Annotated in this window: 49 protein-coding genes and 1 rRNA gene; 17 read left to right on the forward strand and 33 right to left on the reverse strand. The window is 37.4% G+C overall.

Translation table 11 applies throughout. From position 1 onward, the window contains the following. The first annotated feature begins 151 nt into the window (after positions 1–151). The 4 genes from rrf (at position 152) to LB467_RS15030 (ending at position 5,465) form a co-directional block, all read left to right on the forward strand. Positions 152–260 (forward strand): 5S ribosomal RNA (rrf, locus tag LB467_RS15015). 619 nt (positions 261–879) lie between these two features. Continuing rightward, a complete protein-coding gene (locus LB467_RS15020; protein WP_224474870.1) occupies positions 880–1,839 on the forward strand; it encodes a DUF4382 domain-containing protein in 960 nt (319 codons plus the stop codon). A gap of 339 nt (positions 1,840–2,178) precedes the next feature. Then, positions 2,179–4,272, forward strand: coding sequence for a phosphate acetyltransferase (pta, locus tag LB467_RS15025; RefSeq protein ID WP_224474871.1), 2,094 nt, complete (start codon positions 2,179–2,181; stop codon positions 4,270–4,272). Between the two features lie 5 nt (positions 4,273–4,277). Next, positions 4,278–5,465: an acetate/propionate family kinase gene (locus tag LB467_RS15030; RefSeq protein ID WP_224474872.1), complete on the forward strand. Its 1,188-nt coding sequence runs from the start codon at positions 4,278–4,280 to the stop codon at positions 5,463–5,465. Positions 5,466–5,482: 17 nt separating this feature from the next. Here LB467_RS15030 and LB467_RS15035 read toward each other — a convergent pair whose 3' ends face one another. From LB467_RS15035 to LB467_RS15075, 9 genes are all read right to left on the reverse strand, one after another. Further along, entirely contained in the window at positions 5,483–5,926 is a 444-nt protein-coding gene (locus tag LB467_RS15035; RefSeq protein ID WP_224474873.1) for a hypothetical protein, read from the reverse strand. A 151-nt stretch (positions 5,927–6,077) separates the two neighbouring features. Further along, a complete protein-coding gene (locus tag LB467_RS15040; protein ID WP_224474874.1) occupies positions 6,078–6,827 on the reverse strand; it encodes a DUF6544 family protein in 750 nt (249 codons plus the stop codon). 246 nt (positions 6,828–7,073) lie between these two features. Then, entirely contained in the window at positions 7,074–7,916 is an 843-nt protein-coding gene (locus tag LB467_RS15045; RefSeq protein WP_224474875.1) for a DUF5694 domain-containing protein, read from the reverse strand. A 110-nt stretch (positions 7,917–8,026) separates the two neighbouring features. Next, complete coding sequence (locus LB467_RS15050; protein WP_224474876.1) at positions 8,027–9,871, reverse strand: PLP-dependent aminotransferase family protein; 1,845 nt, start codon at positions 9,869–9,871, stop codon at positions 8,027–8,029. Positions 9,872–10,149: 278 nt separating this feature from the next. After that, entirely contained in the window at positions 10,150–11,199 is a 1,050-nt protein-coding gene (locus LB467_RS15055; RefSeq protein ID WP_224474877.1) for an AI-2E family transporter, read from the reverse strand. 178 nt (positions 11,200–11,377) lie between these two features. Continuing rightward, entirely contained in the window at positions 11,378–12,550 is a 1,173-nt protein-coding gene (locus LB467_RS15060; RefSeq protein WP_224474878.1) for an acyloxyacyl hydrolase, read from the reverse strand. Between the two features lie 66 nt (positions 12,551–12,616). After that, positions 12,617–12,949 (reverse strand): antibiotic biosynthesis monooxygenase, encoded by a 333-nt coding sequence (locus LB467_RS15065; RefSeq protein ID WP_224474879.1) that lies wholly within the window; start codon positions 12,947–12,949, stop codon positions 12,617–12,619. 121 nt (positions 12,950–13,070) lie between these two features. After that, entirely contained in the window at positions 13,071–13,496 is a 426-nt protein-coding gene (locus LB467_RS15070; RefSeq protein WP_224474880.1) for a DUF4268 domain-containing protein, read from the reverse strand. A 1-nt stretch (position 13,497) separates the two neighbouring features. Continuing rightward, a complete protein-coding gene (locus LB467_RS15075; RefSeq protein WP_224474881.1) occupies positions 13,498–14,166 on the reverse strand; it encodes a ZIP family metal transporter in 669 nt (222 codons plus the stop codon). Positions 14,167–14,398: 232 nt separating this feature from the next. On the opposite strand from LB467_RS15075, the gene LB467_RS15080 reads away from it, so the two are divergent. Next, positions 14,399–15,556 (forward strand): THUMP domain-containing class I SAM-dependent RNA methyltransferase, encoded by a 1,158-nt coding sequence (locus LB467_RS15080; protein ID WP_224474882.1) that lies wholly within the window; start codon positions 14,399–14,401, stop codon positions 15,554–15,556. Between the two features lie 22 nt (positions 15,557–15,578). On the opposite strand, the gene LB467_RS15085 is transcribed toward LB467_RS15080, so the two are convergent. The 5 genes from LB467_RS15085 to rlmD form a co-directional block, all read right to left on the reverse strand. After that, positions 15,579–16,010, reverse strand: a complete 432-nt coding sequence (locus tag LB467_RS15085; protein WP_224474883.1) for a type II toxin-antitoxin system VapC family toxin — start codon at positions 16,008–16,010, stop codon at positions 15,579–15,581. Then, positions 16,007–16,255 carry a DUF6364 family protein gene (locus LB467_RS15090; RefSeq protein WP_224474884.1) on the reverse strand — a complete coding sequence of 83 codons (249 nt, stop codon included), beginning with the start codon at positions 16,253–16,255 and terminating at the stop codon, positions 16,007–16,009. The genes LB467_RS15085 and LB467_RS15090 overlap by 4 nt, the downstream gene beginning before the upstream one ends. 74 nt (positions 16,256–16,329) lie before the next feature. Further along, positions 16,330–17,040 carry a DUF6048 family protein gene (locus tag LB467_RS15095; RefSeq protein WP_224474885.1) on the reverse strand — a complete coding sequence of 237 codons (711 nt, stop codon included), beginning with the start codon at positions 17,038–17,040 and terminating at the stop codon, positions 16,330–16,332. Further along, positions 17,006–17,530 (reverse strand): DUF6452 family protein, encoded by a 525-nt coding sequence (locus tag LB467_RS15100; protein WP_224474886.1) that lies wholly within the window; start codon positions 17,528–17,530, stop codon positions 17,006–17,008. Before LB467_RS15100 ends, LB467_RS15095 begins: the two co-directional genes overlap by 35 nt. Continuing rightward, the gene (rlmD, locus tag LB467_RS15105) at positions 17,531–18,940 is read right to left on the reverse strand and encodes a 23S rRNA (uracil(1939)-C(5))-methyltransferase RlmD (protein WP_224474917.1); all 1,410 of its coding nucleotides are present in this window, start codon (positions 18,938–18,940) and stop codon (positions 17,531–17,533) included. Positions 18,941–19,122: 182 nt separating this feature from the next. On the opposite strand from rlmD, the gene rocD reads away from it, so the two are divergent. Beyond that, complete coding sequence (gene rocD / locus LB467_RS15110; protein WP_224474887.1) at positions 19,123–20,367, forward strand: ornithine--oxo-acid transaminase; 1,245 nt, start codon at positions 19,123–19,125, stop codon at positions 20,365–20,367. A 191-nt stretch (positions 20,368–20,558) separates the two neighbouring features. Here the strand turns inward: rocD and LB467_RS15115 are convergent, their stop codons facing one another. Genes LB467_RS15115 through LB467_RS15125 form a run of 3 tightly spaced genes read right to left on the reverse strand, consistent with a single transcriptional unit; the run spans position 20,559 to position 22,943 of the window. After that, entirely contained in the window at positions 20,559–20,891 is a 333-nt protein-coding gene (locus tag LB467_RS15115; RefSeq protein ID WP_224474888.1) for a CCC motif membrane protein, read from the reverse strand. Positions 20,892–20,901: 10 nt separating this feature from the next. Further along, on the reverse strand, positions 20,902–21,195 hold the full coding sequence (locus LB467_RS15120; RefSeq protein ID WP_224474889.1) for a DUF2752 domain-containing protein: 294 nt from the start codon (positions 21,193–21,195) through the stop codon (positions 20,902–20,904). A gap of 2 nt (positions 21,196–21,197) precedes the next feature. Next, positions 21,198–22,943 carry a T9SS type A sorting domain-containing protein gene (locus LB467_RS15125; RefSeq protein ID WP_224474890.1) on the reverse strand — a complete coding sequence of 582 codons (1,746 nt, stop codon included), beginning with the start codon at positions 22,941–22,943 and terminating at the stop codon, positions 21,198–21,200. Between the two features lie 76 nt (positions 22,944–23,019). On the opposite strand from LB467_RS15125, the gene LB467_RS15130 reads away from it, so the two are divergent. Both LB467_RS15130 and LB467_RS15135 read left to right on the forward strand, forming a co-directional pair. Further along, positions 23,020–23,217: a hypothetical protein gene (locus LB467_RS15130; RefSeq protein WP_224474891.1), complete on the forward strand. Its 198-nt coding sequence runs from the start codon at positions 23,020–23,022 to the stop codon at positions 23,215–23,217. Further along, complete coding sequence (locus tag LB467_RS15135) at positions 23,217–23,762, forward strand: Smr/MutS family protein (RefSeq protein ID WP_224474892.1); 546 nt, start codon at positions 23,217–23,219, stop codon at positions 23,760–23,762. The genes LB467_RS15130 and LB467_RS15135 overlap by 1 nt, the downstream gene beginning before the upstream one ends. Here the strand turns inward: LB467_RS15135 and LB467_RS15140 are convergent. Next, on the reverse strand, positions 23,759–24,805 hold the full coding sequence (locus tag LB467_RS15140) for an META domain-containing protein (protein WP_224474893.1): 1,047 nt from the start codon (positions 24,803–24,805) through the stop codon (positions 23,759–23,761). The two genes, LB467_RS15135 and LB467_RS15140, sit on opposite strands and share 4 nt — an antisense overlap. Positions 24,806–24,894: 89 nt before the next feature. Between LB467_RS15140 and LB467_RS15145 the strand changes: the two genes are divergently transcribed. The 3 genes from LB467_RS15145 to mtaB all read left to right on the forward strand — a co-directional run bounded on the left by LB467_RS15145 (position 24,895) and on the right by mtaB (position 28,572). Beyond that, positions 24,895–26,043 carry a cysteine desulfurase family protein gene (locus LB467_RS15145; protein ID WP_224474894.1) on the forward strand — a complete coding sequence of 383 codons (1,149 nt, stop codon included), beginning with the start codon at positions 24,895–24,897 and terminating at the stop codon, positions 26,041–26,043. 103 nt (positions 26,044–26,146) lie between these two features. Continuing rightward, complete coding sequence (locus tag LB467_RS15150; protein WP_224474895.1) at positions 26,147–26,599, forward strand: OsmC family protein; 453 nt, start codon at positions 26,147–26,149, stop codon at positions 26,597–26,599. Positions 26,600–27,240: 641 nt separating this feature from the next. Then, a complete protein-coding gene (mtaB, locus tag LB467_RS15155) occupies positions 27,241–28,572 on the forward strand; it encodes a tRNA (N(6)-L-threonylcarbamoyladenosine(37)-C(2))-methylthiotransferase MtaB (protein ID WP_224474896.1) in 1,332 nt (443 codons plus the stop codon). On the opposite strand, the gene LB467_RS15160 is transcribed toward mtaB, so the two are convergent. Together LB467_RS15160 and LB467_RS15165 are read right to left on the reverse strand one after the other, a co-directional pair. After that, the gene (locus LB467_RS15160) at positions 28,569–28,871 is read right to left on the reverse strand and encodes a GNAT family N-acetyltransferase (protein ID WP_394371810.1); all 303 of its coding nucleotides are present in this window, start codon (positions 28,869–28,871) and stop codon (positions 28,569–28,571) included. The genes mtaB and LB467_RS15160 overlap by 4 nt on opposite strands. A gap of 23 nt (positions 28,872–28,894) precedes the next feature. Beyond that, positions 28,895–29,161 (reverse strand): hypothetical protein, encoded by a 267-nt coding sequence (locus LB467_RS15165; RefSeq protein ID WP_224474898.1) that lies wholly within the window; start codon positions 29,159–29,161, stop codon positions 28,895–28,897. An 81-nt stretch (positions 29,162–29,242) separates the two neighbouring features. On the opposite strand from LB467_RS15165, the gene LB467_RS15170 reads away from it, so the two are divergent. From LB467_RS15170 to cls, 3 genes are read left to right on the forward strand one after another with little or no spacing between them, the layout of a single operon-like run. Next, positions 29,243–29,938, forward strand: coding sequence for an alpha/beta fold hydrolase (locus LB467_RS15170; protein WP_224474899.1), 696 nt, complete (start codon positions 29,243–29,245; stop codon positions 29,936–29,938). A gap of 10 nt (positions 29,939–29,948) precedes the next feature. Continuing rightward, a complete protein-coding gene (locus LB467_RS15175; RefSeq protein WP_224474900.1) occupies positions 29,949–30,908 on the forward strand; it encodes a lytic transglycosylase domain-containing protein in 960 nt (319 codons plus the stop codon). Next, positions 30,909–32,378 (forward strand): cardiolipin synthase, encoded by a 1,470-nt coding sequence (gene cls, locus LB467_RS15180; RefSeq protein WP_224474901.1) that lies wholly within the window; start codon positions 30,909–30,911, stop codon positions 32,376–32,378. It abuts the gene before it with no gap. 7 nt (positions 32,379–32,385) lie between these two features. Here the strand turns inward: cls and LB467_RS15185 are convergent, their stop codons facing one another. Beyond that, positions 32,386–33,099 (reverse strand): TlpA family protein disulfide reductase, encoded by a 714-nt coding sequence (locus tag LB467_RS15185; protein WP_224474902.1) that lies wholly within the window; start codon positions 33,097–33,099, stop codon positions 32,386–32,388. 139 nt (positions 33,100–33,238) lie between these two features. Next, positions 33,239–33,754, reverse strand: a complete 516-nt coding sequence (locus LB467_RS15190; RefSeq protein ID WP_224474903.1) for a DUF2892 domain-containing protein — start codon at positions 33,752–33,754, stop codon at positions 33,239–33,241. A 153-nt stretch (positions 33,755–33,907) separates the two neighbouring features. Here LB467_RS15190 and rpmH point away from each other — a divergent pair, with 153 nt between their 5' ends. From rpmH to LB467_RS15205, 3 genes are all read left to right on the forward strand, one after another. Next, entirely contained in the window at positions 33,908–34,066 is a 159-nt protein-coding gene (gene rpmH, locus LB467_RS15195; RefSeq protein WP_224474904.1) for a 50S ribosomal protein L34, read from the forward strand. 110 nt (positions 34,067–34,176) lie between these two features. Beyond that, positions 34,177–37,029 carry a carbamoyl-phosphate synthase large subunit gene (gene carB, locus LB467_RS15200; protein ID WP_224474905.1) on the forward strand — a complete coding sequence of 951 codons (2,853 nt, stop codon included), beginning with the start codon at positions 34,177–34,179 and terminating at the stop codon, positions 37,027–37,029. 140 nt (positions 37,030–37,169) lie between these two features. Continuing rightward, positions 37,170–37,562, forward strand: coding sequence for a DUF423 domain-containing protein (locus LB467_RS15205; RefSeq protein ID WP_224474906.1), 393 nt, complete (start codon positions 37,170–37,172; stop codon positions 37,560–37,562). On the opposite strand, the gene LB467_RS15210 is transcribed toward LB467_RS15205, so the two are convergent. The 11 genes from LB467_RS15210 to LB467_RS15260 form a co-directional block, all read right to left on the reverse strand. Beyond that, a complete protein-coding gene (locus tag LB467_RS15210) occupies positions 37,557–38,531 on the reverse strand; it encodes a bile acid:sodium symporter family protein (protein WP_224474907.1) in 975 nt (324 codons plus the stop codon). The two genes, LB467_RS15205 and LB467_RS15210, sit on opposite strands and share 6 nt — an antisense overlap. A 9-nt stretch (positions 38,532–38,540) precedes the next feature. Further along, positions 38,541–39,083 (reverse strand): acyl-CoA thioesterase, encoded by a 543-nt coding sequence (locus tag LB467_RS15215; RefSeq protein WP_224474908.1) that lies wholly within the window; start codon positions 39,081–39,083, stop codon positions 38,541–38,543. A 3-nt stretch (positions 39,084–39,086) separates the two neighbouring features. After that, positions 39,087–39,455 carry a 6-phosphogluconate dehydrogenase gene (locus LB467_RS15220; RefSeq protein ID WP_224474909.1) on the reverse strand — a complete coding sequence of 123 codons (369 nt, stop codon included), beginning with the start codon at positions 39,453–39,455 and terminating at the stop codon, positions 39,087–39,089. 6 nt (positions 39,456–39,461) lie between these two features. Beyond that, on the reverse strand, positions 39,462–40,604 hold the full coding sequence (locus tag LB467_RS15225; protein WP_224474910.1) for a serine hydrolase domain-containing protein: 1,143 nt from the start codon (positions 40,602–40,604) through the stop codon (positions 39,462–39,464). 1 nt (position 40,605) lies between these two features. Beyond that, the gene (rmuC, locus tag LB467_RS15230; RefSeq protein WP_224474911.1) at positions 40,606–42,015 is read right to left on the reverse strand and encodes a DNA recombination protein RmuC; all 1,410 of its coding nucleotides are present in this window, start codon (positions 42,013–42,015) and stop codon (positions 40,606–40,608) included. A 114-nt stretch (positions 42,016–42,129) separates the two neighbouring features. Then, on the reverse strand, positions 42,130–42,924 hold the full coding sequence (locus tag LB467_RS15235; protein WP_224474912.1) for an ABC transporter ATP-binding protein: 795 nt from the start codon (positions 42,922–42,924) through the stop codon (positions 42,130–42,132). A gap of 2 nt (positions 42,925–42,926) precedes the next feature. Continuing rightward, positions 42,927–43,958, reverse strand: coding sequence for an iron ABC transporter permease (locus LB467_RS15240; RefSeq protein ID WP_224474913.1), 1,032 nt, complete (start codon positions 43,956–43,958; stop codon positions 42,927–42,929). A gap of 76 nt (positions 43,959–44,034) precedes the next feature. Next, positions 44,035–44,334: a type II toxin-antitoxin system PemK/MazF family toxin gene (locus LB467_RS19460; protein WP_224474918.1), complete on the reverse strand. Its 300-nt coding sequence runs from the start codon at positions 44,332–44,334 to the stop codon at positions 44,035–44,037. A gap of 37 nt (positions 44,335–44,371) precedes the next feature. Beyond that, a complete protein-coding gene (locus LB467_RS15250) occupies positions 44,372–44,581 on the reverse strand; it encodes a hypothetical protein (RefSeq protein WP_224474914.1) in 210 nt (69 codons plus the stop codon). Positions 44,582–44,623: 42 nt separating this feature from the next. After that, positions 44,624–45,778 carry an ABC transporter substrate-binding protein gene (locus LB467_RS15255; protein WP_224474915.1) on the reverse strand — a complete coding sequence of 385 codons (1,155 nt, stop codon included), beginning with the start codon at positions 45,776–45,778 and terminating at the stop codon, positions 44,624–44,626. Positions 45,779–46,183: 405 nt separating this feature from the next. After that, positions 46,184–46,622 (reverse strand): transposase (locus LB467_RS15260; protein WP_224474916.1); only part of this gene is annotated, 439 nt, incomplete at its 5' end.

The following is a 46,622-nucleotide window of genomic DNA, read 5'->3' on the forward strand; positions in this document are numbered from 1 at the left end:
GTCCCGCAAGGGAGGGGGGCACTTGAATGCTTACCGCAGTTCTTCTTTATTTTTTGTTTCTTAAAATATGTCAACGTTATTAGGTATGACATTTAGTACGGATCAGGGCACAAGCTGCCAACTGATTCCTGAACACTGCATACTAAAGACTTAAGGTGGTTATGGCAACGGGGCTCACCTCTTCCCATTCCGAACAGAGAAGTTAAGCCCGTTAGCGCAGATGGTACTGCTATTTGTGGGAGAGTATGTCGCCGCCTTTCTTTTGAAGCCTCTACAGCAATGTAGGGGCTTTTTTTATTTAAAGAGATTTTGGCCAGGAGAGTCCCGAGTCGCTAAAGCTTTCGGGATTAATTCCCGCAGCTTTTTATGCTGCGCCTTCGCTTGCATTCAAAGGCGGTCATTTAATATGTCGCCGCCTTTCTTTTGAACCCTTCATCATTTATTTGGTGAAGGGTTTTTTTATACCTTAAAGGGAAGGAAATGTATATTCTTAATATGTAATCTTTTATTCTTAAAAAGAATTAGGGTATTATCCAATATTTCTATTAAGTCTTAATGTCTTCATAAAAGTACCATTAATTCTAAGGCTATTTCACAATACCACTTCAGCTATTTTTAGTCACAAAAATGGCTTTAATTACAATACTACAGAACCGCTCAAACATCCTGGTTTTATTATTTTAATTTACTGTGCTTTAAAGATCCCTTAAGAATTGTTAAACCTATGATAAATGACAATTCTTGAATAATAGTCCTGCTTCAGCTCCGTTATCATAGCATAAAAATAGACGCTATAGTAAACAACTACTTGCGCAGGATGCGCTAAACTAAATCTATAAATTACTAACTGTTGCGTAAAACAACAAAAATTAGACACTTATGAATTTGAAGTATTTATTTAAAACTAGTATTTTAATCTTATGTATGGGGCTCGTAGCCTCATGTTCTGAGGATGATGACGACGTAAACACTGGAGAACCTCAGACACAAACCTACAATGCTGAAGTACATCTTACAGATGCGCCTAGTGATAATCCAGAAGTCGATGCTGTATTTATTACTATTACAGAGGTAAAGGTGAACGGCGAAACTATTGAAGGGTTTGAAAAAACTACAGTAAATATAAGTAGTTTACAAAACGGACAAACTGAACTATTAGGGGACCTGGAACTTGAAAGCGGAACTACCTCTGAAATTAGTTTGATGTTTGATAACGAAACAGATGCTTCAGGAGAGGCACCGGCTAACTATGTGTTAACCACAAATGGAGAGAAAAAAGCCCTGGGTACGGCTTCAAATGAAATTAGTATAACAGACCAGGTGGAAATTCAGGAAAATGATGATAACAAAATAGTCCTGGATTTCGACCTTCGAAAGGCTATTGTATCTAATACAGAAGGGGAGTATCAGTTTGTAAGTGATACTGAATTGGCTCATAGTATAAGGGCGGTAAATAGCCTTGAAGCTGGAGCTATAACAGGAACAGTGAGCGATTTTGGTTCTACAGAGTCTGAAACAGTTCTGGTTTTTGCTTATGAAGAAGGTTCTTATAATGAATCAGAAACGGCTGCTAATGCTGAAGGAGTACTGTTTGCCAACGCTACAGGAAGTACTAAAGTAAATCAATCTACAGGTGATTTTGAAATTCATTTCGTAGAAGAAGGAGACTACGAACTACATTTCGTATCCTTTAAAGATGAGGATGCAGATGGTAAGCTTGAATTTGCTGGTAAAATAGAAGCTACTTCTGCTTCTGAAATTGATCTTTTAGGCTTTTCTGTAGATGCCAATTCAGAAGTAAGTCTGGAAGTTATTTTAGTGGGATTACTTGCTTTATAAGCCATCAAAAAATAAAGATTATTTAAACCACCTTCGGGTGGTTTTTTTGTTTCTAATCGTCACCTGAAATTTCTTTAGTTCATGGTACAAATTCAGGTAATCTTAGATCCCTGAAGAATTCCAAGCCTTTTCCGGGTTGTTTACTCGATAATCGAGATTTAAATGCTTAGAGGCTTGCCTCGAAATCAAATTATATTTTCCAATAATGATTCATGGGCTAGCCCCGAGGTAGTTTACTTCTTTTAAAAGGTGATTCATATCAGGTTTAATATCTTTTAGGAAAAACTTAAAAGCTGTTTTCTTTTATTAACTTTATTTTTGCCCAACAATTTATATACTATGAACAAAGGAATTTATATCGCCACCCTTGAATCCCACAGTGGAAAATCTATGATTAGCCTGGGGCTTATGCGAACCCTGCTCGGTAAAATGGTTAAAGTGGGATATTTCAGGCCAATTATAAACGATACTTCTGAAGGTGAAAGAGATAATCATATAGACACAATTTTAAGTTATTTTAACTTGAAAATTCCCTATGAAGATACTTTTGCATTTACTCGTAGTGAAGTAATTCAGAAAAGGAACGAGGGAAAATCCGGGGAGATTATAGATACCATAATTACCAAGTATAAAAAACTGGAGGAGGAATTTGATTTTATCCTGGTAGAAGGCAGTGATTTTTCCGGTGAAGGCAGTGTTTTTGAGTTTGATGTAAATGTGGTGATTGCCAAAAACCTGGGTATTCCGGTGATAATCGTGGTTAGCGGTCAGTATAAGAGTTGGGAAGAATTATTGGGGAACCAGCAAATGGCTTATCGCGCTTTTAAAGATAAAGATGTCAAGGTCATTGCTATGGTAAGCAATAAAATTCAGGAAGATAACCTTGAACCGGCCAAAAAGAATATGCGAGGTTTCTTACCGGAAGAAGTTGGTGTATTTGCGATTCCGTTAATCGATACACTTAACAACCCTACCTTAAAAGAAATAGTAAAGGCACTTGACGGAAAAGTTTTGTTCGGCCACGATTTTCTGGATAATCAAACCGGAAATTTTGGGGTGGGAGCAATGCAGCTTCGTAATTATCTAACCACCCTGAAAAATGAAAGTTTAGTAATTACTCCCGGGGATCGTGCCGATATTATTTTAGGTGCACTGCAGGCTAATATTTCAAGCAATTATCCAAGGATTTCAGGGATTATTCTAACCGGGGGCTTAACCCCGGAGGAATCAATTTTAAAGTTGATTGAAGGTTTATCTGATATCGTTCCTATGATTTCGGTTCAGGAAGGCACCTTTGCTGTAACCAATAAAGTTGGCGCGATAAAGTCTAATATTTATGCCGATAGTATTCAAAAAATACAAACTACCATCAGTATTTTTGAACGCTATGTGTCTTTCGATCCGCTGGTAGAAAAACTGACGAACTATAAACCCCAGGGTAGGACTCCCAGAATGTTCCAATATGATTTGGTAAAACGCGCCAGGCAAAGTAAAAAGCATATCGTATTACCGGAAGGAACTGATGAGCGTATCCTTTCCGCAGCAAAACGTCTTATAGATATGGATCTGGTGGAGCTGACTTTGCTGGGGAATTTAGATACGATTCAGAAAACCGTAGCTAAAATTGCCCTGGACCTTGATTTTTCAAAAGTGAATATTATAGATCCCATAAACTCACCAAACTTTCAGGATTATGCTGAAACTTTTTATGAATTGAGAAAGCATAAAGGCGTGAATATGGATATGGCCAAAGATCGTATGAGCGATGTTTCTTACTACGGAACGATGATGATTTATAAAGGTCACGCAGACGGTATGGTATCGGGTGCAGCGCATACCACGCAACATACCATTTTACCGGCCCTACAGTTTATTAAAACTAAACCGAATGTTTCGGTGGTTTCTTCAGTATTCTTTATGTGTTTAGAAGATAGAGTTTCAGTATTTGGAGATTGCGCGATCAATCCCAATCCTACAGCCGAAGAATTGGCTGAAATTACCATTTCTTCTGCTGAAAGTGCTTCAGCATTCGGCATTGAGCCCAAGATTGCCATGCTTTCTTACTCGTCGGGAACTTCAGGAAAAGGGGAAGATGTTGATAGAGTGCGTGAGGCTACTGAATTAGTAAAAAAACGCAGACCGGATCTTAAAATTGAAGGTCCAATTCAATATGACGCCGCAGTAGATATTAGTGTAGGAAAAAGTAAGCTACCCGATTCTGAAGTAGCAGGCCAGGCCAATGTCTTAATTTTTCCCGATTTAAATACCGGGAACAATACCTATAAAGCAGTGCAACGTGAAACCGGGGCTTTAGCTATAGGACCGATGCTTCAGGGCTTAAACAAGCCGGTAAACGACCTGAGCCGTGGCTGTACCGTTGCCGATGTATATAACACCGTAATTTTAACCGCCATACAGGCACAAGGAATTTAATTCAGATGAAGAATATTTTAATTATAAATTCAGGAAGTTCGTCTTTAAAATTTCAATTAATACAAATGCCTTCAGAAGAAGTTTTAGCTTCAGGAATGGTAGAACGTATTGGACTGGAAGGGGCAAAACTTCATTATAAAACAGATAACGAGTCAATTTCCGAAGAACTTTCAGCAAAAGATCACGCAATAGCATTGAAAGCGATTACCGACCTTTTAATGCATCCTAAAAAGGGTGTTATCAAGAATGCGGAAGAAATAGCTTCTATTGGCCACAGGGTAGTGCACGGAGGGGATAAGTTCACGAAAACAATAGTTATAGATGAAAAGGTGAAAGCTAAAATTAAAGAATATTTTTCCCTGGCACCATTGCACAATCCTCCTAATTTAAAAGGTATTGAGGTTGCGGAAGAACTTTTTCCAAAGGCAACACAGGTAGCAGTTTTTGATACGGCGTTTCACAGAAGTATTCCGGAAAAGGCAGCACAGTATGCAATTCCAACGGAATTTTTTGAAAAACATCACATTCAGTTATATGGATTTCACGGCACCAGCCATAAATATGTGACCGAAAAGGCAATTGAACATCTGCAGAAAGAAAATTCGAAAATTATAAGTATTCACTTAGGAAACGGTTGTAGTATTACGGCTGTTAAAGATGGTAAAAGCGTAGACCATTCCCTTGGTTTTGGCCCGATTAACGGACTTATTATGGGAACCAGGAGTGGCGATATAGACCAGTCGGTTATTTTTTATTTAATTGAACAATTAGGATATTCGGCCCAGGAAGTTAGTGATATTTTGCATAATAGAAGTGGGATGTACGGCCTAACCGGTTATAGCGATCTAAGGGATATAGAGGAGCAGGCGGAAAAAGGAAATAAGCAATGCCAGTTAGCGCTGGAGATGAATGCTTACCGAATTAAAAAATACATTGGGGCTTATACTGCTGCAATGAATGGGGTAGACGCGCTTGTTTTTACAGCAGGAATTGGCGAAAACAGTGATGTTATTCGTAGTTTGGTTTGCAGGGATATGGAGTTCTTCGGAATAAAACTTAACGAAGAAAAAAACAAACAACGCCTGAAGGAACTGAGAACTATAAATGCTGAAGATTCAAAAGTTCAGGTTTTGGTTGTTCCTACGAATGAGGAATTAGAAATCGCACAGCAAACCTATAGGTTGGAGATTTAATCCTGGGAGAAACAGTTTTATATCAGGTATTTACTTACCAATACCAATTGTTCCTGTAAAGGTTTCGATTTGTGTTTATGAGATAATAGGGTATTTCTCAAATCTCCGTCAGTTAATTTCGTAAATGTTTGATGCAACTGTTTAACGAAGCGATTTTCAATTTCTGTGCATACCCGTCCTGATTTTAGATTAGAAGTGGTGCTTAATCTGCGTTGCATTACTAGCACTTCTTTTTTACATTTTAGAAGTAAGCGGTCCAGATAATCCTGATCCCTTACTTCTAAAATATATCTGTCTAAATCGTCTTTCAGCGCTTTTTTATGATTGTATAAAGATTTGTAAAGCCTTTTTAAAAATTGCTTTTTAGTAGTTAAAATGCCATGTTTATAGTATATCGCAGCAGTATAATTTGCGATATAATATTTTTCCAGATGATCTATTTTAGAAGGTTTCCTCAACATTATTTCCCGCTTTCAAATTTCACTAAATATTTCTTAGAATTTGCAGATTATTTATAATGAAAATACAGGAAAAAGGAAGAAATTTCTGTTAAATAACTCTAAACAATTCTTAAAAATAACTTAATGAAAAATAGTGGTTTTTTTAGTTCAGTTAATTGCTGGCATTCTCATTGTATTTAATATCAATAATTTCCAATTTTAGCCAGGTCCAATCCTTGTTTTCAAGCTCCCAGGTTGCAGTCATTTTAGACGGTACTTTTATACCATCAAATGTTTTATGTTCTTTCACCAGTAGCACCCAATTATGTCTTTTGGCATCTGGTTCATTGCCTTTATAGCGAAAAGCAGAAAACTTTATAAAATCTCCGTATGCATTAAAATAAAAGGTTCCACTTGCTTTAGTACCCTTATAGTTCATAGTGGCTCTAGCTGAAGTATCATCTAATTCTTGCCAGGTAATATATGGACTTAATGCTAATGAAGGAAACCACACCATCTCACCTAAGTATCGTTGCATAGTGCTTTCATTTAGTTTCTCACCTTTCTCATTCACAACATTGATCAAAGAATTTATTTTAATCAGCATTTCTCCCTTAGCGTCTTCAAATTTATCCCTGCCCCGAAAGCTGATCATTCTATTCATTTCGACATTTGTAGTCCAGATAAACGCAGGTACATCTATAGTGGAGTATTGAATTGCTGTTCCAGGATACCATTCATTCTGTCCAGGTTTTAGTTTCATTTCGGTTTGCTGTATTACCTTGCCTAAATCAATAAATGGTTTTCCAATAACTCCAGAATGACGAAGCCATGTTTTTATGGAGTTGGGCAGTTTCTTTATATCATTTTCTGAAATAAGCCTTTCTTTTGAAAGTTTGCTTTGCCAGAAGTCATTTGCCATTTCTTAAATAATTCATTAGTGGTTCCGGTAAGGTTTGAAACGCCTTCTGTTTCCCATCCATTTCCATTCAAACGATAAAGCCAGCCTGTTTCGGCAAACCAAATATGTGTAATCGCAGCAAGAATTGTTGGGAAACTTCCAACTAATTCCTTGCCTATAAGAGTTAGTCGTCTTACTCCTTTAAATCATTGATTAATTTATTATTTGCCCAAATATTGTAGTTGGCCTAGTCTATATATCTTTGATTCATAAACTATTAAATTCTATAAATTTAAATTGTGGTGAAGACTCTATAAGGTGTCTTAAAATTGCAGCGTGATCAATCCCAAAAATAATCAATACTCTATCGTTATTCTCGGTATTCATTTCTTGTAGCTTTCTAAAAAGCCTTAAATTTCTATTATACCACCAAACGGAAAGAACATCTGCACCCCGATCTTCACCTAATTTAAAATCTCCGGTCAAATAGGATCCGAGTACATATTGATGATGTTCCCTGGAATTCAACTTTTTAAAATATTCAAGCAAATTCATTTTTGCAGGTAATTTATTAATGGCTTTAAAGTATTCAGTTGATATTTGATGCAGAGAATCATTGCTTTTAAAATCATAATCTCTGGCTAATTTTGCTATGTAAGTAGAATCTATTTTCGCCAGGTCTGCTATCATTGGATCGGTATCTATGGAATATAGGGTGTCTAAATTCAGTTCAGTTGCCAACCTCATTCCTAATTGATAGCGTTCACTTCTTTCGTTTCTATAGTCGCCTTTTTTATACCTTCTCAACTTTTCAGTTGCTTTAAAATTATTTCGCGCTTCTATTGCTATTTTGGTAGGTTGAAATTTTTTTATATAATTTATAAGCTCCGTAATTTCTTGCTGTTTTTTTTCGCTTAAAACGTCAAGTTGATCTTCCTTACTTGTTTTAATAGCATCTAAATTCGGATAATTAAAATGAATTGTGCCTAATACCAATACCTCAGATTCTGGCTCTGTAAAATATTCTGAAGGAGATGGAAATTTTACTTCCTGAGAGTATGTTAAAAATGGAATTAATAGTATTAATATAAGTGAGTGTTTAATTTCCATAAAAATATATAACTTTTTATTTTTCTGAATACTGGCTTAAAAGCTTTGGCTAAAGACATATTTAATAACGTTTAGTGCTTCAAATTTTTTTAAAACATTGCCTTCAACAATCAAATTTGCTCAACAAAATCCAAAAAGACTTTTTTATGAAGTTCAAGATCCAAATCGGGAGAGACTGATACACGGGCAATATAATCTTTGTCGTCTTCTTTAGTCGTGCCTTGAGTAGATGTTGCAGGTATCGTCCAATAACATCCTTTTAACTGCCCATAACTCACACAATATTTACTCTCGTTAGGGATTTCAGTGATCATCATATCGATTAGTTTGTGATTTAATGCTCGTTTATATGCTTCTCTATCTTTATCTGTATTCCCTTTCGTAGGAAGATCTAGGGAAAAGACAGATGGGGTAAATCCTTCTTTAGCCAATTCTTCTGAAACAAAATTGATTTTCGCCGCGGGTAAAGTCTCCCTGATAAAGTTTACAAATTCACGTGTATTCTTATAGGCATCTTTAATTCTTTGATTCATTGAAGGTAATTGTTCTGCTAATATTTCAACTTGAAAATCTGTAGCCTCGTTATCACAAAGAACCAAATGCTTTTCGATTTTTTCTAACAGAGCCTCAGCCTTTTCATTGGTTACACAGTAACCGGCAGTACATTTTCCGCCACTTGGAAATTTTGATCCGCTAACATATGAAATGGTTCTGATATTTGAGAGTATTCCATCTTCAGCTAAAAATTGAACATTAGGACAAAAGGTTTGATCTAAAATAAATACGGGATCAATAGCAGTTTCACCGGTAGCAGTTTTACGTACTTTACCTAAAGCATCTCTTAATTTTTCAAGATCTGGAACTTCAACCCTGGGGTTTGTTGGAATTTCAGCTATAATGTAAGGAACCGCATCTTCTTTAGCAACCTGATCTAAAACCAGATCAGTACTTTGTACCATATCATTATCGCCATCCACCGGTAAATCTAAGACTTCAACATTGTCCAGGCAGTTAGCTACCCGTCTGGCCTGATCGTTTGTGCCGCCATAACAGTTTGGAGGAACAATAATTTTGATAGCCTTTCCTTTATGATTTTCGAGTGCATCATCGATGAGCCCCATCATAATCGCATATTGAACAGATAATCCACAAGAACCAAGTAGCGGCTTTGTATTTGTACCGGTAATCGCCTTAATTGAATCTACTACACTTGCTTTATTGGTTTCAACATTACTTTTCCCGTGCTCAGAAGAAGACCTCCCTGTTAGCTGTTTTAGAGCAGTAAAAGAATCGGCCGGTGTCATCGCAATAGTTTCTCTTCTTCTCACGTGCTGAATTTCTGAAATGTAACTTTCATTTTCTTCGCCATTTACCAATAAAATACTCCCTAAATCGGCATGAACACTAATAAAAAAGTCAATATTTTCATTGAGGTCAATGTTATCCATTTCAGCATGTTCAGATATAAAAATGCTGCTACCGTCAAATTCGGTAATGGCTTCGGTTTTATCAACCTGTTTTAATTCAAAGTTATATCCGTAAACATGCTTTAATACTTCAGTATCAAAATACCTGGGTAATTGACCGGTATAGATAATTTGGGTATTCTTATTATCGAATAAATTTTTTCTGAGAACCGCTAATACGGGAATCGTCCTTGATGAAAAACTGATTACGTTATCTGGTTTGAGATCATTTAAGTTAGCAATTGCCCATTCCAGTACTGAAGATAATGGATGTCCCAATCGAATATAATCGAAAGCGGTGGGTAATTCACTGAGTGCTGATGTTTCAGAATTATTGATTTTATATAGGTTTTCGAACTGCTCTAAGAATTCAGTTTTGGCCAGTTTTTCATTATAAATATCCAGCCGATGCGTTGTTAGCTTCAACCAGTCAGTTGGCGTATTTTCTATTACATCTTCAATATAATTTAGCACTCTATTGTCTTTCATAATTGTTACTTTTTGATAGCCGTCAATATAGGTGAATTAGATTTATTTTATAATTCTTACAGACGTTTTTTGCTTTTAGATAAGGGTTTTGATTAGTTATTTAAAAATTTGCTTTCTCAATCCATGCCAGCATTAAAATAACAAGTATTAACAGTAGGTACGATCACCTTACAGGTTTCAGGTGAACTTAGTTGTTCCGGTTTATTCATAAAACAAAACTTTACGGCTGCGGTACAATTTAAATGAAATGAAACACTGGTAGGGGGCACTTGGTTTTTCTATTTTTCGAATTTTTCCTTTTCGCTTTGCCCCAATAAAAACCCAATGGGTTTGAGTCCGGAATGGTTAAGAGAAATGATTTTAATCATTGCAAAAATGGGTACAAACAATATCATTCCAGCTAATCCCCACATTATTCCCCCCATGACTATGGCGACAATTACAACCATTGGATTTAATTTAACCTCCTTTCCTATAATAAGAGGTTCGAGCACGTAACTTTCAATTAGCTGAATAACCATGACCAGAGCGGAAAAAAACAAAATCTTTTGCAGACTGTCGAAATATATAAAGGAAAACAATATAGGTAGCAACCCGCTTATTAAGGGACCAAAATACGGAATTATGGTAATGACCGCACCGAATAAGGTAAATAGTAAAGCATAGGGAAGGCCGAATAGTATAAAAGTGATGAAATACATGATTCCTAACAGTATCATTACTTGAGCCCGACCCCACAAATAGTGAAATGCGACCTTACTGATCTTGTGGAGTGTCTCCTTAACTGAATCCTCTTGATTATCAGAAATATACATCATAAGGAAATCAAATATTTTCTCCCTGTATAACAGTAGTAAAAATGCATAAATCAGTATTAAAAAGAAACTAACAACGGTACTGAACAAATTTCCAAAAAAACCAGAAACAAAGGACCCAACTTTCTCAATGATTTGATCAGACCTTCCCCTAAGGATTTCATACTGTTGGTCCAGAGATAAATTAGTTATGGTTTCAATTTTATTTTGGCTACTTATGATAAAAGACTCTATCACGTCTGCTGAAGGCATATTCGATACAAATAAATTGATCTGAGTTATAAACAGGAACAGAGTGCCTCCAAATACAATAAATACCACCAGGGTGCTTAACATTGAGGCTATGGTACGATTTATCCTTATTTTTTCCAGGAGGTTGCAGAGAGGAACCATCAGGAAAGCGAATAAAATTCCAAATAAGAAGGGGATTAAAAACGGAGCGCCCCAATACAGAAAGACGATAATAAGCAAGAAAAATAATAAAATCCTATTGATTTGTGCCAGTTGATTCATGCTTCATTAATTTCTAATTCTTTAATATTCGGGCGTGTATATTTAAGCTTCCCTAATTAGAACTGCTTGATTGTTTAAAATTATCATTTTTAATTCTATTGGCGCTACCGTATAGAATGAATTTCTGTTTATGCTAAGGGTGCTATTTTTCCAATGCATCAGCAATACTATTTTTTTCTCATTTCTTGATACGTTTCTGAAAAGTATAGACCAACCGGAAGTCTATAAACTCTGCTATGTGTCGGTGAGCCAGCAAATTAAAACCTGCGCTGAGATGCCGGTTTATGCGGTATTGCAAACCCCAGCGGTGGAAGATACGGTCGTAGTAAGGCGTTTGGTCAAACACATATACGCCCAGACGCTGACTAAACTGAAACCGACCCAACAAAAACTCATGCCCCAGCATTAGCCCCGCTTTCACCGGACTGGCATTAAAGCGATCTCTGCTAAGTTTGTTTTGCAGCTCCTCATCGTAGTAGGCTTCGGCTCCCAAAGTGAGCATACTCAGTCTACCCACCTGCCTTCCTGCCTGCAAAGCGAGCCCGCCCAGCGGATACTTTTTACGCTCCCCGGATTCGTTGTAACCGCGGCGCATAGTGCCCAGTAAAGAGAAATCGTAACGGGTAGAATAATTTCTCCAGTATTTTTCAGTAGTTCGTTTGCCGGTGTACCAGGGGCGGGAGTTAGGCTGGTAACTCACCGCAAGTCCTGCAGTGGGCCAGTTTATGCCTTTGTTGGGTTGGCGCGTGCCCCCATTTGAAATGTGCTGATAATTTAAGCTGGGGTTTAGCCACCACCGTTCCGCTAGCTGCACCCAGGCGCCGACACCAACCAGCAAATAGGCGCTCATATGGGTACTATATGACTGGTTGCCGGGGTTGCCGATGCTGTCGTAAGGGTTACTTAGGTACGAAAGTCCTGCTGCGCCTTTAAAGGAGAAAAGCACACCCTTGCTAATCCGGTATGTGGGTTCCAGAAAATAAGCTGCGGTTCCACTTTTGCCCAGTAAACCAACATCGTAATCGTAATATGCCAGCATCACACCCTGACGGGGATAGCAAAGGCAGAGGGAAAAGCTGGCAGAATCGTTGCGCTGCCAGCTAAGTATGGTTTCTATGCCGGTTGGTTGTGCCCCGCTGGTATTTTGCACATCTTCAGAATGGGCGAAAATGAAACCATGCTGCACGCCCAGCCCAATCGAGAAAAGCGGTTTCTGCTTAGTTGTATTTACTTCTGCTGCTGTAGAATCTGTTTGGGCAATAGCAGGAGCAGTACAGGAAGTAAAAATAACTAACCAAAGCCATACCGGTACTTGCCTTGCAACATAACAATTGTCGTAATGTGCTTCCAATTTTTACTTTTATTTTAGCAATTTAGTTCGCATTTAGCCGGGTGTTGCAAAAGTTTTAATTTCAATTTATAGTATTAATTCATTTTTTAATTCATAATGCTCGGCTGTCTCATCATATCTTTTTAAAATTCGCTTTGCGTTTTCGGGAATATAGGCTTGTTCATAATTTTCCCCTGCAAAGACCTTTACAGAATCCATAGAATCAAATTGAAGAATTAGAAAGTATTCTACTTCATCCATTTTGTTTTTTATAGAAATACTAACTTTTTCCAATCCGTTAACGCCATTCTTTTTTATGGTCGGGAATACCTCATTAACTAACAGGTCTTCATAAGCAGAAGCATCTTCTAATGTTGTCCAGCCTTTCCAGGTTCGGATAATTTTCGATTTTTTGTTCATGTTTTTATATAGGTGGCTAACAATAAATTTAGATAAATTTCGTAAGCCTGGATTTTTTTGGTTCGTTTTTTCATCAATGGAAAAAATGAACAATGTGAATAATTAGGAGTCCGTTGAAAGATTACCTAAAAAGATCTTTGTACTCCATAAAGAAAGCTTCCATTTGGTCCATAGCATCATTCAGGAATTTCATCGCTTCCGGCCATTGGTTACGGTTGTGGATACTTACATTATCTAGCTGAACATAAACCCGGGAAATTATTTTTCCTTCCGGAAGTTCATATTCTTCCTCAAATGTGGTTTCAGCTAAATATTCAGAAGTCAGGATTTTTTTCATTGAAAGCAGCTTTTCAAAATAATAAGCTCGAATTAGCGGATCTTCATCTAACACATCTATAGAAACCTGGGCAAACTTTCGGTTAAACGTGAATTTTAACTGAAGCTCTTTTATCCCGGTGTTGTAGAGCATCCATTTTCTGCGGAAAACTATTCCAAAACTCGTCCAGAACTGCTGTCTTAATTTTTTGCTTTCGGCTTTGCTGAACATTTTAGATAAAATAAGCCAGCAAGATTCCGCCGACAATTACCGCCAGCTTGGAAATGTTGAATTTATGATTTTTTGAAGCTTCGAATAAAATTGTGGTAGATACATGCAGAAAGATCCCAATCACCAGGGCATTGATGTAAATTGAAAGCTCCTGAAGCAAACTAAATTGGGACTTAAAGAAACTTCCCAAAGGCGTCATTAAAGCGAAAATAGTAAGGAATAAACCAACTTTAATTTTACTTAAATTAGAATGAATTAGAAATACCGAAAGTATGGTCGCTACCGGAATTTTATGGATCACGACTCCGTGTAAAATATGATCGCCTTCATCCATCGGGAAACCTTCCAAAAATGCGTGAATGCTTAAACTTATCAATAATAGAATCGGGAATTTATTCATCCCTTCCTGTTGATGTAAATGCCCGTGTTCAACCCCTTTTGAAACAAATTCAAGGATAATTTGCAGCAATAATCCCAGCATGATAAAAATACCGACTTCACTGTTTCCGTTTATGTAAACCTCGGGTAGCAGTTCAAAAATGGTGACCGCCAGGAGGTAAGCACCACTAAAACTAAGCAGTAATTGAAAACCGGTAGAAGAGGAGGGTTTTAAGAAAATAGCGATAAGGTAACCGGCAATTACAGAAATTAGGGGTAAAATATAGATCATTAATTATAGTCAAAAACAATTAAACTTCCTTAGGATAATCTCCCAAGGCCTTTCCCGAAGCTTATCGGTATTCAAAAATATAAAAGCGACACTGGTTACGATTTAGTTCAATTCTCATTTAATGAGTTAAAAACCTAAGTCGTAAAAGCATCGGTAATATTTCAGCATCCCCAGCCGGCAATACCAATATTCAGCAAAATTACCCTATTTTTGTGGACTGTAAAAAACCGATATGGAAAATAATTTTAAAATGATCGCCAAGACCATGTATGGTTTTGAGCCAGTTTTGGCTAAAGAATTAATGGCACTTGGCGCTATGGATGTAAAAGAAGGAACCAGGAACGTTAGTTTTGTGGGCGATACCGGCTTTATGTATAAGGCCAATCTTTGTTTAAGAACCGCCATTAAAATCCTGAAACCCTACCAGAGTTTTAAAATATTTTCTGAAGAAGATCTTTACAAACAAATCTACGATTTACCCTGGGAAAACTTTATGGATGTGGACGATACCCTGGCCATTGATGCAACGGTACATTCAGATACATTCACGCACTCCCAATATATATCCCTTAAAACCAAAGATGCAATTGTGGACCGGTTTCGGGATAAATTTGATAAAAGGCCAAATGTAGATCTTGATTTTCCAACTTTACGGGTTAATATCCATATTGAAAAGAATTTTTGCAATGTTTCTTTCGATTCTTCGGGGCAGTCTTTACACAAACGCGGTTATAAGACCGCGACCAATATCGCACCGATAAACGAAGTTTTGGCAGCGGGAATGTTATTGCTTTCTGGTTGGGACGGGCAGTGCGATTTTCTTGATCCTATGTGTGGGAGTGGTACCATTTTAATTGAAGCCGCAATGATTGCCTGCAATATTCCGCCAAACTTAAACCGAAAAGAGTTTGCTTTTGAACGTTGGAAAGATTGGGACGAAGATCTATTCGAAAAAATAGAAGCTTCTGTGCTAAAGAAAGTAAGGGAATTTCATTTTACCATTCAAGGTTATGATACTGCCCCTTCGGCGGTACATAAGGCCATAGATAATATTGAAAATGCCAATCTTACTGAATTTATTAAAGTAAAAAGACAGGATTTCTTTGAGTCTGAAAAAGAAGGGGAGCGGCATCTACATATGTTATTCAATCCGCCTTACGGGGAACGTTTGGAAATTGATATGCCAAAATTCTATAAATCCATTGGAGACACGCTAAAGCAGGCCTACCCGGGAACCGATGCCTGGTTTATCACATCTAACCTTGAAGCTATAAAACACGTTGGCTTAAGGCCATCCAGAAAAATAAAACTTTACAACGGCGCCCTGGAATCTAAATTGCTGAAATACCAGATCTATCAGGGATCGAAGAAAGCGAAGTATCAGGAATAGGGATTTCAGGCATCAATCATTATTAAGCTTGCCTATTACTTTGGAAACTATTTAGGAACTCGCTAGCAGTCATTACCGGCAGTGAAGATTTCTGAAAATCTTTTCCGTTTCTGGTAATTATAATTTCACATTTTGAAGCTAAGGCACTGAAATACTGAAGAGAGTCTTCAAAATATTTAAAGCCTGAATTGAGTCCTTTTTCGATTATTTCTTCATCGATTAGAGAAATTTTACATAGAATCTTGAGCTTTCTTAGTTTTTCTTTTGCAATTTTTGGAGATTCAAATTTGGATAAAAAGTAATTCACAGTGGCAAACGATATAGGAGAAACTATTAAAAGTATATTTCCTTTATCTGCCAAAGTTGCAAGTTGCGCTGCAGATTGATAAAAAGGATCTCTTTCTCCCAGTAGATCAAGAACTATGTTGGTGTCTATAAAAACTCTCCTGCTCATTTATATTTTTCCAATAAGTGATCAGTATATTCCTTTTTATAGTCTAAGTCGGTCGGGAGTTTTTTTCCGGTCGAAATACTTTTTACAAAAGGAGAAATTTCCAAAACCTCGGTATTTTTTTCACTTGTGAGCGATTGTAGATAAGCTTCCACAATTTTAGATAAACTGAGTTTTTGATCGGAAGCGTATTTTTTTGCTCTTTCAATTACTTCCTGATTGAGCTTTAAAGTGAGTTTAGTATTCATAGCTCTAGTATTATACGTGTAAATTTAAGAAATTTATCCGTATAAAAATATAAGCTGAGACTCTCAGAAATTTTCTATTTCTTATAAAAAGGAATCAAATAACTAATGGTGTAGCCATAACCAACTCCAATATTACTATCGTCGTAAGTTCTATTAAAGCCGGGAATGGTAAGGTTATCAAAATTATTGGGAGCGGTTTGAAACAGTCTGCGTTTTAGCTGCAGGTTAAAGGAGAGAAATAAATTATTGAGGACTTCAACTTTTATCCCCGCAATCAATTCTATCCAATTCGCAGTTAAACCTGAATATTCAATAGTTTCAGAGCGTATATCGGGTTCAAAAAAAGGATTTGTTGTGTAGATTTGATATTCTTCAACATCCTGGGTAAAGCTTGAAAATCCATAACGGGCTCCTACAAAAATCAGGTTTTCCATTCCTGTCCAGTTTTCATAGGCATTATAATCGGCTCCCAGTTTTATATAACTTCCACGGGAAGTTATGCTAATATTATCTTCAGCGTAGCCAATACTTTCATTTCCCAATTCCGCAGCAGCATAATAATTTTTATAAACCCTGTAATCTCCCAAAACCTCAAAACCAGAATAATCATCCTGCAAAGCAGTTCTTAGCAGTTTACTCACATCAGCCCCTACACGAAGTCCAAATTTTTCACGATCGGCGAGACTATCCTGCATTGCTGCCGGTGGTTCCTGACTAAGCACCGGACCAGCTAAAAACAAGAAGACAAGGCTAAAAAAATATGCTGATATGTGATTGTGTCTCATTTTCAATATTAGGTTCTTCTATAATATAGGAATCTATCCATTCACCATCTTCGCCACCTTCTACGGTTAATTTTAAACTATTGTAAATTACTTTATAAGCACAGGCACGGTTTACATAAACTTCTTCGGTACCATAGGTGAAAGTCAAAGTGTCGGTATTTGGCGTAAATTCCTGTTCTTCCTCCTCTCTGTCAGAATCGAAAATAGTAAATGTATAAGTGGTAGTATTTTGATTGGTTCGTAAGGGAATCACTATGCTATCCTGATTTATTCTCTGGTATAAAGTAGTAACGGAATCGTTTACTATAGACCTTATACTAAGATTGGTAGGACGACTAAAGTTTTCTCGTTCATTGGCATCATAAAAGCGCAATACCAGCATTGGTGTGGTTTGGGTACTTTCAGGACAAATATCGTCACGCTGGCAACCCAGAATGAGCATTAGCAAAACCACACCCGGAACAAGAATTTTTAAATAGCTTTTATTCATTTATTTCCTTTCTAAACAAACAACATTTTCTACGTGATGGGTTTGCGGGAACATATCTACCGGTTGTACCTTGGTCACTTTATAATACTCATCCAGCATAGATAGATCACGGGCTTGTGTAGCCGAGTTACAACTCACATACACAATGCGCTGCGGCAATATACCAATAATTTGAGCAATCACATCTTTATGCATTCCGTTACGTGGTGGATCAGTAATTATAACGTCTGGCTGGCCGTGATTATTGATAAAAGCTTCAGAAAAAACTTTTTTCATATCCCCAACAAAAAATTCGGCATTTTCAATCTGGTTGCGTTCAGCGTTTTCTTTAGCGTCAATAATAGCTTCAGGAACTACTTCAACCCCAATTACTTTTTTCACCTTTTTAGCAACAAACTGAGCGATAGTTCCTGTTCCTGTATATAGATCGTAAACAATCTCGTCTCCTTTTAAATCGGCGAATTCCCGTGTTATTTTATATAACTCGTAAGCCTGGGCAGAATTGGTTTGATAAAATGACTTGGCGTTTATTTTAAACTGAAGCCCTTCCATTTGCTCAAAAATATGGTCGCGGCCTTTATAACAAATTACCTCCTGATCATAAATGGTATCGTTCCCCTTTTCATTAATCACATACTGAAGCGAAGTTATCTCCGGGAACATTTCTGCTACAGCATCCATTAACAATTCCCGCTTTTCTTCGTTTTCGTGAAAAAACTGAATTAAAGCCATAATCTCACCGGTAGAGGAGGTGCGAATCATTAAAGTTCTTAATAAGCCTTCCTGTTTGCGGGCATTAAAAAAGCTAATGTTGTTATCTGTTGCAAATTCTTTTACAAAATTTCTTATCGCATTGCTGGGATCTTCCTGTAAGTGACATTTTTTAATATCCAGGATCTTATCCCACATTCCGGGAATATGAAAGCCAAGTGCATTTTTATCGTCAAAATCTTTTCCGCTATTTATTTCTTCAGGAGTGAGCCAGCGGCTATCACTAAAAGAAAATTCCATTTTATTGCGGTAAAAGTATATTTCCTTGCTTCCTAAAATAGGGGTGACCTCAGGCAACTCAACTTTTCCTACCCGGATAAGATTATTTAAAACCTCGTCCTGTTTGTATTCCAGCTGATATTCATACCCCATATTTTGCCATTTGCAACCTCCGCAGGTTCCAAAATGCTGGCAAACCGGTTCTACACGCTTATCTGAAAACTGCTGAAATTGAATAGCAGTTCCCTGGTAGTAAGATTTTCGTTGTTTGGTGGTCTTGATATCGGCAACATCACCAGGCACTACATTGTCTATAAATATTACACGGCCATCTGGCGATTTCCCGATTCCTTTTCCTTTTCCGCCGGCACCGGTAACTTCTACGGCTTCAAATACCTTATTTTTATTCCTTCTTCCCATAGCGCAAAAATAGGATAATTGTGAAGATTTATTCCCTGTGATCCCCAAAATTTCGGCAAACATTTAGTAATTTGCGAGAACTTAAATAATGGATGATTTCTCTCCCATGTGACCTGATTTTTAAAGGGAAAAGGCGCAAAAGAAGGAATTACAGAATTATTGATTTTTTAAAAATATTGAACATGTCATTACCAAAAATTACATCTTCAAAAGAAGCTATTGATTTAGAAGACCAACATGGTGCTCATAATTATCACCCATTACCTGTAGTACTTAGCCGCGGCGAGGGAGTGCACGTATGGGATGTAGAAGGAAATAAATATTACGATTTTCTTTCGGCCTATTCTGCAGTAAACCAGGGGCATTGCCATCCAAAAATCGTAGATGCACTGTGCAATCAGGCTTCTACCTTAACCTTAACTTCCAGGGCATTTCATAACGACGTTTTAGGTCCTTATGAAAAGTTTGCTACAGATTACTTTAAATTCGACAAGCTGCTGCCTATGAATACCGGGGCAGAAGCTGTTGAAACCGCTATTAAAATTGCGAGAAAGTGGGCTTACGAAAGAAAAGGAGTGAAAGAGACTGAAGCACAAATAATTGTTTGTGAAAATAATTTCCACGGAAGGACAACCACGATAATTTCTTTTTCTAACGATGAAGGTGCCAGAAAGAATTTTGGACCTTACACTCCCGGATTTATTAAAATTCCTTATGACGATGTTGATGCACTTGAAAAAGTATTAAAGGAAAATGATAATATCGCAGGCTTTATGGTTGAACCTATTCAGGGAGAAGCCGGGGTTTATGTACCTTCAGAAGGTTACTTAAAAAGAGCACGTGAACTTTGTAAAGAAAATAATGCTTTATTTATTGCTGATGAAGTGCAAACAGGAATTGCCCGTACCGGGAAATTACTGGCAGTAGATCACGAAGAAGTAAAACCTGATATGCTTATTTTAGGAAAAGCAATTTCCGGTGGGGTTTATCCTGTATCAGCTGTTTTAGCTAATGACGAGGTTATGGGTGTTATTAAACCCGGTCAACACGGATCTACTTTTGGCGGGAATCCATTAGCCGGTGCCGTAGCAACCGCTGCCCTAGAAGTTATTCGTGACGAAAATTTAGCTGAAAATGCTGAAAAACTTGGGAATCTCTTCAGGAAATTACTTAACGATTTTATTCGTGATTCAAATATCGTGGAATTAGTGAGGGGTAAAGGTTTGTTGAATGCTATTGTGATAAACGATTCAGAAGACAGTTCAACGGCCTGGGATATTTGTATGGCACTAAAGGAAAACGGACTTTTAGCAAAACCAACTCACGGAAATATTATTCGTTTTGCTCCGCCATTAGTGATGAACGAAGAGCAGATTAGGGATTGTGTAGATATAATTACTACCACCTTAAAGCAATTTGAGAAGTAGATTAAACCTTCTCAACTATTTTAAAAAGAGGCTGTCTAAAAAGATCTAGTTTCGTCAAGCTGAACTTGTTTCAGCTTCTAACATGTTTTGAATATCAACAACTTATATTCTAAAATAATCCCGAAGCTTCGGGACAGAATGACGATTAAAATTACTTTATAGACAACCTCTTTTTATTCTATAAAAACAGTTTATTGACTTTTTTCAATCTCCCTTAGAATTTCTTCCTGCATTTGGTAGATTCCTTCTACTCCTCCATATACAATGAACATTACAATAGTGCTTATTAAACTAATGGCACTCAGTATAAGTCCAATTATTGCAAGTATTTTTCCGGTTTTTACGTTTTGGTAGCCGGTGTAGAGTTCAGGTTCTGCATTGTATATTTCTTCGGCGCGCTTAGCCATTACCAGGGTAATAATCCCGAAAATAATACCTAATATTCCATAACAACAGCACCCTATAATTGAGAGGATTCCGAAAATTAAAATTAAAGTTGAATTTGGTAGTTGTTGTCTTTCCATAAAGATTGGTTTACTGGGTTAGTTGTATATAATTATTCATTTTTATTAAATAGCTAATCAACATTACCGCCCCACTCAAAATAATAAGCGCGATTTTTATTTGAAAATCATATCTGAATTTCACAAAGAGATTCAGAATAAGGAAGGCGAGTAAAAAAAGAATAGGGTAAATGGCCGGAAACATTAAAAATGCCTGGGTGAATTCTGCTTTAAAAACAAGTAATAGGGCACGTTGCCCACCGCAGCCAAAACAATCTACTCCAAAGAGGCTTTTGTTAAGACAGGGCAACATAAAATCTTCCATAATTAATTTTTAATACTAACCTTACTGGTGAATTCCCGGTTTTCGGAAGAAATTAATTTTATGATATAAACCGCATCCCGTAATCCAGAAGTGGGTAAAGTATAATTTGAAATCTCCGTTTGCATTGTCTTATTAAATATAATTTGACCTTTTAAATTATATAAAAGCACTTGTTTTAAGTAGCTCATCCTCATTTGGATCGTCAATTCAGCCTTTAAATTATTTTGAACGATCAGCGCTTCCGGAATTGAAAAATCTGATTCCTCTTCAGCAACTTCAGGTTGAGGTTTATCCATATTTTCCTCCATAAAACTAATAAAAAATCGCTTACTATAATTCCCTTTTTCTAAGTCTACAGAAAAATAACCTTCATTTAAACGATTATAGGAATCAGACAAGGCATCAAAGAGGTAGACATTTTCAGTTTCAAATTGTCTGAAATCTTTTAAATAGAAAGTCAATCTGACATCATTAGCTAAATTAATTAGTAATGGAATCTTATCATTTTTTCTAAAGGGTCTAACCTGAATGTTATAAAAGGCTTCTTCAATATTCCAGCCTACATCGTTTTCCAGCACTCCGTAAATCTTTGCATCCATTGCCCAATCAGCATCTTTAGAAGAGTCTTCTCTGAAAGCCAGAAGCAGCGGCCGGGTATATAGTTCATTAAAGCCTACGTTTAGCTTTAATAGCGGGATCTCAGCTTTCTGCTGATTTTTAAATTCTGAAGTTTGAGAATTTTCTTTCTGAAACCTGCGCTGGGAATTTTTAAATTGAATATAGCCATGTTCCCTCCCGTTAAGCATAAACCCCTGAGCGATTGGGGAATATTCGCGCGCAATTTCGTTACCGATTTCCCCTGAATTGCCGGTTTCTTCACCGGCACCACTATAAGTTTTAAAAACTGCCGGTGCGTATACATTGGCGCCTGGAGAATAAGAGCCATAACCACCTTCATAAGCATTTAGGTGATGAGAGTCGCCATTTGCCCTGGAATCCCAGAAGTAAGCAATTCCCGTACAGATTGGGTTTTCCATTAAAAAGCTTTGTAAATGTAAAGCTGAAGGATAAGGATTGCCCACCAATACAATTTGGTCTTTTTTAATTTGAACTTTTACTTCCCCATCGTTAGGTAAACCTCTAAAATCATAGCGTTGCCGGTTTCCGGGATTGTTTTCTACTCCGTTAATTACAGTATTGTCGGTGCCGTTCACCCCTTTCATTGTAAAACCTTCCCCTGGTTTTACATCAAAATTCACTCCTACGTGCTGCCAGTCACTATATTCGGTTCCGGAATATTTATAAATCCACCGCCTGGAAATTTTTAGGGGATTGGCACTGCCCTCCAAACTCGCAGTGACCTGAGCGGATATGCTTTTAGTTTTGTTTATGGGTTGAAAAATTACAGCGCCAAATTGATTAAGACTAATATTGTCTTTCACCGGCAGTGCCCAGTAATTATAATCGAAAGCATTGGAAGTACCTTCCTGGAATACCGAGATCGATCCGTTTCCGGAATTTTGATTTGCACTTTTATTCCCTTGAAGCAATTGCGATTCTTTACGCAGGTAAATGCTAGCTTCCGTTTCGGGAGAATTGTTCTTTTCCAGGTTGATGTGATCTTCAACGTACAAAAAGCGATCACTAAGATAAATATAGGAATCTCCGGCTGAGGAAGGCGAAATGTGCAGTTGCGCATTTCCGTAGTAAAAAGAGAAAATAAAAACGAAGAAGTACATTTGCCTCATAATTCCTGTAACTTTGCCATAAATACAAGAACAGTTATTTTTAATACTTTTGAAATAAGGGATAACAGGTAAAAAAATGAATAATTCTCAGATAATAAATACAATTTTAATCGTCTTTGGTGGCGGATTTTTAATCTACGCGATTGCTGCTGATAATGCCCATGCTTACTTCAAGATTGTAGGTCTAATTGTAATTATGCTAGGTCTATACAGAGCAACAAATTTATGGGTCGCTACAAAAGACGATCACAAGGAAGACGAAAATAAAGAGTAATGGAGCTGAAAAAAGGAGATAAAGTAGCGGTATTGGACGATGTGTTGGAAGGTTATGTATTAAAGACTGAAGCCGGCACCGTATATATTGAAACTACCGATGGTTTTGAGATGGAGTTTTCCAAAGAGGAATTAGTAAAAATTGAAACGCCTATTGAAGCTCTGCAGGAAGACATAGATTTTGAAAAGGTTTTAGCCGAAAAAAAGCAGCCTCCAAAACCAAAGTCAAAACGAATAAAGCCTAAAGAGAGGAATCTGCCGCCTATGGAAGTAGATCTGCACATTGAAAAACTCACGAGCTCCTCCCGCGGAATGAACAATTATGATATGCTAAACCTCCAAATGGAAACCGCCAAAAGGCAACTGGAATTTGCGATGCGAAAGCGAATCCAGAAAATCGTGTTTATTCACGGGGTAGGTGAAGGCGTACTCAAAGCCGAACTCGATTTTTTACTGGGCCGCTACAATAATCTTAAGTTTTACGACGCCGATTACCAAAAATATGGTCTTGGTGCTACCGAAGTCTATTTTTTTCAGAATGCCTAATCTTCTGTATTAGTTTCATCTTCATCCTCGTCATCTTCTTCACCCTGTTGTAGATTAGTAAATTGCTCGAATGGAATATTTGAAATATCTAACCTTCCCAGAGTATAGGAATCAAAACGAATATCCTCTCCGCTTCCATCCTGGCGAATCAAATTAAAGTTTATAATTTGAATAGTAGATCTGTAACTTCTTGTGATATGATGGTCTAATTGAAGATTGTGCTCAAATACCGGAGAAGATACATTTGCATTTAAATAATTAGGAAGCCCATCTACTTCAGCGGTTAAATTAGGATCTAGAAAGGCGTCGTTATTCTCGTCAATAGCCCGCTGGATATTTGTTTCACTAACTTCGTGACGAGTCAAAACATCATCCCCATCATCATCGGGATCAAGATAGTTGGGTATGCCGTCTTCATCAGTATCTAAATAGCCATCAACAGTTGGATCATCACCGCTGGCGTTAATTTCCCTTCGGGTTGGTACATTATCATTATCATCATCAATATCTAAATAATCTGGGATACCATCTCCATCTGAATCTAAATGATTCCCTCCCTCCGGATCATAACCTTCTTCAGCATTTGTTAATCCATCGCCATCAGCATCGGCATCTAAGGCGAGATCATTAAAATTAGTAGTAATTCTTACAACTCCCCCGGCAGAGATATATTCTTCTAAAACCCTTGGAGAACCTGGAGGAACTCCCTGGCAAAAATATTCCCGCCCGGTTACTTCAGCATCATAAATTCTATAAACTAAGCGATTGTCATTTCCAGAAAGATTAATTTCAATCGGCTCATCACTAACGTCTAATGTTAGAATTGCTTGTGCAAGACTATTGTTTAATCTATTATCTTTTAATTCTAAAGACATCGATTCAAAAACATCCCCATTGTTAACCGCCCAAAGCACGATCTTTCCATCAATTTCGCACAGAGTTAAGTTGCTGTTTTCCAAATCGAAGCTGGTAACGCTAATGTCTCCATCGTCGCAGGAATAAAGCCCAAAAGAAAGTAAAATAAGTGCAAGAATTTTTTTCATAGGTGTAATTGTTAAAACAAAAATAGCGGATTTCAGTATTTTTAGGGCAGGTTCTTTTAAATAATTTTATTTCGTTTAATTTTGCGGCGATGAAAAATGTATACCTTGATTCTGCCGCAACCACGCAAATGCGTGACGAAGTTATTAACCGTATAACCTCTGTAATGCAAGAGGTTTATGGAAATCCTTCTTCTACCCATTCTTATGGGAGGTCTGCCAAGTCTTTAGTAGAGCAGGCCAGAAAAACCGTGGCGGGTTATTTAAACGTAAAAGCCTCTGAAATAGTGTTTACTTCCGGTGGTACCGAAGCCGACAACCTGGCTTTAAATTCTGCCGTTCGCGATCTTGGGGTAAAGCGCATTATCACTTCCAAAATAGAACACCACGCGGTTTTATATACCGTAGAGCAGCTTCAGGATTGTTTTGGGGTAGAGGTGGAGTATGTTGATCTCGATTCCTGCGGAAATATTCAGGAAGTGCATTTAGGGGAATTGCTAAAATCCTCAGATAAAAAAACACTGGTAAGCCTGATGCACGTTAACAACGAAATTGGGAATAAACTGGATATTAAAAAGGTTGGAGCGCTTTGTAAGGAGCACGGCGCATTATTTCATTCAGATTGTGTACAGTCGGTAGGGCATTACGATCTTGATTTTAATGAAATTCCTGTAGATTTTACTGCGGTTAGCGCCCATAAATTTCACGGCCCAAAAGGGGTTGGCTTTGCTTTTATCAGGAAGAACAGCGGATTAAAACCGCTTATTTTTGGAGGAGAGCAGGAGCGTGGCCATCGCGCAGGCACCGAAGGCGTTCATAATATTGCCGGCCTGGAAGAAGCTTTAAAACTTTCCTTAGATAATTTAGAGGAAGAAAAGGTCTATATTGCTGATTTGAAAGCTCATTTTATTGAAAAATTAAAAGCAGAAATCCCCGGTGTAAAATTCAATGGCCACTGTGCCGATTTGGAGAAAAGTACCTATACGCTAATTAACGTTTGCTTACCGGTTCCTGCCGATAAAGCTTTAATGCTGTTGTTTCAATTAGATTTAAAAGGAATTGCCTGTTCAAAGGGAAGCGCCTGCCAGAGTGGGAGCGATAAAGGTTCTCACGTATTGAATGCATTTTTAGCCGAAGAAGATCTCAAAAAACCATCGGTGCGTTTTTCATTTTCCAGATATAATACAAAAGAAGAACTGGACTATGTGGTGAAGACCCTTAAAGAGTTTATTGAGTCTTGAGAAATTTTTTTTCTGAAGCTGACCTGAGTCATATTTTATAGTTTTTAATCGCTGTTTCTTTGTAGAGAAAAATATCCCGTTTTGGGTTTAAAAACATAAAGTTATGGCAGAAAATCACGAATATCAGGTAGATCTTATTTGGAAAGATGACCGTAAAGGAGAAGTAAGCTCTCCCGAATTAACTGATACTATTGAAACAGCTACACCACCAGACTTTCCCAAGGGAACGCCCAATATCTGGTCACCGGAACATTTTCTGGTTGCAGCGGTAGAAAGTTGTTTAATGACCACTTTCCTGGCTATTGCCGAAAATTCTAAACTGGATTTTATCAGTTTTAAATCTAAAGCGATTGGAAAACTGGATAAAGTTGAAGGTAAATTTCAAATGACAGAGATTGTTTTAAAACCGGTACTGGAAATCGCCGATGAAAAAAATGCGGAAAGAGCAAAGCGCATCATAGAAAAAAGTGAAAAAGCCTGTTTGATCTCTAATTCGATAAAAAGCAAAATTATACTCGAGCCTGAGATTGTGATTGCTTCTGTGGAGAAAGTGTGATTTTATTGCTAATCCTGCAGAAAAAAATTGTCTGAATTTTGTGTGTGGAGAACGTCATCCTGAGACCCGTGATAAAAAAATTACCTAGCGTAGGAAAATGACGTTTTCGAGCAAAGCGAGTTTTAAACTCCGTGTGTGAGTGTAGAAAATCAGCAGCGTTAATAATTTTTGAAAGCTTGTCCTGAGTGGAGTCGAAGGGCCTTGGAAAAAATTTAGCTGCTGATTTGCGATTTTTTGGCCCTGTTGCCAAAAAAACACCTCCACATAGGACGCCCTTCCTGCCCGTCCGTTCAGGCGGGTTTTGTTTCGTTTTAATTGTATCCGACGAACGGAGTGAGAGGAATACACACAAAAAATGAAAAAAAGAAACTTCCATACCAGTTAAGTTTCATTTTGAATTATAAAAACAAGCCTGAATAACAGGATTTTAAAAATACGTCAATGGTAACTGGTTTCAGGATCTAGTTCGTTTGAACCTGGGATTAGTTTTATTCTATACCTCAGAAGAGATTGCCGCCTCGGCTATTGTCTCTTCGCAAAGAGGAAAAATATCCGCAAAAACAATGTTTTCCTAAAACAATAATTGTTGGTATCTTTGCAGCCCTAAAAATCGTTTAACTTCTACAGAAACAGGCAGGTGTATGAATAATAAAAAGGTCGCATTTTATACCTTGGGCTGCAAGCTCAATTTTTCAGAAACCTCTACTATTGCAAGATCTTTTAAAGACGAAGGTTTTGAGCGGGTAGAATTTACTGAAACAGCCGATATTTACGTGATCAATACCTGTTCGGTTACTGAAAATGCCGATAAACGCTTTAAAACCATTGTAAAGCAAGCTCAAAAAGTTAACGAAGATGCTTTTGTGATTGCAGTGGGCTGCTACGCGCAATTGAAACCCGAAGAACTTGCCGATGTTCATGGCGTGGATTTGGTTTTGGGGGCTACAGAGAAATTCAAGATCACCGATTATCTCAACGATCTTTCTAAAAACGATCTCGGGGAAGTACATTCCTGTGAAATTAACGAAGCCGATTTCTACGTAGGTGCGTATTCCATTGGAGATAGGACCCGTGCATTTCTAAAAGTTCAGGATGGTTGTGATTATAAATGTACTTACTGTACAATTCCACTGGCTCGTGGGATTTCCCGAAGTGATAAGCTGGAAAATGTATTAACCAATGCTGCTGAAATTTCAGCAAAGGGAATCAAAGAAATCGTGCTTACCGGGGTAAATATTGGCGACTACGGAAAAGGGGAATTCGGCAATAAGAAACACGAACATACTTTTCTTGACCTGGTAAAAGCTTTAGATGAGGTAGATGGAATCGAGCGCTTAAGAATTTCTTCAATAGAACCTAATCTGCTAAAAAATGAAACCATAGATTTTGTGGCTCAAAGCAATACGTTTGTGCCTCATTTTCATATTCCTTTACAAAGTGGAAGTGATGAATTACTGAAATTGATGAAGCGTCGCTATATGAGCTCCCTTTATACCGATAGGGTGGAGCAAATTAAAGAAGTGATGCCAAACGCCTGCATTGGGGTAGATGTAATCGTAGGCTTCCCGGGTGAAACCGAAGAACATTTTCTGGAAACTTATAATTATTTGAACGAGTTGGATATCTCTTATCTGCACGTCTTCACCTATTCTGAACGGGATAACACTCCTGCCGCAGAAATGCAAGGCGTTGTTCCTGCCAAAGTGAGAAAAAAACGAAGCAAAATGCTCCGCGGACTTTCAGCCAAAAAAAGAAGAGCTTTTTATGAAAGTCAGATGGGAAATACCTGCACCGTACTTTTTGAAGGTGAAAATAAAGAGGGTTATATTCACGGTTTCACGGAGAACTACGTAAAGGTAAAAGCTCCCTGGGATCCGAGATTGGTAAATACCCTGCATCAAATTGAATTAACCTCGATAGATGAAGATGGGATGGTTAGGTTTGAATTTGTTTCAGAAAAAGTAGCGGTTTAAATATTGATTCCTACCGGAAGCAGATCTTTGTACTTTCTTCTATTTTTTCGCATAAATTTAACAACATCGGGACTGGTTGGCATTACACGGGTATTGCGATCTTTTATTTCTTCTAGGACAGCTTCAATAAAAATATCCATATAACCCTGTTCTTTAAGGACTTCAGGCATAAAAACTTTGGTTAAGAATATTTTTCGTTCCTGTTGGGCGTATTCTATAGTGGCAAGTTGTTCGTTTATGGTAGTTTCAAATTGTCTTAAGAACTCGTTATCGGTAATTATAATTTCTTCGGCATTCATCATTTCTCTTTTTTCAGTTATAATTATTTAGGGACAGCATATTTAATTGTGATAATCGATGGTAAAATAGCTGATAAATTTTTCTTTGGTGGGTTGGTGTAAAGGTAGGTAAATAAAGCCTTTAAAGCTGAATTATTAGCAACAATCAATAAATTATCATGCTTTAAAAAAATCTCCATTATTTTTAATCTTTCAATTGTGAAAGCCAAATAAATAGCAGTAATTTTGATAAGTAAACTACCTTGAAGCAAGCCCCCCAAGGCATTTAGTTGAATTAAACAGTTCGACATAAGTTTTGAGGCAATTAAATGCCCATTAAAGAAGTAAATTTACGGCAATAAGCTAATTTTGAGTGTTATATACTTGTTAAAATGACAGAAGGAAACGAGGTGATTCATGTTTATTTTATGCCGGGCATGGCTGCGAATTCTACTATTTTTGAGTTTCTAAAACTTCCGGAAGATCGTTTTAAAATGCATTTTTTAGAATGGATAATTCCCAAAAAGGATGAAAGCCTTAAGAATTACGCCGGGCGAATGAATAAATATATAAAACACGAAAATGCGGTCTTAATTGGCGTATCTTTTGGCGGGATTATTGTGCAGGAAATGGCAAAGAGCCTCGAGTTAAAAAGGCTTATTATAATTTCTAGTGTAAAATGCAGGGGAGAGTTGCCAAGGCGTATGCGATATGCGGCCAACACTGGTTTATTTAAACTTATTCCTACCAGCTTACTGGATTATGTAGACCATTTTGAAAAAATTGCGGTTGGCGATTTTATTAAAAAACGAGCAAAACTTTACCGGCAATATCTTTCGGTTAGAAATCAACGATATCTGGATTGGTCTATAAAAAATATGGTTTTGTGGAATTGCGCCAAAGCCCAGAAAGGCATTGTTCATATTCATGGGGATAAAGATCTGGTCTTCCCTGTAAAATATATTTCCGATTATATTGAAGTTAAAAACGGAACTCATATAATGATTTTAAATCGTTACCGTTGGTTTAATAAATACTTACCTGAAATAATCCTTTCAGGTAAGATTGAAGAAAAAAGCAAAAAATAAATTAATTGATATGAAAATTTTAAAATCTGCCTTAGTAATAGTGGGCCTTTTTACTATTGTTTTTATAAGTATACAAGCTGCCCAACAATCGCCTGATGGCGTTGACGGAAAATCGGTAGAATCTGTAAAGTCTGTAAAAAAAGACCGGCCGGTAAAAGATTATAATATCTATGCGCTCCCCATGCCGGAGAATATAAATTTTGCGGGAGAAGTGGTGCCTATAGATGATCCCGATGTTTACGAGAGAATGGATAGAGAATTGCTGGTTAATACCTACTGGCAGTCTAATGCTTTGCTGTTAATTAAACGTGCAAATAAATATTTCCCGATCATAGAACCAATTTTGGAAGAAGAAGGGGTGCCTGATGATTTTAAATATCTGGCCGTTATTGAAAGCGGATTAACCCACGCCGTTTCTCCTGCCGGTGCCAAAGGTTTTTGGCAGATAATGGAAGGCACAGGGAAAGATTACGGTTTGGAAATAAACGGAAATGTAGACGAACGTTACCATATTGAAAAATCTACCCGGGTAGCAGCTGATTACCTGAAAAAATCGAAGAAAAAATTTGGTAGCTGGACAATGGCAGCAGCAGCTTACAATGCCGGAAACAGGGGGGTTGAAAGACAACTAGAACGCCAAAAAGTAAATGATTATTATGAATTATTGCTTGGGGAAGAAACCGGCAGGTATATGTTTAGGATTCTAGCGTTAAAAGAAATTTTAAGCAATCCGGAAGAATACGGATTCAATTTTGAAGAAAAACATCTTTACAAACACATTCCAACCAGAATAGTAAAAGTGGATACCGTAGTGAGGGATTTTGCAGATTTTGCGAAGCACTTTGACATAAATTATAAGATCTTAAAAATCCATAATCCCTGGCTTAGGGAAGCGCATCTCAATAATGCCTCAAGAAGGGAATACGAGATTAAGATCCCTGAAGAAAACACCTATACCGCTGTTAAGTAGATGGATTCTTTTTGGGATAATTTTTGGTGGATCCTTTTATCCGTAAATTTTCTCATCGTATTTATAACCGCTGGTTATGAATTAATGCATTTTAGGGAACCGGTAAAAAGTATTTCTCTGATCTTTGCACTTTTTGTACTACCTGTCATCGGGCTATTAGTCTATTATTTTTTTGCCCAGGAATTTAGAAAAAGCAAGATATTTAACCGAAAAAAACTTTATGATAAAAAAATCATTCAGCATTGGGAAGAAAAGTTAATGCTTAATGAACAGGAACTTATTGATAGGTATCATGGTAGGGGCACTATTGAGCAAAAAATGAAACTGGTACGTTTACTTCAAAATAATCAAAAAAAACCGGTAACATTTAAAAATAAGTTGGACGTGCTTATAAATGGTGAAAATAAGTTTGAAGCGTTATTTGAAGACATTAAAAATGCCCGATATCATATTCATATAGAATATTACATCATAAATAGCGGCAGGATAGGAAACCGACTCATTTTATTGCTCTGTGAAAAAGCTGAAGAAGGGGTGAAAGTTCGGGTTAGTTATGATTATGTTGCCAGCAGGCTTTCTTCTAAAGCGGTAAAAAAAATGAAATCTTATGGGATTGAGGTTTATCCTTTTATGCCGGTGTGGTTTCCCAATTTAACCCGTAAATTAAATTACCGAAATCATCGAAAAATGGCCATCATAGATGGGAATATAGGTTTTATTGGGGGAATAAATATTTGTGATGAATATGTGAATTTTGAAGAAAATCCTAAAGAAAAACTCTTCTGGCGGGATACTCACCTTAGAATTCAGGGGCATGCGGTAAAATCTTTACAGGTACAGTTTCTGCTGAATTTTAGTTTTATCAGCAAAAAAGAACTTACAATTGAAGATCAATTTTTTCCGAAGATAGATATACCCGAAAGGGCTGCGGTTCAAATAGCTGCCAGTGGCCCCGATACCGATTGGCAAAATATTATGGAAGCTATTCTAACGGCCATTAATACTGCCGATAAGTATATCTATATCACCACCCCATATTTTATCCCCAATAACCAGATTCTTAGCGCACTTTGCGTGGCGAGTAGGATAGGGGTGGAGGTTAAAATCATTATTCCGAAACAAGGAGATTCTGTGATTGCCCGTTATGCTACTAACTCTTATATAGAGCAATTACTGGAATCTGGAGTTCAGGTTTTTCATTATCATAAAGGGATGGTCCACGCTAAAACTATGGTAGTAGACGGGGTTTTAACCAGTATTGGTTCTTGTAATCTCGATAATCGGAGTTTTGATATCAACTTTGAAATCAATGCATTTTTGTATGATAAAGAAGTTGCTGCTGAAATGACCGAAGTATATAGAAAGGACCTAAAAGAAACGACAGAACTTTTTCTGATAGAATGGCTGCAACGCCCGGCTTTAGAAAGAATAAGGGAGGCGCTCGCAAGACTTTGGGCACCTTTGCTCTAATTATTAATTATTTGGGAGAAATTACGCTCAATTTTATATCTTCTTTATTTTGGTGATTTTGTATGAGATTATTTGATATAGCTGAATCAATCGCTTCATAATTAAGCTGAAAAGATTTTTCTTTGGAGATACCGTAGGGATGAAAAACAGTTCTTTTAATGTCCATAATTTCTCTATTTCCTGCAATTAGGTAGCAGGTAGGCAAACCTAAAGAGTGTTTCAAATTCTTTACCACGTATGAATGATTGTTCCTTGTTTCATCTACATAAAGTACATTAATATAAGAATTGAACTGTTTGGAAAGTTCTTTAGCAGTTTCCTTTTTATCCCAAAACAAAATCACAAAATCAATTCTGTCCCTGTATTTTTCTGCAAGTTCATTAAGCGCAGGTATTTCTCCTTTTCCGGGAATACACCAGGAAGCATAGGTTAACAGGTATACCGGCTTTTTATAATTGTAAAGAGCAACTTCTTTACCATTAAGATCTAAAAATTTAAAGTTATCTATACGGGTTCCTTTAAGTTTGGTTTCTACAAGGGTGTCAAATAAGCTTTCGGCTTCTTCAAATCTCCGGTGCCTATAAGCAGCTTTAGCTTCTTTGTTATATTTAGGTAGGTGCATAACAAGTGCATCAGAGAAATAAAGTTTATCGTTTTTCTCTGTCTGGGCCTGAATATTTAAGTTGAAAATTATAAAAAATAGGAGTAAAAGTCTATTCATGCACTTTGGTCTATTTGGGTAGAACAAAGATACTTTGTAAGAAACCGACACTGAAATATTATCGCTAAAGGGTCAATATTTCGGCTAAAAGTTTTGAAATAATCAAGAAAAATAGAAATTAACTAAAATTATCTTAAAGTTAAATTTTCTTCAGTTGTTGCTTCATCATCTTAATCTGGTCTTTTAGCATCCCGTGTTTGTCCAGCTTTTTAGCTTCGGCAAGTAAATTGGTAGCTTCCCTTTTTCGGCGTTTGGTCATCGAGATACCGGCAAGGTTAAGTTTTGCCATTGCGAGATCCTGATCCATTGCAAGACCTAATTTAATGGCGCGTTTAAAGAATTTTTCGGCCTGGGTAATATTGGTTTGAGAAACCATTAGGCCATGAAGGTACCAGTAATAGCCCTGTTGCTTCTGTGTAAGTGCAGCTTCCGGGCTTTTAATTCGGTCTAACCATTTTTTTGCACCCGGAAAATCCTGTTTTCTAAGCCGCAAAAAAGCAAGCAATATCATCTCATTTTTAAAATACAGGAATACAAAGATTAAGGAAAGTAGAATGAACATAATCCCATTACCAATATTTCCTTCTATAAACTGCCAGATGGCAAGCCCTAAAATGGCTCCTGCTAAAACTAATTTGATATTCTTATTAAACATAAATGCTTTTATTTTAGAAGCGGCAAAGGTAAGAAAAACAATTAAAAATAATTTAAATTAGCTCTTGTAATAGTTAAAAAGCTTTGTATATTTGCACGCAGTTTTACAGAGAGCTATAAAAACGATTATTCAGAAGATTTAAAGATATTTAAAATGAAAAGAACGTTTCAACCATCCAAGAGAAAAAGAAAGAACAAGCACGGTTTTCGAGAAAGAATGGCTAGTGCAAACGGAAGAAAAGTCCTCGCCAGAAGAAGGGCTAAAGGAAGAAAGAAAATATCTGTATCTTCTGAAACCAGACATAAGCACTAATGAGAATTAGTATTTAAAATATTTAAAGGTGTTACTTTGTTAGTAACGCCTTTTTTTATATCCAAACGCTTCCTTACTTTTATGTTTCATTTATTACAATCCTCATAACAATGCCCAAAAACAACAACCTTAAAAGTATCTTGATTATTGGCTCTGGACCCATTATAATTGGCCAGGCCTGTGAATTTGATTATGCCGGAACGCAATCTTTGCGCTCTTTACGCGAAGATGGGATAGAAACTATCCTGCTCAACTCTAATCCGGCCACCATCATGACAGATCCGTCTATGGCAGATCATGTCTACCTGAAACCTTTAACCACAAAATCTATTGTGGAAATCCTTAAAAAGCATCCTAATATAGATGCGGTTTTGCCAACAATGGGAGGACAAACTGCTTTAAATCTCTGTATTGAGGCCGATGAAAAAGGAATTTGGGAAGATTTCGGGATAAAATTAATCGGGGTAGATATTGACGCAATCAACATTACCGAAGATCGCGAGAAGTTTAAACAACTTATGGGACGAATTGGAATTCCAGTTGCACCTGCAAAAACGGTTACTTCTTATCTTCAGGGTAAAGAAGTTGCGCAGGAATTTGGTTTTCCTCTGGTAATTCGTGCTTCCTTTACTTTAGGTGGAAGTGGCGCCTCTTTTGTTCACGGACCCGAGGATTTTGATGAAATGCTTACCTATGGTTTAGAAGCTTCGCCAATTCACGAAGTGCTGATAGATAAAGCGCTTTTGGGTTGGAAAGAGTATGAACTAGAACTTTTAAGAGATAAGAACGATAATGTGGTGATTATCTGTTCTATAGAAAATATGGACCCTATGGGAATCCACACCGGGGACTCTATTACGGTAGCTCCGGCTATGACATTAAGCGATACCGCCTACCAGCGTATGCGTGATATGGCGATTAAAATGATGCGCAGTATTGGAGACTTTGCCGGGGGTTGTAATGTGCAGTTTGCGGTAAGCCCAGACGAAAAAGAAGACATTATCGCGGTAGAGATTAACCCAAGGGTTTCAAGGTCTTCCGCTTTAGCTTCTAAAGCTACCGGATATCCAATTGCGAAAATTGCTACTAAACTGGCTATTGGTTACAATTTAGATGAACTGGAGAACCAGATCACCAAATCTACATCAGCTTTATTCGAACCAACTTTAGACTATGTAATCGTTAAAATTCCGCGTTGGAATTTTGATAAATTTGAAGGCGCAGATCGCACCTTAGGCCTCCAAATGAAATCTGTGGGTGAAGTTATGGGAATTGGCCGCTCCTTCCAGGAAGCGCTTCATAAAGCTACACAGTCACTTGAAATTAAAAGAAACGGACTTGGGGCCGACGGAAAAAGCTACACCAAGTACGACGAAATTATAGAAAAACTTACTTATGCCAGCTGGGATCGTGTTTTTGTGATCTATGATGCAATACAGGCGGGAATCCCGTTAAGCCGTATTCATGAGATCACTAAAATAGACATGTGGTTCTTAAGGCAATATGAAGAGCTTTACGCTTTAGATGTTGAGATTTCTAAATATGATAAAGAGTCTTTACCTAAAGGTTTATTGCTGGAAGCCAAACAAAAAGGTTTCGCCGATAGACAAATAGCGCATATGCTGGATTGTTTAGAAAGTGAAGTTTATAATAAGCGTGTAGAATTAGGCGTAAACAGAGTTTACAAATTAGTAGATACCTGTGCCGCCGAATTTAAGGCCGAAACTCCTTATTATTACTCCACTTTTGAAGCCGATATTGAAACTCCCGATGGCAAACGTTATGTAGATAACGAAAGCAAAGTAAGCGATAGGAAAAAAATTGTTGTTCTTGGTTCGGGGCCAAACCGAATAGGGCAGGGTATTGAGTTTGACTACAGCTGTGTGCACGGTGTACTTGCGGCTTCAGAGTGTGGTTATGAAACCATAATGATTAACTGTAACCCTGAAACAGTTTCAACCGATTTTGATGTTGCCGATAAACTTTATTTCGAACCGGTTTTCTGGGAGCATATTTACGATATCATCCGTCACGAAAATCCCGAAGGAGTGATCGTTCAGCTTGGTGGGCAAACAGCCTTAAAACTAGCAGAAAAACTGGATCGCTACGGTATAAAAATTATGGGAACCAGTTATGAAGCTTTGGATCTTGCTGAAGATCGCGGAAGTTTCTCAAAATTACTTCAGGCCAACGATATTCCTTATCCTGAATTTGGAACCGCTGAAAGCGCAGATGAAGCCTTAGCACTTGCCGATGAGCTTGACTTCCCAATCCTTGTAAGACCTTCTTATGTTTTGGGTGGCCAGGGAATGAAAATCGTGATCAATAAAGACGAGCTGGAAGAAACCGTAGTAGACCTGCTTAGAAAAATTCCGAATAATAAATTATTGCTTGACCATTATTTAGATGGCGCTATAGAAGCTGAAGCCGATGCAATCTGTGATGGTGAAGACGTTCATATTATCGGGATCATGGAGCATATTGAACCTTGCGGAATTCACTCCGGGGATTCTAATGCGTTGCTACCTCCTTTTAATCTTGGAGATCTGGTAATGGAGCAGATTAAAGACCATACCCGTAAGATCGCTTTAGCGCTTAATACCGTTGGTTTAATCAATATACAGTTCGCGATAAAGGATGATATGGTTTATATTATTGAGGCCAATCCAAGGGCGTCCAGAACGGTGCCATTTATAGCAAAGGCATATAAAGAGCCTTATGTGAATTACGCGACCAAAGTAATGCTGGGACATAAAAAAGTTAAGGATTTCAACTTTAATCCACAGTTGGAAGGTTACGCGATAAAACAACCCGTATTCTCTTTCAATAAGTTCCATAAAGTGAACAAGCAACTCGGTCCTGAAATGAAAAGTACCGGGGAAAGTATTCTCTTTATTGATAGTTTAAGAGATGATGCTTTTTACGACCTGTACAGCAGAAGAAAAATGTACTTGAGTAAATAGTTTAACTTTTAAAATATAAAGACCTCACAGGTTTCAAAAACCTGTGAGGTTTTTAACTATAGAATTCCTGCAAGGTTTTAAAAATCTTGTAGGTTTTTCTAATTTAGGCAAATAACCTCGCAGGATTTTAATTAGAATTTATGAAAGAACTCGTACTTATAATCGGTGGAATTTACGGTACATTGGCTGTAATTTTAGGTGCCTTTGGAGCGCACGCTTTAAAGAAACGTTTTTCTGAAGATCAGCTAAAAAGTTTTGAAACGGGCGTTAAATATCAGATGTACCATGCGATTATGCTAATTATCTCTGGAATTGTGTTTCCGTTTATTGGGACCTCACAGCAACTTGTCGCGTGGTTTTTTATTATAGGGATTTTCCTTTTTTCTTTCAGTATCTATGGCTTGACCCTAAGTGCTTCCGCAGGAAAGAAAATAAAGGTTCTGGGACCAATTACGCCACTTGGCGGACTTTTACTTATTCTTGGCTGGATCTTTTTCACAATAAATATAGCCGAAATCGCAACTTACCTATAAAACTTCTCCTGAAGTTTCAGCGTGCAAAACACGTTTTCTATACTTTTCAGCATAAAAAGCGATCAGCAATAATTGCAAAGAATGATAGATCATAATGGGCAGCAGTAAAAGCCCGGTATTTGCTGAATTTCCAAAGATTACTTTCACCATTACAGAGCCGTGAACCAGGGATTTTTTAGTTCCGCAAAACTGCGCTGTGATCTTGTCTTTTAGGTCAAAGCCCAACAAATTACAAATTAAGCCGAGTCCAAAATAGACTACAAAAAACAAGAGGACAACTATCCCGGTAAGTTTAAGTAAATCATCTGTTTGTACGCTACTGAATAAATTGGAGTTGAAAGAGTTACTAAAACTGGAGTAAACAATTAGTATAATGGTGGTTTTGTCTAATAAGCCCAAAGTTTTACTGTGTTTTCTTGCGAAATCTCCCAGGAATTTTTGCAGGATTAGTCCCAGAATTAACGGAATAATTATTTGCCAGCATAATTTTATAAGTACATCCAGAAATTCAAAATCGGCACTTCCACTCAGGAAAAAACTCAGCCAAATAGGCGTTGCGAAAATCCCAATTAATCCCGAAAGACTGGCATTAAAAATAGCTGTTGGTAAATTCCCTTTAGCCAGCGAAACCATAACGATGGAAGACGAAACGGTGGAGGGCAGGGTGCCCAGAAAAAACAGCGCTATCCAAAGATCTGAACCAGTCCCGGCTTCAAAAAGCGGTAAACACAGTAGCGCCAATATCGGGAAAACTACAAATGTGGTCACCTGAATTACGATATGAACCTTGTAATTCAGAAACCCCAGTTTAAATTCTGCGGGAGATAATTTTAATCCGTAGAAAAAGAAAATAAAACCAATCCCAATATCGGTAATGGTTTTTAAGGGTAAAATTTCTATTCCCTGGGGGAAAAGATAAGCGATGATTATCGCTAAAAATATCGCCGCTATAAATCCGTTAAACTTCAAATTGATAGCTTAATTTTCAATTTTCACCTTATAATTTTCCAGTAAATGCACATATTCTTCCGAAGAAAAATCGGTTTCATGAAACTCTTTCTTACGATTCAGCTTCATCTTATTACGTTTTATGCTTTTCGCAAATCGGCGTATATCGTGATCGTTCGAAAGGATTAAACCAGGAACCTGTAAAGATTTTCCGTCTTCATCTTTGGCTACCATCGTAAAATAGGATGAATTGCAATGCTTTAGCTCGCCGGTTCTAATATTTTCAGCTTCTACACGAATCCCGATTACCATGGAGCTATTGCCCACGTAATTCACAGAAGCTTTCATGGTTACCAGTTCGCCGATTTCTATAGGTTTTAGAAAATCCACCGTATCTACGCTGGCGGTCACGCAGTACGCGCCGGAATGTTTGGAAGCGCAGGCAAAAGCAATGCGGTCCATAAGAGAGAGTACATAGCCCCCGTGAATTTTTCCGTTGAAATTTGAATAGTTAGGCAGCATTAATTCTGAAATATCTACCTGTGAGTCTTTTACGTATTTAAATTTGGTCATAAATTATCGGTCTCTAAAGTGAGGGGATTCGCTTTTTTCTACTTCGGTTATAAAATATTTGGTATCGCCCCAAAAGAAAAAAGTTGCGTAGCGCTCAACATATCTAAGCCTAACGTAATTACCTTCGTTCTCCTGAAGTGCTTTAATAGCTTCTTGATTGCTGTCTAAAACTGAGAATTGAAAGATCTGTGCGCCACTAATTCCCTGGCTAATTTCTCCTTCCCAGGTTTTTGAAACAACACCTTTTTTACTGAATTTTATGAGTTCACCACTCCGGGTGCCCTCACTGTAAGGCACAAAATAAATAAAGGCAAACCAGGCGATAAAGAGTAGTACAATGCCGCCTAAAATACCAAACAGTGTTTTTTTCATCTTCGGTTAATTATAAATTTTCTGAACAAATTCTTCAATTTTAGAAGGTTCCAGCCAGCGAGTAACAATTACCAGGTTTTCTTTACGATCTACAATAATAAAATTTCCGCCGAAACCTGCCGCATAAAATATGTCTTTATCTACATTTTTCCATTGTCTCGGTCCATCTGCATTTAGCCACCACATATATCCATAGTTTGGATTGGTAGCTGAAGGCTGCACAGCTTCTTCAATAAGACTCGCAGAAATTAATTCTTTCTCATTCCATTTTCCGTTGTTCATAAACAACAAACCGAAACGAGCCATATCTTCAGTATTAATAAACATTCCTCCCCCGGAATGCCCGCCACCGCTAACCGACTGCATTTTGAAACCATCTATGGTAGTCCAGGAGTTATCGTAACCAAACCATCGCCAGCTGGACGACGCATTTATGGGGTCCATAATTTCTTCTTTTAAAACGCTGGGAAGTGGTTTTCTAAAAACGTTCAACAAAGAATAAGCAAGTACGTTTACCCGCACATCATTGTATTTATAATGCGTACCCGGTTCGTAGAGTTCACGATTTCTCCAATCGTCAATTCCGTTTTCCTGTGATGGCCTGTCGGCCCAATCGTAAGAACCCCAAAGTTCCCCGCTCCAGTCCGAGTTTTGTTCTAATAAATGTTTCCAGGTTATTTTTGAGTTGTGTTCGCCTTCAAAAGTATCGTCCCAAACGTAATTAACAGCCGGTTCTTCCACATCGGTAATCAGGTTTTTATCTAAAGCGAGTAGTGCAGTGGTAGATAGAAAGCTCTTAGTAACGCTAAACGTCATATCTACGCGTTTGATATCGCCCCATTTGGCGACCAGGTAACCATCTTTTAGAATCATTCCTGCCGGGCCACCACGTCTTTTTGTAGGGCCTAATATTTCGTGATATGGTTCGTGCTGAAATCCTTTTAAAATTGCCTGGCGTAAATCCTTGGATTCTGAATATTCATTGGCTTCAGCAAACTGAACCGCTTCAGAAAAATCTAAATTAAAAGTACTTGGATCTTTCTCTTCCCAGGTTCCACTTTCTGGAAAATAAATTTCCTGTGCAAAAATATTCAGTGTAAAAAAGCTAAAAAGTAAAAGGCTTAAAAATGATGTTCTAGTTATTTTCATGTTAATTGATTATTTTATTTTCTTCAATTTCTTCTTCCTGATCGATAGTCGAAAGCATTTTAGGGTCAATTTGCTTGCTGGCTTTGGCGCCTAGTTTTTTAAGTTTTTCTACCCGCCGGAGTAAATTCCCCTTTCCGGTCAATTTTTTCATCGCGCCCTCATAAGAGTTTTGAACCGTTCCTAGCTGCCGACCAACTTTCGTTAGCTCTTCCGTTAAAGTGGTAAATGAGTCGTACAAAGCACCGGCCTGGGTGGCAATAGCAATGGCATTTTGTTTTTGTTTCTCGTTTTGCCACATACTGTCTATGGTTTTTAGAACAGCAAGCAGGGTAGTGGGCGTAACGATGATGATATTCTTATCAAAAGCTTCGGAATATAATCCCGGATATTCGTTTGAAGCTACAGCGAATGCAGCTTCAATAGGGATGAAAAGCAAGACAAAATCCGGGCTTTCCATCTGGTACAATTGATGGTAATTTTTGCTTCCAAGTTCGTTTACCCGATTTCGAATGGCCGTAAGGTGATTTTTTAAATGTTGTTTTCTGTGGGTTTCTTCGGTTTCGTTGCTGTAGCGCTCGTAAGCATTGAGCGAAACTTTAGAATCTACAATCATTTTTTTGTCAGCCGGCAGGTTAATAACCACATCGGGCAACACACGTTTTCCATCTGCATTAGTAAAACTTGGCTGTACTGTGTATTCACTACCTTTTTGTAAGCCACTACGTTCCAGGACCCGCTCCAGGATCATTTCGCCCCAATTGCCCTGGGTTTTTGCGTCTCCTTTGAGTGCTTTGGTAAGATTGGTAGCTTCCTTACTCATTTGCTCGTTAAGCTCTTTTAAACCTATAATTTGCTGCCGCAGCATCGCATGGCGGTCTATACTTTCTTTATTTCCCTCTTCGATACGTTTTTCAAAATGAAGGATTTTTTCCTGTAACGGATTTAAAATATTTTGAATGTTTTCTTTATTCTGAAGGGTAAATTTCTCAGATTTTTGCTCTAAAATTTTATTGGCAAGGTTTTCAAATTCCTTTTCAAATTTCTTTTGAAGTTGCTCAACTTCATTCTTTTGCTCTTTATTTCTTAGCTCTAAATTTTCAAATTCTGCATTTTTTCGGGTGAGTTCAGTGCTCAAAAAATCTTTTTCCCTGCGTATTTTTTCCCGTTCGTTTTCGAGTTTTTCAGCCTGTAGCTGAGCAGTTTTTTTATAATCGGATAATTCAGCTTTATGATTCTCCAGATTATTGTTTAATTGGTTTTTAAGTTCTTCAACCTGAAGGGATAGTTGATTATTTTTTTCCTGCAGAATGACTTCTTTGTTTTTATTTTTTAATCCTGAAATAAGTTTTCCGAAGTAAAGTCCGAGAAGGAGAGCGACAAATATTAAAGCGATGAGTAAGTAATCGTTCATTGAGAAACAGGAGTTTTCCCAAAGATACTTAATTGGCGGAATTGTTCTAAAAAATCCAGGCTTAGATTAGTAAAAATTAGACTTTGAAAGTTTGATTTACGATTACTATGAAAACTAAGGATTAATTTTAAATGAAGCCGATTCCTTATCGAAAACAATAAGCCCTTCCGGGAAAACTGTGGAAAATGCACCGGAATCCAGCAGTTCCTTTGGAGAACCGGTGGTTATCTTTTTATCCTGCATCAAAATTATCTTATCACAAAGCTGAATGGCAAGATTGATCTCGTGCGAAGCAAAGACAATTGCCTTATTGGTCTTTCGGGTGAGTTTTTTTAGCAATTTGAGCACGTAGGCTTTATGGTATAAATCTAAATGCGTAGTGGGTTCATCTAAGATAACCAGGGGCGTATTTTGTGCAATTGCCCGGGCAATTAAAACTTTTTGCAACTGGCCGTCGCTTAACTCGTAACATTTTTTGTTTTGTAAATCTTCAATTCCTACATTTTGCAAGGACTTCTTAATTTGTCGTAAATCGTTTTTGCCCAACCTGCCAATCCAATTAGTGTAGGGTTGTCGGCCAAGGGCTACAAGCTCAAAAACGCTTAAGTTTTTGGAAATAGGTTGTTCGGTTAGCACGAGACTAACTAAAGAAGCCAGTTCCAAAGAATCTATCTGCTGAATTTGTTCATTGTTAACCAATACTTTGCCTCTCAGCGCATCCTGAACACCGCTTAATGTTCTTAAAAATGTAGATTTTCCAACCCCGTTTATGCCAATTACGGCTACAAGTTCCCCTTCGTTCACCTCAATATTGATTGCTTCAGCAATAAGAGTTTTTTCGTTTTTATTACTGTAACCAATATCTAAGTTGATGGTTTTAAGGATGCTATGTTTTGTGGTTTCTGTCAACTTTAGAACAAGAATTTACGTTTACGCACTAAAAGCCAAATTACTACCGGTGCGCCAATTAACGAAGTTATAGCATTTATAGGTAAAGTATATTCCTGTCCCGGCATTTGTGCAGCGATATCGCAAATAAGCATTAGAGCAGCGCCGCCTAAAATAACGGCAGGAACCAAAATGCTGTGATTGTTAACAGGTATTATCTGCCTTATTAAATGCGGAACCGCTAAACCCACAAAAGCAATAGGTCCGGCGAAGGCGGTGATGCTTCCTGCTAATAAGCTGGTGGCTATAATAATTATAAGTCGGTTTCTTTGAATGCTCACCCCAAGACTTTTGGCGTATTGCTCACCCAGAAGTAAGGTGTTTAGGTTTTTTATGCAGGAAATAGCTAAAATTATTCCAATAAACCAGAACAGCGCTAAAATCCCCACTTCATTCCAGGAAAGGTCCCCCAAACTTCCAAAAGACCAAAATACATATTGCTGTAGCTGAGCAGCCGGACTAAAATAGGAGAGTACACTTACTACTGCAGCGGTTAAACTGGCGAACATTAATCCTATAATTAGAATAGCCATAGTATCCCGAAGCCTAAGCGAGGCCAGCAGTACAGCGATAAGCACAAGTAAACTCCCCAGGCTGGAAGCGATGACTAAACTCCATTTTGATAATAGAATTCCTGCAAATGCGCCCCCAAAAACTGAAGCGCCCATAATTACAATAGCTACCCCTAAACTTGCGCCGCTACTCAATCCTAGAACATACGGTCCGGCAAGGGGATTACGAAATAAGGTTTGCATTAAAAGTCCGCTAATAGCAAGTCCCGAGCCGGTTATTATCGCAGTAATTGCCTTTGGTAATCGATATTCCACAATTATATAACGCCAGGTTTCTTTGGAAACTTCAAGGTTAAGAATGGAAGCAAAAACATCTTTAAAAGGAATATTTACAGATCCCAAACTAATATTTAAAAAGCCAAGAAAAATTACTCCAAAGAAAAGGAGTAAAAGTGGAAGTACGTATTTTTGGGACTGCAGCAAGGCCGGTGATTTATTTCGATGTAAATATCTGAAATAAATTGAGGAGATAAAATTAAAGCAGAGCGATAATGGAATATTAGCCGATATCCATAATTATAAGAAGGTTTTCTTTTAATTTTGATGAGATTGATGAGGGGACCTTTCCAATTTTTTTGACTAATCTTTTATTATCTATTGCCCTTAGCTGATCAACCATTATATCGCATTCTTTGGTAAGGCTGGCCGTGTCTTTTGGCAAACAGACACGGAGTATTTGGGCATTTTTTTGAACGTTTGTAGTAAGCGGACAAATTAAGGTTGAAGGATGATTTACGGAATTTAATAAATTGGTTTGAATGATTATAACTGGTCTTTTTTTACCGGCTTCAGTGCCAATTCATGGATTTAAATCGGCTATCCACACCTCAAACTGATTAATTTTCATAATCGATTTCTTCAAAATCTTGAAGAACATTCAGAGATTCTTCTTTGAGTCTTTTCCTTAAAATCTCTCTGTTTTGATGAAGATTGTAATACTGTATTGCTTCATTTATATAGATTTCTGTAGATTTCTGAAGCCCCGCAGATAATTTTTTAGATTCTTTGAATACAGATTCTTTAATATTTACAGCAATAGTTTTCATTTTCAGTCTTTTATCTTTTAAAGATAAAAATTTTTCTCGGCATTATTCTTCCAATGGCTTAAAAAACCTATTTTCATAACCCGGTAACAAATCGGGATGAAAAATAGAAACCAGGTCTTTTAGTACCAAATCGGGTCGTTGTGGACCGAGCTCAAAGTAAAGTACACCACCCGTTTCTCCTTTAGTAAGACTTACGCTATAGACATTTTTATCCTGTACAGCTTCAAATTGCTGGTAATGTTGAGATTCTTTTAAAAGTTGGGTGTAAGAAGTATATTGTCCTGCGCTAATCCAGAATTCTGCATCCTGGGCTTTGTCCAATACATTTTCAAAAGATAAAGCCATACTGCCATTTCCTTCTGTATTGGCATAAATATAATTTGCGTTTGCATCTTTTATAAACTGAGCCTGCCACGAATTTCCGTAAGGCAAATACCATTGGTCTTTATACATCGCTCCGCTTAAAACTTTTGGGGTTTCTTTGGCCGATTTCGCCAATTCTTTAGCTTCTGCATACGAACTTTCTATTTCATTAAATATGCTTTCAGCTTCCTCTAATTTATCATAAAACACACCGAAGAATTTAATCCATTCTGCTTTGCCTAACGGGGTTTTCTCGGTCCAGTCCCCATTATACATAACCGGAATCCCGGTTTTCTGAACGGTTTCAAAGGTTTTGTTGTTTCCGTCTATGGCAAAACCAATCACTACTTCAGGATCAAGGTTAATAAGCACTTCAGTATTAATGTTTTCATTTTTCCCCAGTTCTTTGATTTTTTCTCTATTGATCAATTTCCTGGTTTTTTTCGAAGAAATATAATCGAGACCCGGAAACCCTATTAGGCTGTTTTCTTCATTTAAAGCTTCCAAAGCCGGAATATGAGTGGTTGAAGTAACTACCATTTTCTCTACCGGAATTTGTACTTTTTGATCGTAGTTCAAATCTTCCGGAATATTGGCATTTTCCTTCGTAAGCAGATAAGTAAACGCCTCTTCGGCATCGGGCCAGGGTGTTTCTATTTTTAATAAATAATAATCCCCAAATTCACTGATGCTAAAATTACTGGCATAGCTTAATTCAACCGATTTTTTAGATTGATCTAAAGCTGTATTTTGTTCCTTTTGATCATTTTTGCATGCGGTTAGCAGTAAAAATAAGATCAGGAGATTAAGTGCTTTTGATGTTTTTATTTTCATCTGTTTATATTTTTTATTGTATATCCGTAAAAAGTCATAATCCAAAATTTGGACGTCATCCTGAACTTGTTTCAGGATCTAAGTTGAGTGTATCGTACTGCTCTTGCTAGATGCTGAAATAAATTCAGCATGACGATTTATTCATGATTTTGATCTTATGAATAAAAACGGACATCCATTTATTTTTTAACCCCAATGTTAGAATTAGGCAGAAATTTATAATCATACTCCTGTTTGTTGCCAATTTTCGGGTCCAGCATCATGCTGGTTTCATTTTATTAGTTTAAATGAAATTCAATTAATGTGATTTTTTCTTCAATTTAGCCCCCGAATAAATTACGGGGCAAGCCTTGAAACAAATTGAGGGTGACCGAAAATTCTATATAGTATATCACTAGTGTCCGGTTATAAATTAAACATTTTCAGTTGGTTATAATCGTCATTAATATTCTTTCTGTATTCTTTATTGTTAAGTAGTTGATTTATAGTTACTTTCTCAAAGAGGCTAATACTCAAAATTTGAAAAATAGTGTAAAGTTCAAGCTCTATTTTCAGTCTTTTCTTCATAATTGCAATTATCAGATAGGCACTTACTGCTATCCATATTTGGGTATAAACCGCATTCAAGCTTGTTCCAAAAAAACTCTTGATTCTCAGATGTTGTTTAATCCATTTGAAAAATAATTCGATTTTCCATCTTTCTTTATATAGCTCAGCAATAATCGTTGCTTGGTAGGTGAAATTATTAGTTAAAAAAACTAAAGTTTTCCCTGTCTCTTTATCAAAATATTTGATCCTCCGGAGTTTTTCTGGATATTTCTGCTTGCTATAAAACCCCGTGAGC

This window comes from Salegentibacter tibetensis (assembly GCF_020164485.1).
Lineage (GTDB): Bacteria > Bacteroidota > Bacteroidia > Flavobacteriales > Flavobacteriaceae > Salegentibacter > Salegentibacter tibetensis.

Bases quoted from the DNA above. Each gene is read 5' to 3' on its own strand.
- LB467_RS15030 (WP_224474872.1), top strand. From the start codon at position 4,278: ATGAAGAATATTTTAATTATAAATTCAGGAAGTTCGTCTTTAAAATTT.
- LB467_RS15120 (WP_224474889.1), bottom strand. From the start codon at position 21,195: ATGGAAGATTTTATGTTGCCCTGTCTTAACAAAAGCCTCTTTGGAGTA.
- LB467_RS15095 (WP_224474885.1), bottom strand. From the start codon at position 17,040: ATGAGACACAATCACATATCAGCATATTTTTTTAGCCTTGTCTTCTTG.
- LB467_RS15035 (WP_224474873.1), bottom strand. From the start codon at position 5,926: ATGTTGAGGAAACCTTCTAAAATAGATCATCTGGAAAAATATTATATC.
- LB467_RS15050 (WP_224474876.1), bottom strand. From the start codon at position 9,871: ATGAAAGACAATAGAGTGCTAAATTATATTGAAGATGTAATAGAAAAT.
- LB467_RS15080 (WP_224474882.1), top strand. From the start codon at position 14,399: ATGGAAAATAATTTTAAAATGATCGCCAAGACCATGTATGGTTTTGAG.
- LB467_RS15020 (WP_224474870.1), top strand. From the start codon at position 880: ATGAATTTGAAGTATTTATTTAAAACTAGTATTTTAATCTTATGTATG.
- LB467_RS15145 (WP_224474894.1), top strand. From the start codon at position 24,895: ATGAAAAATGTATACCTTGATTCTGCCGCAACCACGCAAATGCGTGAC.
- rlmD (WP_224474917.1), bottom strand. From the start codon at position 18,940: ATGGGAAGAAGGAATAAAAATAAGGTATTTGAAGCCGTAGAAGTTACC.
- LB467_RS15135 (WP_224474892.1), top strand. From the start codon at position 23,217: ATGGAGCTGAAAAAAGGAGATAAAGTAGCGGTATTGGACGATGTGTTG.
- LB467_RS15150 (WP_224474895.1), top strand. From the start codon at position 26,147: ATGGCAGAAAATCACGAATATCAGGTAGATCTTATTTGGAAAGATGAC.
- LB467_RS15125 (WP_224474890.1), bottom strand. From the start codon at position 22,943: ATGAGGCAAATGTACTTCTTCGTTTTTATTTTCTCTTTTTACTACGGA.
- rpmH (WP_224474904.1), top strand. From the start codon at position 33,908: ATGAAAAGAACGTTTCAACCATCCAAGAGAAAAAGAAAGAACAAGCAC.
- LB467_RS15255 (WP_224474915.1), bottom strand. From the start codon at position 45,778: ATGAAAATAAAAACATCAAAAGCACTTAATCTCCTGATCTTATTTTTA.
- LB467_RS15185 (WP_224474902.1), bottom strand. From the start codon at position 33,099: ATGAATAGACTTTTACTCCTATTTTTTATAATTTTCAACTTAAATATT.
- rocD (WP_224474887.1), top strand. From the start codon at position 19,123: ATGTCATTACCAAAAATTACATCTTCAAAAGAAGCTATTGATTTAGAA.
- LB467_RS15100 (WP_224474886.1), bottom strand. From the start codon at position 17,530: ATGAATAAAAGCTATTTAAAAATTCTTGTTCCGGGTGTGGTTTTGCTA.
- LB467_RS15140 (WP_224474893.1), bottom strand. From the start codon at position 24,805: ATGAAAAAAATTCTTGCACTTATTTTACTTTCTTTTGGGCTTTATTCC.
- LB467_RS15065 (WP_224474879.1), bottom strand. From the start codon at position 12,949: ATGAACAAAAAATCGAAAATTATCCGAACCTGGAAAGGCTGGACAACA.
- LB467_RS15040 (WP_224474874.1), bottom strand. From the start codon at position 6,827: ATGGCAAATGACTTCTGGCAAAGCAAACTTTCAAAAGAAAGGCTTATT.
- mtaB (WP_224474896.1), top strand. From the start codon at position 27,241: ATGAATAATAAAAAGGTCGCATTTTATACCTTGGGCTGCAAGCTCAAT.
- LB467_RS15170 (WP_224474899.1), top strand. From the start codon at position 29,243: ATGACAGAAGGAAACGAGGTGATTCATGTTTATTTTATGCCGGGCATG.
- rmuC (WP_224474911.1), bottom strand. From the start codon at position 42,015: ATGAACGATTACTTACTCATCGCTTTAATATTTGTCGCTCTCCTTCTC.
- LB467_RS15225 (WP_224474910.1), bottom strand. From the start codon at position 40,604: ATGAAAATAACTAGAACATCATTTTTAAGCCTTTTACTTTTTAGCTTT.
- LB467_RS15115 (WP_224474888.1), bottom strand. From the start codon at position 20,891: ATGGAAAGACAACAACTACCAAATTCAACTTTAATTTTAATTTTCGGA.
- LB467_RS15055 (WP_224474877.1), bottom strand. From the start codon at position 11,199: ATGAATCAACTGGCACAAATCAATAGGATTTTATTATTTTTCTTGCTT.
- LB467_RS15130 (WP_224474891.1), top strand. From the start codon at position 23,020: ATGAATAATTCTCAGATAATAAATACAATTTTAATCGTCTTTGGTGGC.
- LB467_RS15085 (WP_224474883.1), bottom strand. From the start codon at position 16,010: ATGAGCAGGAGAGTTTTTATAGACACCAACATAGTTCTTGATCTACTG.
- LB467_RS15070 (WP_224474880.1), bottom strand. From the start codon at position 13,496: ATGTTCAGCAAAGCCGAAAGCAAAAAATTAAGACAGCAGTTCTGGACG.
- LB467_RS15175 (WP_224474900.1), top strand. From the start codon at position 29,949: ATGAAAATTTTAAAATCTGCCTTAGTAATAGTGGGCCTTTTTACTATT.
- LB467_RS15160 (WP_394371810.1), bottom strand. From the start codon at position 28,871: ATGAATGCCGAAGAAATTATAATTACCGATAACGAGTTCTTAAGACAA.
- cls (WP_224474901.1), top strand. From the start codon at position 30,909: ATGGATTCTTTTTGGGATAATTTTTGGTGGATCCTTTTATCCGTAAAT.
- LB467_RS15205 (WP_224474906.1), top strand. From the start codon at position 37,170: ATGAAAGAACTCGTACTTATAATCGGTGGAATTTACGGTACATTGGCT.
- LB467_RS15045 (WP_224474875.1), bottom strand. From the start codon at position 7,916: ATGGAAATTAAACACTCACTTATATTAATACTATTAATTCCATTTTTA.
- LB467_RS15250 (WP_224474914.1), bottom strand. From the start codon at position 44,581: ATGAAAACTATTGCTGTAAATATTAAAGAATCTGTATTCAAAGAATCT.
- pta (WP_224474871.1), top strand. From the start codon at position 2,179: ATGAACAAAGGAATTTATATCGCCACCCTTGAATCCCACAGTGGAAAA.
- LB467_RS15090 (WP_224474884.1), bottom strand. From the start codon at position 16,255: ATGAATACTAAACTCACTTTAAAGCTCAATCAGGAAGTAATTGAAAGA.
- LB467_RS15075 (WP_224474881.1), bottom strand. From the start codon at position 14,166: ATGATCTATATTTTACCCCTAATTTCTGTAATTGCCGGTTACCTTATC.
- LB467_RS15165 (WP_224474898.1), bottom strand. From the start codon at position 29,161: ATGTCGAACTGTTTAATTCAACTAAATGCCTTGGGGGGCTTGCTTCAA.
- LB467_RS15220 (WP_224474909.1), bottom strand. From the start codon at position 39,455: ATGAAAAAAACACTGTTTGGTATTTTAGGCGGCATTGTACTACTCTTT.
- carB (WP_224474905.1), top strand. From the start codon at position 34,177: ATGCCCAAAAACAACAACCTTAAAAGTATCTTGATTATTGGCTCTGGA.
- LB467_RS15215 (WP_224474908.1), bottom strand. From the start codon at position 39,083: ATGACCAAATTTAAATACGTAAAAGACTCACAGGTAGATATTTCAGAA.
- LB467_RS15190 (WP_224474903.1), bottom strand. From the start codon at position 33,754: ATGTTTAATAAGAATATCAAATTAGTTTTAGCAGGAGCCATTTTAGGG.